Below are 57,021 nucleotides of genomic sequence, written 5' to 3'. Positions count from 1 at the left end.
CGGATCAGGCAAAGCGATGGGAGTCAGCGTTGCAGATGGATCGTAATGCGCCGTTCGATCCATTCGACTGCGTGGCGCAGCGTTTCGACAATGATCAGATAAATGATCGCCGCCCAGACATAGGACTGGAAGTCGAAAGTCCGCGAATAGGTGAGCTTCGTGATGCCCATCAGATCATAGACGGTGATGATGGCTACGATCGCCGAGCCCTTGATCATCAGGATGATCTCGTTGCCATAGGGACGCAGCGCCACGATCAGTGCCTGCGGCAGGATGATCTTCCACATCGTCTGCAATTTGTGCAGGCCGAGCGAGGCGGCGCCCTCCCACTGGCCCCTGGGCACGCTCTCGATCGCGCCGCGCAGGATTTCAGCCTGATAGGCGGCAGTATTGAGCGAGAAGGCGAAGATTGCACAGTTGAACGCCTCGCGGAAAAAGCCCCAGAGGCCAATCATATCGAGCTGAGGCCGGAAGGAGCCGACGCCGTAATAGACAAGGAAGGTCTGGGCCAGCAGCGGCGTGCCACGGAAGAAATAGACATAGGCATAGGCGAGACCCGAAAGAAACCGGTTCTTCGACATGCGGGCATAGGCGATCGGCACCGACAGGATCGCGCCAAGCACGATCGAGATGGCGACCAGCAACAGCGTCACACCCAGGCCCGTCACATAGGATGGCGCATATTTCGCGAAAAGCTCGCCGTTCCAGGCGACAATGAGGTACGCGGCAATCCCGGCGAGAAAAGCTATCCACATACAGACCAGCGCGTAGCCGAGAATACGCTGGCGCGGCCAGCCGTGCGGGATTGCTGGCGGTTTTTCGACTTTTGTCGCCACGTCGGCTGCTGCCGCACTCATCGCTGCACCTGCTGGCGGCCGACTGCACGTTCGATCGCATTGATGCCGAAGGACGATATGATGGCGAGGAGCAGATAAATAAGCGCGGCAACACCGAAAAACAGGAAGGCGTGCTTGGTGACGCGGGCGGCGACGCCCGCTTGCCGCAATATGTCGGTAAGACCGATAGCGGAAACCAGGGCGGTATCCTTGAGCAGGATGAGCCACAGATTGGCAAGGCCCGGCAGCGCGATACGGATAAGCTGCGGCAGCACCACCAGGCGCATCGTCTGCCAGCCAGACAGGCCAACCGAATAGCCGCCCTCATACTGTCCCTTCGGGATGGCGCGGAACGCGGAGAGGAAGACCTCGCTGGCGTAGGACGAGAAGACGACGCCGAGCGCGATCATGCCGGAAACAAAAGCATTCACTTCGACCGCGGCGGTCGGGTCATACAGGCGCATCAATTGCTGGATGCCGATTTGCGCGCCGTAAAAGATGATGAACAGGGTCAGCAGCTCAGGCAATCCACGAAAGATCGTGGTGTAGATATTGCCGGCCAGCCGCAGCGACGGCTCGTTGGATTGCTTGGCCAGCGCAACGAGAAAGCCGATCACCAGACCGAGAGGCAGGGTCGCGGCTGCAAGCGAAACGGTGATGAAAACACCATAGGCGATGTCGTCGAGCCAGCCTTCGGGTCCCCAACTGAGCAGCGTCCAAACGCTTTGCATCCGCCTGCCTGTTCTCCTCTATGGGCTTTTTTTAGAGCGCGGCGTCGGCCCTGGCGCGCCGCTGCTTGCGCAAACGGCGGGGATGTCCCGCCGTTCGCTGTCAATCCGGAAGGATCAGGACTCGCCGCCGTAGACGTCGTACTTGAAGTACTTGTCGTTGATTTCCTTGTACTTTCCGTTGGCGCGGATGGCGTCGATCGCCTTATTGAACTGATTGACCAACGCGGTATCGCCCTTGCGTACCGCGATGCCGGCACCCGGACCATGGATCTCGATGTCGGGCGTGATCGCACCGATCAGCTTGCAGCAGGCGCCATCCGGCGTGGCAAGCCAGCCTTCGAGAACGGTGATGTCGTCGTTGACCGCATCAACGCGGCCATTGGCGAGATCGAGCTGGTATTCCTGCGCGGTCGGGTACGGCTTGATCGTACTGTCGGCATAAGCCTTGGTTGAATAATTGAAGTGGGTGGTGGACGCCTGCACGCCGATCGTCTTGCCGGCCAGGTCCTCCTTGGTCACGCCTTTGATATCGCTGTCCTTGGGCGCGGCGATCGCTGGCGGCGTGTTGTAGTATTTGTTGGTGAAATCGACCTTCTCGGCACGCTCCGGCGTGATCGACATCGAGGCGACGATGGCGTCGAACTTGCCGGCCTGAAGCGCCGGGATGATGCCATCCCAATCCTGTGCGACGAAAGTGCACGTCACCTTCATCTCGTCGCAAAGCGCCTTGGCGATATCGATGTCGAAGCCAACGAGCTGGCCATCAGCGGTCAGGTTGTTGAACGGCGGATAGGCTCCCTCCGTGCCGATCCTCAAGGTTTTCTCCTGAGCCTGGGCAACGCCCAATGTCAGCAGCGCCGCCGATGCGGCGAGCGCTATACGCAGTGCAGTACGCATGATGGTCCTCTCTGTATGTTCCCGGCCGTCGTTCCAAACGGCTCTGTGGGCGGCTCTTTTGACCGCCCGCTGGCGCGATACTCCCATTCTTTCCCAAGAAAAAGCAACCGTAAAACCGTTGCTTGCGGGTTTCGCATTCCCGGACAATGCTGACGTTGCGGCAGGCAAACAACCGAGGAAAACAGGGGGGCAACGAGGAAACAGGGGGCGGCCGATGCTTCTTCGGCAGTCCCTCAGCGCGTCAAACCTGTCGCCCGCTCGATGAAGTCGGCTATCGATCTGGTGTCGTCGAGATCGAAGACAGGCAGGCTTTCGTCGGCTATGGCGAAGTCGGCGGCGATGGCGACGATATGCGGATCGTTTGCCGAAAGCGGCGCCCGGTCCTTGGCTTCCAGCCGCCGCGTCTCGATCTTGCTGTGCGCCTCGCGCTTGTAGCCTTCGACCAGCACGATGTCGGAGGCGCCGAGCCGCGACAGGATCGCATCCAGCGTCGGCTCGTCCTCGCCGCGCAATTCGTGCATCAGCGCCCAGCGCCTGTCCGACACGATGGCGACTTCCGTGGCCCCGGCCTGCCGGTGGCGAAAACTGTCCGCCCCCGGTTTGTCGATGTCGAAGGCATGATGAGCGTGTTTTACCGTCGAGACTTTCCAGCCACGCCGGACGAGCTCGGCGACCAGCTTTTCGGTCAGTGTCGTCTTGCCGGAATTCTTCCAGCCGGTGATACCGAAGACGCGTCTCATCATGGCTTCATGCTCTGCAACAGACCCTCGGCCCGGGCAAGGTCGTCTGGTGTATTGATGTTGAAGAAAGGTGTGTGATGGTCCGACGTTAGCATCGGGAATTCCACTGCCAGAATGCTGGCGATCTTTTCGGTTATTGCCTATCGTCCATGCGGTCACGCGTCGCGAACGGCAAGCCTATATGCCGTCCGGCGCCATATCAGGTCCAGCGCTTTCCGCGGCGGTCTTGCGCCGGCCGACGATCCGTTCGCGGTAAAGTGCGTAGAGGCCGGAGCCGACGATGACGCTGGCGCCGAGGATCATCGGCAGGTCGGGAACGTCACCGAAGATGAACAGGCCAAGCAGGATCGACCAGAGCAGGGCCGTGTAGCGGAACGGCGCAATGAACGAGATGTCGCCCACCCGCATCGCCATGATAATGAACTGGTAGCCGATGACCACGAGCACTGCCGCCATTGCCAGCGACCCCGTGCTTTCTCCCGTCATAGGGGTCCACCCACCCATCGGCAAAAGCAACGCGGCGCCGAGCATTGTCATGGCGACTGCCGTGGTGGTCGACACCAGCAATGTCGGAATGGCTTGCGGTATCCGCTTGGTGGCGAGGTCACGCACCGCACAACAGGCGACACAGGCCAGCGCCAGCAGCGAATAGATGCTGAACCCCTCGAAGCCGGGCCGCACGATGATCAGCACGCCGGCAAAGCCAATGGCGATGGCCAGCCAGCGCCGCCAGCCGACGCCTTCCTTGAACACAAGTGCTGCGCCCATCGTCACCGCCAGCGGCAGCGCCTGCAGCACGGCCGAGACGTTGGCAATCGGCAGATGGGCAAGGGCGATGAGAAACGACGCGGTAGCGCCGGCTTCGCCGATCACGCGTATCGCCACCATCGGCTGCAGCATCGAGCCGGGCAGGGCAAGCGCACCGCGCTGCCAGGCAAGCAGGCCTACGAAAAGCGAAGCGAAGGCGCCGCGGATCAGCATGACCTGCGCCATGTTCATGGATTCCGACGCGACTTTGGTGATCGCGTCGTTGAGGGTGAAACCACTCATGGCCACCACCATGAACAGTGCACCGCGAAGATTTGGGGAAAAAAGCAAAGGCGTTACCACTGTGGTCCTGCATCAAGCCTCTACCAGCCGGCCACAAAACAGCAACGTCAAAGGGCTGGTCCACGGCCTTCGGCGGCTCGTTACAACCTTCTCGCAAGAGCGGCAGGATCTATTTCGGCGGTGCGACCAGGAAGATCAGCCGCCGGTGACGCTCATGTGCCGCGATACCGATGGACGGTTGGTGCGGCGGTCGATGATGAAATCATGGCCCTTCGGCTTGCGGCCAATGGCTTCATCAATGGCGTCGGCGACCAGTTCGTTGCCTTCGGATGCACGCAACGGTGCGCGCAGGTCGGCGGCATCTTCCTGGCCGAGGCACATATAGAGCGTGCCGGTGCAGGTCAGCCGGACGCGGTTGCAGCTTTCGCAAAAATTATGTGTCATCGGCGTGATGAAGCCGAGCCTGCCGCCGGTCTCGGCGACGTGGACGTAGCGGGCCGGACCACCGGTCTTGTAGGGGATGTCGGTCAGCGTGAACTGCCGCTCAAGTGCTGCGCGCAGCAGCGACAGCGGCAGATACTGGTCGGTTCGGTCGGCGTCGATCTCGCCCATCGGCATGGTTTCGATGACCGTCAACTCCATGCCGCGGCCGTGCGCCCAGCGCAGCATCTCAGGCAGCTCGGCGTCATTGAAATCCTTCAGCGCCACCGCATTGAGCTTCACCTTCAGCCCCGCTGCCTGCGCGGCGTCGATGCCATCCATGACCTTGTCGAGATTGCCCCAGCGGGTAATCTGACGGAATTTTTCCGGGTCCAGCGTGTCCAGCGAGACGTTGATCCGCTTGACCCCGCAATCGGCGAGCTCAGCGGCAAAGCGCGAAAGCTGCGAGCCGTTGGTGGTCAGCGTCAATTCTTCCAGTGCGCCGCTTTCGAGATGACGCGAAATCTGGCGCACCAGATGCATGATGTTCTTGCGCACCAGCGGCTCGCCGCCGGTAAGACGCAGTTTCCTGACGCCCTTTTCGACGAAAACCGTGCATAGCCGGTCGAGCTCTTCCAGCGACAGCAAATCCTTCTTGGGAAGGAACGCCATGTCCTCGGCCATGCAATAGGTGCAGCGGAAGTCGCAGCGGTCGGTGACCGAAACGCGCAGATAGCTGATCGTGCGACCAAAAGGATCGATCATGTACATGCTGGTGCGTTTCCCGTGGCTGCGAACGGCTTCGTTATATATGGCTATGTGATACGATATATATGGCTATGTGATACGATCCAACCTGCCATTCAAGATAAGAAGTTTCGATCCTGGGCAACATCGCGCCGCCGACAGATCGTGTCGGAAGTTCGAAGCGGCCTTTTCCCGCTACGCGAAGCGGCGTAAGGACAGATGATGCGGAACCTATCACCATGACGGCGCCGAAGGAACTCAGGGTCTCGAAGGACCGCAGGCTGCTTACCGTGACGTTCTCTGGCCATCAGCCGTTCGAGCTGCCGGCGGAGCTGCTGCGGGTGGCCTCGCCCTCGGCCGAAGTGCAGGGCCATTCGCCCGAACAGCGCGTAACCGTTCCCGGCAAGCGCAACGTTCAAGTCCTGAAGATCGAACCGGTCGGCAACTATGCCGTCCGCATCACCTTCGACGATTTTCACGATACCGGCATCTTCACCTGGAATTACCTGTATACGCTGGGCCATGAGAAGGACGCACGCTGGGCCGCCTATCTCGCCGAGCTGGAAGAGAAGGGGCTAAGCCGCGATCGGTAGCTCTGGCCCTGGCCCGGAGCGCGCAAAGAAGTCGATGTGGTGAGCGGATCGCTTTTCCACCCCAGGGTCGGGCCCGAGGGCGGGCTTTTGGGTCCGATGCTCCAGTCACGCTTCCCTAAGCACGTCGGCAATCTTGCGCATCTGCTCGCCGATCATGTCGCATTGCTCCGGCGTCGACTGGCTCATCGCTTTCTCGATCAGCGCCATATGGACCTTCAGCGCTTGCATCAGCAGTTCCGTGCCGGCTTCGGTCAGGGTCAGGCGCAGCACGCGCTTGTCCTTCTGATCGCCTTCGCGGCGCAGCAGGCCGCGTGTCTCGAGTTGCGGCAGCAGCATGGTGATGTTGGAGCGGCCGACCAGCAGCCGGCGGGCGAGATCGTGCTGCGACATGCCGGGATGGCGATAAAGGTTCATCAGCACGTCGAGCTGCGCCGGCTTCAGGTCCAGCGGCGCTAGCTTCACTGCCAGCGTGCGCTCCAGCACATGACAGGCGCGCGCCACCGCGACCCAGTTGCGAAAACGCGGGTTGTCCCAGGGCAGCTCTTGTTTAATGTTCATGTTTGAACTATTATGTTCATGCTTGAACGAATGGATGGATCGCCACTATGGCATCATTTGGATTGAAGGTCATCCGGGGCGTGTTTGCCGCCGCCGAACACGTGGCTCCCCGCCTGACCGGGCGCGCTGCATTCGAACTGTTCTGCCGCACGCCGAACGCCAAAATTCTCAGCGACGGCGAGCGACGCGCCGTCGAGCGCGCCGCCGGCTTCATGGCCGAGGCACGCCATCATCGGCTGAAGACCAAAAACGGCTGCGTCATGGTGCATGAATTCAGGCCAGAGCCGGGCAGGTGGGCCGCCGGCACGGTGCTCGTCATCCATGGCTGGCGTTCGCGCACCGAATATATGCGCACGCTGATCGAAGCCTATCGTGACGCCGGCTACAAGGTTGTCTCGCTCGACCTGCCGGGCCACGGCCAATCGCAGGGCCGCCGGCTCACATTGGTCAGCGCTGTCGAAGCCGCCCGACGCACTGGCGAATGGTTCGGCCCGTTCGTGGCGGTCGTCGGCCATTCCTTCGGCGGTGCCGTCGCCGCCAATGCCGTCGTCGGTTCGGTCAAGGACATTCCGCCGCTCGCGGCCGAGCGGCTGGTGCTGATCGCGGCACCGAGTTCGCTGCCGGAGATCTTCAACGATTTCAGCCGCATGCTCAGTGTCGGCCCACGCTCGCAGGCCGCCATGGCCGACCGGGTCGAACGCATCGCCGGCCGGCCGCTGCACGAATTCACCGGCGACCGCCAGCTTGCCAGCACGCCGGTGCCAACGCTGGTCATCCATGCTCCGGACGACCGCGAAGTGTCCGCCGACCATGCAAGGCTCTATGCCGGCGCCGGCGACCATGTGCGGCTGTACTGGGCCGACGGGCTCGGCCACCGCCGCATCCTCGCCGACAGGGGCGTGGTCGAGCGTGCGGTCGGCTTCGTTGCCGAACACCGGCAGCCGGTATCGCTGCATTGACCTGAACATCTTGGTTTTTGTCCCGGCCCAACCGGGAATCCAGCCGTCATAACGGTCGGGGTTGTCAGGCCGCGTCCGTGCCGGCCAAGACCTTCCATGCGGCCATCCCCGACCGTCCAACTGGCAAAAACGGCCGCTGACCGAAGTTTTCCAGCACGCTGAAAAACCTCATCGAAACGATTGCGCAAACGTTTCGATGCGATTATGGTTTCGTGAAATCCGCCAAATCAGAACAGAGCGGACGGGAAACGCAGATAGGGAGGAACGCTTGCGAGCACTCCGTTTGAGCAGCAATGCCGACAATGGCTGAAGTGGCGCGCCGCGCGGGGGTGTCGGTTTCGACCGTGTCGCATGTCGTCAATCGCACCCGTTTCGTATCGCCCGAGAAGGCGAAGCTCATCAATGATGCGATTTCGGCGATGGGCTATCTGCCCAATGAACTGGCGCGGTCGCTTAAGGTCTCGATTACCAACAGCGTCGGCCTGGCAATCTCGGCAATTTCCAATCCCTATTTCACCGACATCATCTGCGCGGTCGAGGCCGAATGCGCGCGTCTTGGCCTCATGGTTTTCCTGTCCGACACCCAGGACGACCCCGATCGCGAGCTTTCGGTGGTTCAAGCCTTCCATCAGCGGCGGGTTGACGGCGTCATCCTGGCGCCATCGGGCGCGCCGCAGCGGGCGATCGACTATCTGGCCGAGAAGAAGCTGCCTTGCGTCTTGATCGACCGCTTCGCCGACGAGCGCTTCGACCAGATCGGCGTCGAGAACCATTCGGCGATGCGGGCGCTTATCGATCACGTCGCCTCCTTCGGCCACAAGCGCATCGGCTTCGTCGCCGGCCAGCCGGGGCTGGCGACGACCCGCGAGCGCATCGAGGCATTCCGGTCGGCCATGGCCGCTAACGGACTTGACTGCCTGCCGCGCTATTTGTCTGCCGGGAACGTCGATACTGCGGCCGCGACGGCATCGACCCGCGCCATACTCTCGTTGCCTTCGCCGCCCACGGCCTTGGTTACCGGCAACAACATGACGACGATCGGAGCAGTCCGCGCGATCCGCGAAATTGGCCTGGCGATACCGGGCGATCTCTCACTCGCCGGCTTCGACGACTTCGAATGGGCTGACTGTTTCGAGCCTCGGCTGACGCTGGTGGCCCAGCCTTGCGCCGAGATCGGCCGGCAGGCGGCCGCCTTGCTCATCGCCCGTATTGCATCTACCGCCGCCGAGCCACGCGCCGTGCGGCTCCACGCCACGCTCCATGCCCGCGCATCTTGCGGGAGCCCACGATGAGCGCGCCGCTTCTGTCGGTCACCGGCGCAGTCAAGCGTTTCGGCGGCGTCCAGGCGCTGCGTGGCGTCGATTTCGACCTCAAGGCAGGCGAAATCCACGCCCTTCTCGGTGAGAACGGCGCCGGCAAGTCGACATTGATGAACCTGTTGTCGGGCGTCTACGCGGCGGACGAAGGCACGATAGAGATAGACGGCAAGCCGGTGCGCTTCAGCAATCCGCGCGAAGCGCAGGCGGCCGGCATTGCGACCATCTTCCAGGAGCTCGATCTCGTACCGACGCTCGATGTGGCGTCGAACCTCTTCCTTGGCCGCGAACTGATGCGCCCAGGCGGTTTCCTCGACGCGCCGGCGATGCGCCGCGAGGCCCGCAGGCGGCTGGAAGCGATCGAACTGGCCATCGACCCGGCACGACTGGTCGCCGATCTCTCGATCGGCCAGCGCCAGGTCGTGGCCATCGTCAAGGCGCTGTCCTACGCCTCGCGGATGCTGATCATGGATGAGCCGACGGCGGCCCTGACGGTGGGCGAGGTCGAAAGGCTGTTCGAGGTCATGCGCAAGCTCGCCACCAGCGGCGTCGGCATCGTCTATATCTCACATCGCCTGGAGGAAGTGCCTGAGATCGCCGACCGGGTGACGGTGATGCGCGACGGGCGCGTCGCCGGCATCACCGAGCCGCACGCGCCGCAAGCCGAGCTGGTACGGCTGCTGGTCGGCAGGCCGCTGGACGAACTCTACCCCAAGCGCGCCAGGTGCGCCGGCAAGGCGCTGCTCAGCCTGCGCGACGCCAGCTTCAGGCTGGCGCGCGACAGTGCCGGCTGGCAGGCCCCGACAGGGCTTTCGCTCGACGTGCATGAAGGCGAGATCGTCGGGCTGGCCGGCATCATGGGGGCCGGGCGGTCCGAGCTTCTCAGCGCGCTTTACGGCACCGGCCTCTCCGGCCACTGGGAGGGCGACGTCGCCATCGGCGGCCGTCCGGTGAAGCTCAATTCGATCAGGGCGGCGCGCGCGGCCGGCATCGCCTTCGTCACGGACGACCGTCGCGGCAGCGGCCTGATGCTGAGGATGGCGGTCGGCCTCAATCTGGTCATGTCGGTGATCCGCCGCATCTCGCCGGCCGGCCTGATGTCGCCGCGCCGGCAGGCCGACGCGGTGAGACAATCCTTCGGCCAGTTCGACATCAGGCCGAAGAATCCCGACATCGCCGTCGGCGCGCTTTCGGGTGGCAACCAGCAGAAGGTGGTGCTGGCTAAGGAAATCCTTGGCAATCCGCGTCTGCTGCTGCTCGACGAACCGACGCGCGGTGTCGATGTCGGCGCCAAGGGCGAGATCTATACGCGGCTGAGGCAACTGGCCGCCCAAGGCCTCGGCGTTCTGGTCGCCTCTAGCGAAATGCCGGAGCTGATCGGCCTTTGCGACCGGATCGTGGTGCTGCGCCAGGGGCGCAATGTGGCGGAATTCATCGGCAGCGTCGACGAGCACACGGTGCTGGCCGCGGCAAACGGCAGGGAGGCCTGATGTCTGAAGAATCGACTTCGGTTGCAGGCGGACCGGTAGTGGCGGCGGCACCCGTGCATCGGGATCCGCTCGCTTTGATCGTGCGCTTCCAGAGCCTGATCGGCCTGGTGCTGGTGGCGATCGGCGGCATCATCTTCTCGCCGAGGCGCCATGGCGAGATCCTGTTCCTTGCGCCCGACAACATCGCCAACATCGTTCGCGCCGTGTCGGAGACCGGCATCATTGCCATCGGCATGACCTTCGTCATCATAACCGCGGGCATCGATCTTTCGGTCGGCGCCGTGCTTGGCCTTTCCAGCGTCGTCACCGCGACGATGATGATCTCCGGCGGCTTCGGGCTTGTTCCCACCATCCTTGCCGTGCTGATGATAGGCACCGCCTTCGGCATGATCCAGGGCACCATCTCCAGCCGCTTCCGGCTGGAGCCGTTCATCGTCACGCTGGCCGGCCTGCAGGCGGCGCGCGGCCTGGCGCTGGTTGTTTCGGGCAATCAGTACATCAACATCTCCTATGGAGATGGGCCAGGTCTGGCGCCGCCGGTCTTCTCTGTGCTGGGCGAGCGTCTGTTCAACAACACCGTGCCGGTGGCCACCATCGTGTTCATCGCCTTCGCCGCGATCGCCACCGTGGTGCTGAACACGACGCGCTTCGGCCGCTACGTCTTTGCCGTCGGCGGCAACGAGCGTGCCGCGCGCATTTCCGGCGTGCCGGTCTCGATGGTCAAGATATCAGTCTATGCCATCACCGGCTTTGCCTCCGCACTTGCTGGCATCGTTCATGCCGGTCAGTTCAATTTCGGCAGCGCCAATGACGGCATGGGCTATGAACTGACGGCAATCGCAGCCGTGGTCATCGGCGGCACCAGCCTGTTCGGCGGCGCAGGCTCGATGGTCGGCACCGTGGCCGGCACCATCATGCTCGGCGCGCTGGCCAACATCCTTCAGCTCAACAACATCACGCCAGCCATGCAGTTGCTCGCGACCGCCGCGATCATCGTGCTGGCGGCAGTGCTTCAATCCCTCGTTCGCCGCCGCGAGGGCTTGGGCAGGTAGCAGCCAGGCGGCAGGCAAGTGGAAGGCGTTAGAAACCAAGGTCCGGCCGCTGCGGCCCGACGAGGAGGAGAGCGAGCATGAGAACCATAGAACGAGGATCAAGGCGTGCCTGGCAGCTTGGACTACTCACCAGTACGTGCCTGTGCATGGCAGGCACCGCAGATGCCGCCGACCCGATGGTCAAGGCCTGCGCCAAGGACGGCCAGTTCATCATCGGCTTTTCGCAGGCGAACAATGCCGAGCCCTATCGCCAGCATGTCAATGACGAGCTGACCGCGGCGGTGAAGGCCGTGCCGCAGTTCACGCTGCAGATCGCCGATGGCGCCGGCAACGTCAACACGCAGACTTCGCAGGTCGACAACTTCATCACCCAGAAAGTGGATATTCTGCTGATCTCGCCCTTCGAGGCGGCACCGCTGACGCCCGCGGTGAAGCGCGCCATGGATGCCGGCATCCCGGTGATCGAACTCGACCGCAAGACGATCGGCGATCCCGGCAAGGACTACACGGCCTTTATCGGCGGCGACAATTACAAGATCGCCATGGAGGCCGGCAAATACACCGCCAAGACCCTGCTGCCGGATGGCGGCGAGGCGGCGGTTCTGCAAGGCCTGCCGAGCTCGACGCCCGCCGTCGAGCGGCTGAACGGCTTCAAGGACGGGGTGAAGGAGAATTCGAAGATCCAGGTAGTGGCCGAGCAGGCCGCCGACTGGCTGCCGGACAAGGCGCAGACCGCCTTCTCCGCCATGCTGCAGGCGCATCCCGACATCAAGGTGCTCTATGCCAGCAACGACATGATGGCGGCCGGCGCACTGCTCGCCGCCAAGGGCGCTGGTAAAGAAGTCAAGATCATCGGCACCGACGGCCTGCCGGGCCCGGCCGGGGGTATCGAGGCCGTGGCCAAGGGCGACTGGGCGGCGACCTTCACCTATCCGACCGGCGGCAAGGAGGCGATCGAAATGGCGAAGTCGATCCTGCTCGACTGCGCCTCGTCGGTGGAGCCGACGGTGACGGTCGACACGATTGCGATTACGGCCGAAAATGCCAAGCAGATGATGGGTAACTGACGGACGATCGCGCCCAAACACAAGGGTTGACATGGCAAGGCCCCGCGCGGGCCTTGTTGTGCTTTGGGGCAGGGCGGCAGGGTCGCGCCGTGCCGAAGAGCCGCCCGATATCGCCAAGGAAGTTAGCTGGACTTAGCGGAAGGGCGGGATGCGCCGAATGAATGGGTTGTCCATGACTGGCCGCTTTTCACCAACCCGGACGACGGTTACGATGCGATTCAAGAAGTCGTCCACGGGTCGCGATAGGCAGGGGAATCGACCTGGCGAACTGCCGTCGGCAAGTCGGTCGACCAAGGCGGCCGGATCTGGCGGCTCTGGCTGCCGGTTGCAATCACGACCGTGCAGGCCAGAAGCGTCTCGCGATCAGTCGTGACTCGGTAGGCTCCGTCTTCTCGATTCAGCTGCTCAACCGCCACTCCGGTGCGCACCGGCAATCGGTGCCGGTCAACATGGCCTTCCAGGTAAGCGACGAATTCGTGGTGCGTTATCACCCCACGGATCGGCGCCATCGTAGGAATCAACGGGCAGTATGGTGCGGATGCTCGTCGAGTTCAGCCGGAAGGCGTCCCAGCGCTGCGTTCGGCATGTCTCTCCGATACGGCCTCGCTCCAGAACATGGTGCGCGCAGCCGCGTTGTTGCAGGTAGTAGCTGACGGCAACGCCCGACCTGGGCGCTGTTTCCCGGAACCGGAGCGGGCCCAATTCGCTTTAGTTGTCACGGCGTTGTGAAACTGTTCTGCAACAGACCTTCTGAAATTTATGAAAGCTTAACGAAATCAGTATGAATCGGTGTAGTCGCGCCCTACATCCATGATGCGGTGGCGAGACCGTCAAGCGATGCGGAACGGGAGCCGGTTGCAGCCGGAGCGGGTGAATCCATGAAATTCCTCGGAAACAAAGCCACCGTGATGCCGCTTGCGGCAGTCGCGGCAATGCTGGCCTTCGGCGTGCCGCAGGCAGACGCGCAAGGGTTTTTCGAGAGGCTCTTCGGCGGCGGTGGTGTCAGGCATTCACCGCGAGGTGATTTCCCCCTGCCGCCATCAAGGCAGAAGCCGAAATACAAGCCATATGCAGCAGCGCCCGCTGCCTCTCGGATCCGCAGCCCGTCCTATTACACCTACAAGAGCGATCCGCTCGTGCGCGTCGACTTCTCGACGCTAACGGCAGCGCCGGAGCCGGCAATGCCACAGGACGCCGCATTCCAGCCATCTTCCGCCACCGGCGCTGCCTTCCGCCAAGCCATTGCCGGACTGGATGACTACGAACTCTACGCCGAGAAGGACATCGCCAAGGCGCTCGTCGTCTATTACTCGGCCAATCCAGATTTCATCTGGGTGACGGGAGCCAGTGCCAACAGCCGCGCGCAAGATGCGGTGCGGGTGCTTGGCGAGGCGACGAGCTATGGCCTCACGCCAGCCGACTATACGGTTGAAGTGCCTGCCGCCGGCGCGTCGACCGGCAGCGCCGATGCGCGGCTGAAGGAGCTCGTCCGCTTCGAGATGGCGCTGTCAGCGCGCGTCTTGCGCTATGTCCACGACGCGCAAAGCGGCCGCGTCGATCCCAATCGCATCACCGGCTACTATGATTTCCCGGTCAAGCCGCTCGACATGGAAGGCGTGCTGAAAACGCTGACGCGCACCCAGCAAGTGCGCACCTATCTCGAATCACGGCATCCGCAGAACGCCGAATATCAGGCGCTGCGCGTCGAACTGGAATCACTTCAGGCCAGCGCCGACGACGAGATCGTCGTCGATCCCAAGCTGTTGCTGAAGCCGGGGGAGACCAGCCCCGAACTGCCGAAGCTTCTGACGAAGATAGCGCGCAATCTCGACGACGAGATGGGCGGCGCCTATGGCGAGATATTGGCCAGGCTCGCCACCAGCGAGGTCTATGCCCCGGAACTGGTGCCGGTCATCAAGGCGGTGCAGAAAAAGGCTGGCATGAAGGGCGACGGCGTCATCGGTCCGCGGACCGTCGCGGCGCTGGTCGGGACGTCCAAGGCCGACAAGATTCAAAAGGTGCAGGTCGCGCTGGAAGAGTTGCGCTGGCTGCCATCCGATCTCGGCAGCCCGCGTGTCTTCATCAACCAGCCTGCCTTTACCGCGAGCTACATCGAGAACGGCGAGGAGAAGCTGAAGACCCGCGTCGTCATCGGCAAGACCACCAACCAGACTTCCTTCTTCTACGATCAGCTCGAGCAGGTCGACTTCCACCCCTATTGGGGCGTGCCGCAGTCGATCCTCGTCAACGAGATGCTGCCCCGGCTGCGCAGGGATCCCGGCTATCTCGACCGCGCCGGCTATGAAGTGGTCAACGCGCGCGGCAAACGCATTCCCTCCTCCTCGGTCAATTGGGGCGCCTATGGCGCGAAGCTACCTTATGGCGTGCGCCAGCTGCCGAGCGAGGCCAATGCGCTGGGCGAACTGAAGATCCTGTTCCCCAACAAGCACGCAATCTACATGCACGACACGCCGCAAAAGACGTTTTTCCAGCGTGACATGCGCGCGCTCAGCCATGGCTGCGTTCGCCTGCAGGATCCGCGCGGCATGGCGGCCGCCGTGCTCGGCACCTCGGTCGACTATATCGCGGAGAAGCTGAAGCACGGACATGCGACCGAAAAGGTCGCGCGCACGATCCCGGTCTATGTCGCCTATTTCACCGCCTGGCCTGATATGTCCGGCAAAGTCGAATATTTCAGCGACGTCTACGACCGCGACACGCGGCTGCAGCAGGCGCTCGACAGCACGGAAACAGTGCGCTCGCCGGCGAGCTGAGGACGCTAACGCAGGGAGAGCGGGTGTCGGAACCCGGCCGCGCCGCCATGAGCGTCGCCGAGCTGGGCACGGATTGCCTGGAGGGGCGATCTATTTTGGCTCGGCTGTCACCGGATCGTAGGTGATTTCGACCTTCGCCTTGTCGGTCGTGTAATAAGTAACGGTGTAGGCGCCGCTGTCCCAGGCGACCTCGTCGACATAGCGAAAGTCGTCGCGTTGCTCGACCTTGGCGATTATTTCCGACAGTTTCCTGGCATTCTGCGGCGGCAACGGACTTCCGTCTGCGGCAAGGGCCGGTTCACCGAAAAAGAGAACTACGACGCCTGTCGCCAAAACAAGTCTGAACATGGCTTTCCCTCACTTCTCGCAAAAGTAGAAACTCGCGGCGATGCAGGTTTGTTCCGGGCAGGTTTGTTCCGGGTTCCGGAATGGACAGCCGCGAATTGCGCCGACGCATCTTGTTGTCGTTGCTCATGCTAATGCGTCTGCAACTCACCCTCGTCGGGGAAGAGGTGGGCCAAGGCCGTGTCGAACGTGAGCTCCAGAGCGTCACCCGGTTCAAAGACCTTGTCTTCATCGAAGGCTGCAATGAGCTCGCTGTTATCGCGAAGTGACAGGTCCACGACCGTCTCGCTGCCCAATCGCTCGGCATGTGCCACGATGCCATGCAGCAAGCCCTTTCCAGATTGCACCGCCCGCAGGTACTGCGGACGGACACCCAGGATGGCCTTGCCGCCTTTCCGGAAGGGGCGCCCTCTGGTCGCTACCCTGATCGGCTCCAAGGATTGGTTGCCGACCATTGCCGCTTCGCCATCGAGGTCGAGGACGTCGACGTTCAGGAAATTCATCGACGGGGCTCCCAGAAAGCCGGCTACGAACCTGTTGGCCGGCTCGTGATAGAGCTCCATCGGCGCTCCGATCTGCATGACTTGACCGTCCTTCAGGACGACGATCCTGTCAGCCAGCGTCATCGCCTCGACCTGGTCGTGGGTGACATAGATCATCGTTGTGCCCAGTTGCCTGCGCAGCCGGCCGATTTCCATGCGCATGTCCATGCGCAGCGCCGCATCGAGGTTGGAGAGCGGCTCGTCAAACAGGAATACGGCCGGTTTCCGCGTGATTGCGCGCCCGATAGCGACGCGCTGGCGCTGGCCGCCCGAAAGCTGACTTGGGCGGCGGTCGAGCAAATGTTCCATTTGCAGGATACGTGCGGCCTCGGCCACCTTCTGCTGCTTTTCCTGCTTGGAAGCGCGCGCGATCGTAAGACCGAATGCGATATTCTCGCGCACGGTCATGTGCGGAAAGATGGCGTAGCTCTGGAACACCATCGCAACACCGCGTTGCTTGGGCTGGAGCTGGTTAACCACCCGGCCCCCGATCTCGAGGGTGCCTTCGGTTATGTCTTCGAGTCCGGCGATCATGCGGAGCAAGGTGGACTTCCCGCAGCCCGACGGTCCAACAAAGACGACGAACTCGCCATCGTTGATGTGGATGTCGACGCCTTTGATGATTTCGACGCGACCGAAAGATTTCTTGACGCCCTTGAGTGAGACCTCAGCCATGAGCGATGGCTCCCGTTTCCTGATTCATGTGCGGCAATTCGGGGTCTCCGATCGGTCTCTCGGCCTTGAGGAACAGCCGTGCCAGCGCTTGCCGTAATGGGCAGACCGGCCGTCCCAGATCCACGGGTGTTCGAGCGCGAACCATGTATTCAGCCCTTCACGCCGGTCGAGGCGATCGACGCGATGAAGGCGCGCTGCAGCAGCAAGTAGAAGACCAGCACCGGGACGGTGATAAGGGTGAGATAAGCCATGACTTCGCCCCAGGCGACATTGAGTTGAAAGAAGTAGCCGAGGCCGACCATGACCGGGCGATAGCTTTCCTGCTGCACCACGATGAGCGGCCAGAGATATTGGTTGTACATGACGAGGAATTTCAGGATGGCGGCAGTCGCCAGAACCGGTCCTGAAAGCGGCATGACGAGGCGATAGTAGACTTGCCACCAGCTCGCGCCCTCCACCCGGCTCGCCTCGATCAGCTCGCCCGGCAGCCCTTTGAAATACTGCACGAACAGGAAGATCGTCAGCCCGTCGGCGACCCACGGGATGATCTGCACCCGGTAGCTATTGAGCCAGCCCCAATGCAGCCCATCAAGGCCGATCCAGGGCAGTTTCGAGACCAGGAGCAGGAGCGGGATAGCGATCGTCTCGAAAGGGATGATCAGCGTCGCGATGACGATCGAGAGCAGGACATCGCGCCCCTTCCACCGCAGGAAAGCAAAGGAGAATGCGGCCAGCGAACAGATCAGTAAGGAGAGAAGGACGGTCACCCCGGTGACCAGAACCGAGTTTAGGACGAACAGGCCGACCGGCGCCCGCCGGAACGCTCCGAAATAGTTGTTGAGGCTGATGTCGCCGACGGGCAGAAAGGCACGCAGGCTGGAAGTGTCTGCGAGAAGCTGACTGTCCGGCTTGAAACTCGAGTTGATCATGAACACGAGCGGAAAGATGAAGATCAACGCGATCAGGCACAGCACCAGATAGCGGACGAACAGCCTGAGGCCGTAATTGTCGGGATTGACGGCCATCTTAACGCTCCCGTGTCAGCCAGCGCTGGATGAGTGAGATCGCCAGCACGATCGCGAACAGGATGACCGAGATGGTCGAGCCGCCGGAGATGTCCTGCTTGCCGTAGCCGCGCTCGACCGCCTGGAAGACGAGAGTCTGGGTGCTGTCGAGCGGACCGCCATTGGTCATCACGTCGATCTGGGCGAAAAGCGCGAAGCCCTGCATGGTGATCACGACAAGGACAAGCACGGCGGTGTTGCGCAGGCCCGGCCAGGTGACATAGCGGAAGGTCTGCCATCGCGAAGCCCCCTCGATGGCGGCGGCCTCGTAGAGCGTCGGGCTGATCGTCTGCAACCCCGCCAGCCAGATGACCATGTGGAAGCCGACGGCCTGCCAGATCGACATGGCCATGACTGCGGGCAGCGCGGTCGAGGGATTGCCGAGCCAGTCGACGGGCTGGAAGAGGCCGAAGGTGAGGGCCTGGAGGATGCTGTTCAACAGCCCGTTCTGGCCATCATAGATGAACCGCCAGAGCAGCGAGACCACGACGATGGAGACCACCACCGGCATGAAGTAGATGGTCCGGAACAGGTTGATGCCCCTGACCTTGTGATTGATCAGCAAAGCAAGCATCAGCGCGAGGCTGCCCTGTACCGGCGCCACGACCAGGACGAACAGGAAGGTGTTTACCAGCGCCTTCATGAACACAACGTCGCTGGCGATGACGATCATGACGTTTTCGCCCGACTGCCAGCGAAACCACTCTCGCATGCCGCGATACTGAGGATAGGCCTCGCTACGGGTGATCTCGCGCAGGCGGGGATACTGGATTTCGCCGGCCTCGTTTCGGAGCATTTCGCCAGCATCGTCGCGCTCTGGCTCGAGGGTCACCACCGCAAGGCCCAGGAGCTGCTGATAGTTTTCCAACCCGACGAACTGGGTGGGGTTCGGTGACAGCAGCCGCTGATTTGTCGATGACAGACCGATCGCGAAGAAAAACGGCAGGACGATGAATGCAGAGATGAGTGCGAAGCCCGGCAGGACGAATGTCCAGCCCGCCCGGTTCGACAGGGTCAGTTTCGACGCCATTTGCGGTATCCGCCCAGCAAGCCAGAGAGGGTGGAGTCCGCGGCTGGCGAGGACCCCGGCGCGACAGGACTAGCGGTGACCGTAGCCACCATTGCTTTCGATGTCGGCGTCGATCTCGTCGACCGCCGCGTCAAGCGTGTCGGCCACGTCGGCGCCATTGGCGATATCGGCCAGTGCCTTGGTGAAGACCTTGGCCTGGACCACGTAGCCCGGGGTGACCGGGCGCACCAGGGCTTGTGCCTTGGAAAGGTCGAAGAACGCCGCGAGCGGGCCGCCATCCTTGTAGTTCTTCGTCATCTGCGCCGCCGAGGGCGTCGGCGGGATCAGGCCGATGCCGTCGGAGAAGGCGGCAAGGTACTTGTCCTGCGCGGCGAACTTGATGAACTCGGCAGCGCCTTCCGGATGTTTTGACTTGGCCGAGACGCCGAATTGCCAGGATCCCGCGCCGATCTTGTTGCCGGCGCCGAAATCGGGGGCTGGAAGGAAGACAACGTCATCCACGGCTTCCATCGTCGCCACCGCACGCCAATTGCCGTTCCACTGGAAGGCGAACTTGCCGCCGATGAAGCCGGTCTGCTGATCGGCGGGATCCTCGCTGGTGCCAGGCGCATAGCCTCCGGTGAACAATGATTGCCACCACTTGCCAAACGCCTGCGCAGCCTCGCCGTTCAGCGCGCCTTCCGCGGTCTTGTAGGTCGAACGGTCGACAATGTCGCCGCCGAAGCTCTGCAGGAACGGCGAGAAGGCGTAGGAATACCACTCGGCCTGGTCGTTCATGCCGAGATCAAGGGCGAATTCATATTTGCCGGAGGCCTTGGCGGCATCGAGCGCGGCCATGAATTCCTCGCGCGACCAGGGCTTGTCGAGGGTCGGGGTGCGCAAGCCCAGCCCGTCCAGCGTCGATTGGCGTGCAAAAAGCGCCACCGCCGCGTCCCACAGACCGACCGAATAGAGCTTGCCATCCCACACGCCTTTGGTGCCGGGCAGGAAGTCGGCGAACTCGCTCTCGTCGATCGGCAGCGGCTGCAGATAGCCGGCCCAGGCCCAATTGGGCATGACCGGCCCGTCCACATCCAGGATGTCGGGCAGGTTGCCCGCCAGGGCCGCCGCCGCGACGGAATCGTTGTAGCTCTTCTCGGGGAAGCTCTCGATGGTCACCGTCCAGTCGGACTGGCTGGTGTTGAAGTCGGAAATGATCTGGTTGAGGATTCGCGACTCCACCTCATTGCCGGCGCCGTGATACCACATGGTCAACTTCGTCTGCGCCAGCGCGGGCGCGCACAGACAGGTCGACGCGATCACCACACCGGTGAGGTGTCTTGTCAGTTTCATCGGTTTGTTCCTCCGTTTTGACTTAAGGACGCTGGCTGGATCCAAGGTCGAAGCCGCCAGGACAGCGGGCCGGGAAGCCAGCGCCCTGGTTCGGGTCGGCCGCTACGGCGCTCGATGGGGTCCAGCAATGTTCGCGGAAGCCGGACGCATTTGCAATTGCGCAGTTTTACTAATCGGAGCAGGAGGTCGACGGCGATTTCCCCTCGTCAGTTCGCGGGCCACTGAGATAGCAGTTCACCTAGGACGATTTTGTCCTGCGTCAACTTTCTCCCGGCCGCGTTCAGGCGAGCGGAGTTAAGTTCTTGCGGCAAATCGCGGCGGCACTCAATCGCCGTGGCATTGCCAGCGCGCGGGACGAGACTGGACAGCGGTTCAAGTGACGCCCGCTGCGGGAGCGGATACTTTTTGTCAGCAGACAATGTGGTCGCGTCCCAGAGCACCTCTCCGAACCGCCGCGCCAGTGCTATGCTGTGCGGGCATGATCAGACAGCACGGATATGAGGCATGCCCGAAATCACCCGCCGTACACTTCTTGCGTTCACCGCCGTAGCCTCGGTCGTTGAGCCGACGTTTGCTGAAGGGGAAGGTGCCTCACCCGAATTGCAGGCGCTGATCGGAGCCCATGAGGCCGCCTATGTCGCGCTCCACAGGGTTGTTCATCGAGCGGGCAGCAACAGTCACGACCGCAAGAGGGCAGACCGGATTGAAGAGGAAGCATTACTGGCCATCTGCTCTTATCCTGCGATCAGCCGAGGCGACCGCCGAGCCAAGGCCGAGTACCTGTTAACCACTGAGGCACGGGGCGAACTCGATCTGGAAGAGCACATGCAGGCCATCCTGCACTCGATGATGCGGGACTGACGCCGTGTACGATGACTATGGCGGAAACCGGCAGCGCTCAGCGTGCGGCTCATTGTGAGGCCGTGGCGTGCTCTAGGCGGTCGACGACCCTCGCGATGCGTTCCACGTGGTTGTGGATGTCGATCACGTAGAAGCGACATGCAGGCGGCTGGTTTCAGCGGCAGCCCCAGTCGACAACCGGGGAGGTAATGATCGCAAATACCCACCGCTCGCTTCAACAGAAGTGCATGGTCCGCGGCCTCCCACTGCACTGATCGGCCCCGATGATGTGGTCTGCGACCTGACGCGGAGCGCACCGCGCCAAGCCCCGGCCGGTTCGTGGGTCCGCCGCCCAATTACGCAGCGCGTCGTTGACCGAGATGGAAACCGGAACGAGCTCGGCGAGGCTCGACGGCGGTCACGATGCTGTGGTGGTGATCGCAGTAGACGCGGTCCGGCGAAGTTGGCCCAGCACAAAAACGGTAACCGCCGGGTACCGACGGGTCTTCGCGAACCGGAAAGCGGCACTGATCGCGGCCCAGCCTAATGAGAGGGAGGTCGCCCGCGGGAAGTCTGGAATTGTCAGGCATGATGGTCTTTCAAGTTCATAAGTGATGGCCATTGCCGTGGCGCACTGACTTCCATCTTTGAAGGGCAGCGCGACCGCCTCAGGGTGGGCGAGTTTCTCGCACACGGCTGGTCGTGAACCACTATGTGGTGTTGGACGCAGCTTCAATAAAGCCCGCGGCTTTGCTTTCGGAAGCCAGTTGTTGCGACTTAAGGCCACACTCGTAACCGCCACTGCCAGCGTCCGTCCCCTGCAGCCCCTTCTCGCCGACGACAAGTGCGCGCATATCCCCTCGGTTCATGGGCAGGCGGAGGTACAGCGAAGAAGCAGAAGCCGTGCTGTCTGGCAAGGTGCGCTGAAGCGGGGCTAACTCGGTAGTTGCTGGCCTATGGCCGCGTTCTGCCCCTGCGGCAGGCTGTCGCGAAATTGAAAGTCGCGCTCCTTGACGGTGACGACCCGGTGACGACCCGTCCGGCAAACCGGCACATTTGCGGCCCTATCAGATCGCCGGTAACTGCTTGATTTTCTTGATAGTTTATGGTGGGCGATGCAGGGATTGAACCTGCGACCCCACCCGTGTGAAGGGTGTGCTCTCCCGCTGAGCTAATCGCCCGCTCGTTGCCCGAAGGCCAAGCGCGCCGCGATATAAGGGAGGCCGGCCGGGGAAGTCAAGGCGATGTGCCGGCGTTCGGCGAAGTCCGAATGCAACCCCGCCGGGAGCGGCCCGGTCGCCGTCGCGCTCAGTGCCCCGCCGCGGCAATCAGGCGTTCGGCCAGACCAAGCGTCAGCGCATCGAAATGCGAGATCACCGCCGACGGTTCGAATTCGCGCACATGGCGGTCGGTGTAGCCGAAATCCACCGCCACCACGGGAATTCCGGCCGCCTTCGCCGTATCGATGTCGGTCTGCGAATCACCGACCATCAGCGCGCGGTGCGGATCGCCGCCGGCGAGCACGATGGTTTCGGTCAGATGGCGCGGGTCGGGCTTGCGGAAGGCAAACGTGTCCTGACCGCAAATCGCCGCGAAATGCTTCGCCAGGCCGAGCGCCTCGATCAGCGCCACCGAGTTGGCTTCGTATTTGTTCGTGCAGACGGCCAGGAGATAGCCGGCTGCCTCGAATCGCGCGATTGTCTCGACGACGCCGGGGTAGGGGCGCGATTTACCCGGGATGTTGTCGGTGTAGTGATCGAGGAACAGCTTTAGCAATCGGTCGTGTTCCTCCACCACCAGCGATCTCTGCTGCGCGGCGTGCGCGCGCTCGATCATCACCCGGCCGCCATGGCCAACGAAGCGCTTGAAGCCGGCCTCATCGACGGCAGCGAGTTCGCTGGCGGCAAGGCTGTGGTTAAGGCTGTCGAGCAGGTCCGGCGCTGTATCGATCAGCGTCCCGTCGAGGTCGAACACGATGATCGGTCGGGTCATGGCCTGTCCTGTGACGATTGCGCTGCCGGCAGGCGATAGCCGCTGCAGCCCATCCAGGCAAGCCGTGCCTGGTCAATCCACAGGGCAAAGTCTTTGACCGGACGGGCAAAGATGCTAGGAGCGCCGAAACAAGCGAAATCCGGGGCAAGCATGGATGCGAGGCAACTGAAGGTCGAGGCCGCGCGGGCGGCACTTGCCCATGTCAGCGATGGCATGCGGCTTGGCATCGGCACCGGCTCGACGGCCGACGAGTTCGTGCGGCTGCTCGCCGAAAAGGTCGCCACTGGCCTTACCATTATCGGCGTACCGACCTCGGAGCGCACCGCCATCCTCTGCGGCGAGCTTGGCGTGCCGCTTTCGACGCTGCAAGAAACGCCCGAGCTCGACCTTACCATCGACGGCGCCGACGAGATCGATCCGGAGCTGACATTGATCAAGGGCGGCGGCGGTGCGCTGTTGCGCGAAAAGATCGTGGCGGCGGCTTCCGCCCGCATGATCGTCATTGCCGACCGTTCGAAGATGGTCGAGACGCTCGGCCGTTTTCCACTGCCGATCGAGGTCAACCCGTTCGGCCTGCGTGCCACGGAAATCGCGGTCGCCGCGGCAGCCGGAAGGCTCGGCCTTTCCGGCCTCGTCACATTGAGGATGACGGGAAGCCAGCCTTTTGTTACAGACGGCGGCCATTTTATCCTCGATGCATCTTTTGGCCGCATTCCGGATACAAGAGCGCTTTCGAATGCTCTCCATGCCATTCCGGGCGTGGTCGAGCATGGTCTTTTCATCGGGCTGGCATCAGCGGCCATCATAGCCGGCGACGGCGTCCAAACCGTCCATGCCGCCCGAAAACCAGGGAGTTCTACCGATCATGATGTTGCATAACCGGGTTCGCCGTTTTTCTGCAATTCTGGCAGCTTCGGCCGTCTTTGCGTTTTCATCGCCGGCGTTCTCGCAGGACGTCAGCGAAGGGCATCTGAAGGCAGCCCGCGCCGCCGTCGCGGCGATCCACGCGACGGACCCGTTCGACAACATCCTGCCGCAGGCCGCCGCCGCGCTTCAGCAGCAGCTTATCCAAAAGAACCCGGACATGCAGGAACTGATCGGCAGAACGGTTAGCGAAAAGGCTCTGGCGCTGGCCTCGCGCCGCGCCGATCTCGAGAAGGAAGCGGCCCTGGCCTATGCCAAGGTATTTTCCGAAAAAGAGCTTACCGAAATCGCCGCTTTCTATAATTCCGATTCCGGCAAGAAGCTGCTCGACAGCGGCCCGGCGGTGACGCGCGACCTGATCAAGGCCGCCGACATCTGGCAGAACGGCGTCGCTCGCGATCTCGCCCAGCAGGTCGGCGAAACGCTGGCCGCGGCAGCAAAGGCCACAGCACCGGCAAATGCCGCGGCTCCGGCTGATGGGACGCAGCCGGAAGCACCGAAGAACTGAGCATATTTTCCGGCGGCGTTATCGCTGCTGGACCGGAAAGCCCGCCTCCGTTGCGCGTCCGACAGGATGCGCGGCGTCCGGGCTTTTCTTTTGGTGGTTTGCAGCCTACCTGTCTCGGACATTTTGAAGGGCAAGGAGCCGCGCCATGGCCGTCTATGACTACGATCTTTTCGTCATCGGCGGCGGCTCCGGCGGGGTGAGGGCGGCGCGCGTGGCGGCGGCACTCGGCAAGCGCGTCGGCATTGCCGAGGAATACCGCTATGGCGGCACCTGCGTCATTCGCGGCTGCGTGCCGAAGAAGCTCTATGTCTATGCCTCGCAATTTCCCGAACATTTTGCCGACGCCGCAGGTTATGGCTGGACCGTGCCGCAGGCGAGCTTCGACTGGCAGACACTGGTTGCCAACAAGGATCGCGAGATCAGCCGGCTGGAAGCCATCTACAGGAAAAATGTCCAAGGCGCCGGCGGCGAGACGTTTCAGTCGCGCGCCATGCTGGTCGATCCGCATGGGGTGCATCTTCTCGGCGAGGACCGCACCGTCACCGCCGACCAGATTCTCATCGCCACCGGCGGCCGCCCGACACCGCACCCGGCTCTGCCCGGCCATGAGCATTGTATCTTTTCCAACGAGGCCTTCGATCTCAAGGAATTGCCTGACGCGATCATGATCGAGGGCGGCGGCTATATTGCCGTCGAATTCGCCAACATCTTTCACGGCCTCGGCGTCGACACAACGCTGGTCTATCGCGGCAAGGAGATCCTCTCCCGCTTCGACATGGATCTCAGGCGCATGCTGCACGAGACGATGGAAAAGAAGGGGATAAGAATCCTCTGCCATGCCGTATCCGAATGGGTCAGGAAGCGTCCCGACGGGCGCCTCGACGCTGTCGTCACCGGTGGAAAGGTGCTGACGGTCGATCAGGTCATGCTCGCGATCGGGCGTCTGCCCAACACCGAAAACATGGGGCTTGAGGGCGTCGGCATCGAGATGACCAGGACCGGCGCTATCCATGTGGACCAATATTCGCGCACCAGCATCGACAACATCTGGGCGATCGGCGACGTCACCAACCGCGTGCAATTGACGCCGGTGGCGATCCATGAGGCGATGTGTTTCGTCGAGACCGCCTTCAAGGGCAACCCGACCGCGCCCGACCATGAAACGATCGCCACCGCGGTGTTCTCGCAGCCCGAGATCGGCACGGTCGGCCTGTCGGAAGACGAGGCCATAAAGCGTTTTTCCGAGGTTGAGATCTACCGCGCCACCTTCCGGCCGATGCGCAACACGCTGTCGGGCCGCGACGAAAAGATGCTGATGAAGCTGGTGGTGGACGGCGCCTCGAAAAAGGTGCTCGGCGCCCATATCCTCGGGCCTGATGCCGGCGAGATGGCGCAGCTTCTCGGCATTCCGCTGAAGGCCGGGCTGACCAAGGATGACTTCGACCGCACGATGGCCGTGCACCCGACCGCGGCGGAAGAACTCGTCACCATGTACAAGCCGACCTACCGGGTGAGCGACGGCGAGCGCGCCTGACGTTTTGCCCGTATCGTCACCAACGGAGCATCCATGCACGCAGGCAATGGTGCAGCGCCACTCGACCGCAATTTTAGATTACCAATCCGATGCGACACTGGGCAACGATATCCTGTTCGCCGCTAAAGCGCGTCGTGTTGACCGGCCTCATGCGACGAGCTTTAGGTTGTTGTTTCATGCATGCCGTCATCGCAAAACCGCTGCACACCCTCGGGTCAGGCCCAGGGTCAGGCCCGAGGGCATGCTTTTGCGCGACATGCATTATTTCTGCCTGATGCGGCGAGGGAAGCGCAGCCATCTTTCCTCGACCGGCCTTGTTTCCTCGACTGGCCTGGGGTGCGCGAGGATGGTGGTGAGCGCGACCGGCAGGCTCGGCGCCAGCGGCTTTTTGGTCGCGACGCCATCCGCGATGGCAACGATGCTGTGGTAGAATTCGGCGCCTGAAAGCGACCTTGGCGGCACGGCCTCGTGCATGATCGAGATCACCGTGACATCTGGACAATTGTCCTTGATCGCTTGATGGAAGGCAATCTTCCCTTCCGGATCGAGCGCCCCGGTCGCCTCATCGAGGAACAGCAGCCCCGGCTGCTGCAGCACGATACGAGCGACAACCAGCTTCTGTTTCTGGCCGCCCGAAAGCACCTGGTCCCAGCTCATTCCGTCACGGCTTTCATCGGCCATGTGTTCGATGAAATCGCCAAGGCCGGCTTTGTGCAGAGCCGATGCAACCTGGGCGTCGGTGTGATCGCGCTCTGAACCGGGCAGGCAGACCAGTTGCTTCAGCGAGACCTGCTGCAGCTTGACCTCCTGGGCGGCATAGAAACTCTCGACCCCTTCCGGGAAGACGATGGAGCCGCGGCCATAGGGCCACAGACCGTTGATCGCCTTGATCAGCGATGTCTTGCCGCAGCCGGATTCGCCCTTCAGGAACGTCCACTCGCCACGCCGGAAGCGCAAATTCGCGGCGCTCAGGAAGGGCGTGGCGTCCTCGCCCTGATGGGTCAGTTCGAGCTTCTGGATGGTCAAGCCGAAAACCGGGTTCTGACGGTCGTAGCGGAAATCGGAACAACCGGTGAGACTGTAGAATTCCTGCGGGTGTTGGACGTTTTCGATCGCGTTGGCGAGTTCGGTCACGCGTTGGCTGTTGGCGCGCAGCGCCGCAATGGAAGGCATGACATGGATGAACCATGAACATTGACTGATGAGCGAGTTGACCATCTCGGAGCCGGTTATGTAGCCCTTGAGGTCGAAACGGTTGTGGATGTAGGGCACCAGGCCCGGCGCATAGGCGACAATGCGGGCGCCGATGAAATTGTAGACCAGCTCGAAAGAACGGTAGCTGGTGTTGACGATGTTCAGCCTTGCCCAGGTGCGGTCGATGTCGACATAAAGCCGGTCGTGCATCGTCTTTTGCACATTCTCGCCCTGTGAGGCGGCGACGTGGAAACTGCGGCGCAGGAACGTGGTCAGTTCGCCGCGATAACTGCCTTCGGATTGCTGCATCCGGATGTTGAGCCGTTCCAGCAACCTGCCGAGCTTCACCGCGATCCAGGTGTTCAGCGGCACGTAAATGGCGACCGCCAGGAAAGCCAGGACCGCGCTGCCATAGCTGCCGAGGAACTCCAGCCCTTTCACCTCTGCCGAGGTTTCAAGCAGTTTGCGGCCGACGAAATAAAGCGATGTGGCGACAGCCATCACCCCCATGGCGAGGCCGATGGCACCGCCGGTCATGTCCTTGATCGACTCCTGGACGCGCTGGTCGATGTTGTCGGGAGCAGCAGCGCCGGAGGAACCGTGCTGGGCATGGAAATGCGTGTGATTGGTGTCGAGAAGCGCTGCGTTGAAACGGCTGTCCAGCCAACCGCGCCATTTGCGATGCAGCGTCGCGGAAACAAAAGTGCGGATGCCGGTAAAGCCCGCGTCCTTGAGCACGACCAGAAGGATGAGAACGCCGGCGTTGGTGAGCAGCGATGCGAGCGGCGTGGTGTTCGCGGCGTCATGGTAGAAGGCGATCGAGTTGACCAGTTCCCCGGATGCTTCGGCGAACCAGACGCCAGCCTTGCTGGAGAGCGCGGTAAACAGCGCGATGACCAGCGTCAGCGTCCAGGCCTCCACCCAGCGATCCGAGAACCAGTAGGCCCGCATCAGTCCCCAGAAGCTGCGCATCGAGGAAACTGGTGTCAGGAGCGGCGGCCTTGCGGCACCGCGGAGCCATTTTTCCGATATTGAATGTTGCCCTGGTCTGCCGACCCGAATCACAATCCCGCCCAAACCTCTTTTAGTTTTGTTACAGACAGTAACACCAATTGATCATTTTCCATTATCTTTTCTCAGGCTGTGGAGGTTTGAACCCCTGGCCGTTGCCATTAAGCAACAGCGGCAGCGCCATGCGGTGTCGTTCTCTACTCATATTGTCTCTATAATTTCAATGAGTTGCTGGTTCACGTATGCAAGCGTCAGCATCTTCCCCAAGGGAAAGCTTTTTGCACAGTTTTGTGAGGCAAGAGCGTGGTCGATCAGCCGATTTCTAAGCTGCAGAAGACGAATCAACGCAAAGACGCGCCGTCATCCTTGTTGCCATATCGACCGGAAAGTGACCGGAGGGCGTTGGCTGCTGTGGCGATGTCGCCAAACGCGCCTATGGAATGGCGTCTATCAGTTCGCTTTCTCCAACTCGCCCCGCGCCTTCGCCGCCGCAACCTGGCGAATGGCGTCGGTGAGCGTGTCAACGTCTTGCGCGCCCATCACCGCATATTTGCCCTCAAGCAGAAAGCACGGCACGCCCGTGATGCCCATGCGCGAAGCGGTGGCGATTTCGGTGCGCACCGCCTCGACATCGGCGTCCGTCGGCAAAAGCGTCTCGACGATGGACGCATCCATGCCGGCCTCGCGGGCGGCGTTGATCAGAACGGCATGGTCGCCGAGATCGGCGCCTTCCTCGAAATTCAACTGGAACAGGCGTCGCACCAGCCGGTTCTGCATGACCTCGCCGGCGGCACCAGCCCAGCGGATGACGCGGTGCGCGTCCAGCGTGTTGGGCGCAACCTTGATGGCGGCGAAGGCGAAGTTGATGCCCTCGGCTTCGCCCAATGGCTCGATGCGGGCGTGGATCTCGCGAATGCGTTCGTCGCTGCCGAACTTGGCCATCATGTATTCGCGGCGATCCTTGCCTTCGGGCGGGATGGTTGGGTCGAGTTGGAACGGCCGCCAGCGAATATGCACCTCGACATCGTTTGCCGCCGCGATCGCCTTGTCGAGCCGCTTCTGGCCGATGAAGCACCAGGGGCAGACGACGTCGGAGACCACATCGACGGTGATCGACTTCTCGTCGCTCATCTTGATCTCCTGTCCCGAAGAGGTCACTTCGGCTTGCGCCACCATGTCGGCAGTCGATAACCGGATATGGGGGTCTTTCGCGGATGTTCCAGATAGCTCCAGTAGGCGAGCCATTGCTGCGTGTTGTGCTGCATCGGAACCATGTAGTGGCCGGAGATCAACAACCTGTCGAGGACCCGGACGGCGGCAACATAATCTTCGCGGCTGCGGGCGTCGACCATCGCCTCGAGTGCTGCATCTATTGCCGGATCGGCGACACCGGCAAGGTTGAACGACCCTTCGGCATTGGCGGCAGCTGATCCCCAGCGCCCGAACTGCTCGATGCCCGGCGACAGCGAGTTCTCGAAGCCGCTGGCGCCGATCAGCACCTCGAAATTGAAGCGTTGCTTGCGTGACTGGATCTGGTCGCCGTCAAGGCTGCGGATGGTGACATCGATGCCGATCTTCGCAAGCGTGCGCTGGTAGATGGCGGCAAGGCGCTCCTCGTTCTGGGAGGCGGTCAGGATCTCGAAGCCGAAGGGTTTCCCCTCGGGATCGAGCATCACTCCATCCTGCAAGGCATAGCCCGCGCCCTTGAATATGTCGAAGGCGGCTTTCAGCACCTTGCGGTCCTGGCCCGTGCCGTCGGTGACAGGTGGCCGCCAGGTGCCGTCCATGACATCGGCTGGCACACGACCCGGGTAGGGCGCCAGCAGCGCCTTTTCCCTGTCGCCGGCCGGATGGCCGAGTGCCGACAGCTCGGAATTCTGCCAATAGCTCATGGTGCGCATGTACTTGCCGCCAAACAAGTTCTTGTTGGCCCATTCGAAGTCGTAGAGCATGCCGAGCGCGCGTCGAACCACCGGATTGGAAAACTTCTGCAGCCGTGTGTTGAACAGGAACCCCGTCACCACTGGCGGGATGCCGGTGTCGAACGTTTCGGCGATCACGTCGCCCTTGTGGAAGGCCGGGAAGTCGAGATCGCGCTCGCGCTTGACCGGATCGCTGTCGTCAGCGATAGCGCAGATGCCTTTCTTGAAAGCTTCCAGCTTGGCGTTGGCGTTGAGGAAATATTCGATGGTGATCTGGTCGTAATTGTCGAAACCGCGCTTGGCGGGGATGTCCTTGCCCCAATAATTTGGGTTGCGCTTGAACACGATGCGTTGGCCAGGCGCCACGTGCACCACGGTGTAGGGGCCGCTGCCGATCACCGGTTTCAGCGTGGTCCTGTCGAAGGTCTCCTTGTCGAAAGCGTGCTTGGGCACGATTGGCGTCATCGCGATAACCAACGGAGTCTCGCGATTAGCCTTGTCGTTGAATGTAAAGCGCACGCTGCGGTCGCCGGTCTTTTCCAGTTTGGCGACCATGCTCATACGGGCGCTGTAGGGTGGCCGGCCTTTCTCGGTAAAGACGTCATAAGTGAACAGCACGTCTTCCGCAGTCACCGGTTGGCCATCAGACCACTTGGCCCTCGGATCGAGGTGGAATTCGATGCTCTTGCGCTCCGGATCCATGTCGGCAGTGTCGGCAAGCAGGCCGTAAAGACTGAAGGCCTCATCGTCATTGCGCTGCATCAACGGCTCGAAGACGAGATTGCCGAAAATCCTGTCAATGATGCCGCGTGCCGTCGTGCGCAGGCTTTTCAGGATGAACGGGTTGAGATTGTCGAAGCTGCCAACGACGCAATAGGTGATGCTGCCGGCCTTCGGCGCATCGGGATTGACGTAGTTGAAATGCGCATAGTCGGCCGGGAGCGCCGGCTCGCCCTGCATGGCGATCGCGTGTTTCGGCGCCGACAAAGCTGGCTGAGGCGAAAGGGTGATAATCGCGGCAATCAGCCAAACAAGAACGCGGCCCATGACCGTCTCCTTACTGGGTCGGCTTGATGATTCGGAGCGCACCCTAACATGAGCCGACCGCCTCCCGGCTAATCGCGGGCTCAAGAATTGCGGGTATCGGGCTGGATTCGGCACCGCTTGCAGTGTAACACGCCGTCCGAAGTCATTCTGTTGCCTCATTTCGGCAACAGGTAGCTGGACCACACGGCGCGAAGAAGCCGGTCCCGGGATCATTTGAGAGGAAGTGCACGATATGACGAGCCTGAACAGCAACGCGTACCGCCTGTCGGTCATGGCCGCTGGCGTGGTCGGCTTTCTGGGCGCACAGCTTCCCGCTGCTGTTGCGCAGCAGCAGCAGCAGATTCCGCAGGGCTGGTTCAAAGCCTGCACCAAGCAGGAAGACGTCGACATCTGCAATGTCCAGAACATCACCACAGCCGGCAACGGCCAGCTCGTCACCGGCGTCAGCCTGATCGAATTGAAGGGCAAGGTAAACCGCAAGGTGTTCCAGGTGACGGTTCCGAGCGGTCGCCTGGTTCCTCCCGGCATTGGCCTCCAGATCGATACCGGCAAGGCGCAGAAGCTCGACTATGTGGTCTGCTTCCCCGACCGCTGCGTGGCGGAAGTGCCACTGACCGACCAGCTCGTCGCCTCCTTCAAGAAGGGTTCGAACCTGACGCTGACCTCACACAATTTCCAGAACCAGCCGAACCCGATCAAGGTCGCGCTGGCTGGCTTCAGCGGCGCCTTCGACGGGCCGCCGCTGCAGCAGTCGGACATCGAGGATCGGCAGAAGAAGCTTCAGGATTTCGTTGCCAAGAACAACCAGGACTTCGCCAAGAAGCTCAAGGAAGAGCAGGACAAGGCGAAGACCGCCAACTGATCGCCCCCCGGGGCGAAGACGATGGGCGACTGAGACGATTTCTCAAGCCAACAAAAAAGCGGGGTCATGCCCCGCTTTTTCGTTCCGGCCGGCCATTTCTTGATCCCATCAGGCCCGCAATCCGTCAGGTCCCCGCGATTTTCGTCAGGTCCCCGCGTTTTCGTCAGGTCAATGTCTTGACTGGCGTCTCGGCTCGTAGCGCCCGTCCGGCCGCTTGTCGAACATCTCGCCGATCTCCGGATGCCGCACCGGTTCGCCAGAGCGGTCCTCGAGCAGGTTCTGCTCAGACACATAGGCGATGTATTCCGTTTCCGAATTCTCGGCGAGCAAGTGGTAGAAGGGCTGGTCCTTGCGCGGCCGCACATCCGCCGGGATCGCCTCGTACCATTCGTCGGTGTTGGCGAATTGCGGGTCGACATCGAAAATGATGCCGCGGAACGGAAACAGCCGGTGGCGGACCACCTGTCCGATCGAAAATTTGGCTGTTTTCATCATGGTACTCACCACTAAGTCCTAGAGTGCCGCGTCCCTGGAATGCGCAAAGACCCTCTAAGACCTTGAATTTACGCGTTACGCTTCAAAATATCGAGCCCGACTTATGGCTGATACCTGACCTATTTGGCGCAGACGCCGCATGAATTCAATGCCGAACTCTTGACGCCCTGCCAAACTACGGGCCAGTCCGCCCGGTGCTAGCGCCGGATCTGTTTCCTTAAGCCGCCGGCGAGCGCCGCAAAACCACTGCCCGGCCGCAGCCCCTCGCGCATGAAAAAGGCGCGGAGCGGCGCGAAGCCCCCGAGCACGCCAAGGCCAGCACTGCGCGCCATCTGTGCCGGCAGCATCTGCGAGAGCAGCGACTTGTTGAGCAGGTTGACCGCATTGCTGCGCGCCAGGATGTCGGGCCGGCGCTTGAGATCATAGGCTGCGAGTGCCTTGACGGCGCCCGGGTCGGCCATGTTTTTGCAAGCAATTCCAATTAGATCATCGATATCCCTGACACCAAGGTTGAGACCTTGCGCGCCGATAGGCGGAAACACATGGGCGGCTTCGCCGACAAGTGCCACCCGGTTGCGCGCGAAGCAGCGCGGCGTCACGCCGGAAAGCTGGTAGATCTGCTGGCCGGGTTCGACGGAAACTCGGCCCAGCATCGATTGCATCCGCTGTTCGACCCGCATCGAAAGCGCCGCGTCGCCCAGTGCGGCGAGTTCCTTCGCCGTTTCTGGCTCTACCACCCAGACAAGGCTGGACCGGTTGCCGGGCAGGGGAACCTGGGTGAACGGGCCGGTTTCGGTGTGGAACTCGGTTGAGGTGAAAGCGTGGTCGCTGCGGTGGCCGAAATTGAGAACCAAGGCCGCCTGCGGATAGGATCGCGCGGATGTCGAGATGCCGGCAGCCTCACGGGCCGGCGACATACGGCCATCGGCGGCGACGGCCAGCGATGCTGTGATCTCACTGCCGTCAGACAAGATCGCATGCGCATGGTCGCCCTCGAGGCGCCAGGTCTCCACCATCGCTTTTCGCCATTCGATGCCGGAATGCGCGGCAACAACCCTGGCAAGTGCGGGGTTGAGCGCACTGTTGGGTAAATTCAGCCCGAACTGCTCCTCGCCAATTTCGCTGGCGCGGAAAGTGACCACCGGGCTGCGGATCAGCCGGCTGGTTGCATCGACGATGCGCATCGCCTTCAGCGGTGCGGCCTGGGACCTCACCGCATCGAGGACGCCCAACCGCTCGAGGATCTTCAGGGCCGGGTTCATCAGGGCCGTCGTGCGGCCGTCCTGGCCATTTGCCTCGGGTCCGACGAGCGTCACGGGAAAGCCGGCGTCTGCGAAACCAAGCGCTGCAATCAGCCCTGCCGGGCCACTGCCGGCAACCAGTATCCGTGCTGTTTCCCGACGGTCCAATGCGGCTTCCCGGTTGCGATGCGAGGCGGTCGGTCCGACCTGATGAGCATATAGATCAGATCATGCGGCTTGATCAACGCGGCGATTCGGCCCATTCGACTGCCATGACCGCCGAAGACCATGATTTTAGTCATCTCGACCGTTTCGGCCGCGCAGCGGCGAGCGTCTCGCGCAATCCTCGACTGGCGGTGAACATCGTTTTGGGCGCAGGCGTCGTCCTGGCATGGCTGCTGCTTGGCGCCATGGCCATACGTAGCGCCGAAAGCCGGGTTCCGGGCATCGATGCACCCGGCGACACGATGCTCAGGTACCTGCCGCGGCTGCCGCTGCCGGATTTTCTCGAGCGCTTCTTCAGCCTTTGTCTTGCACCTGCGCCGCTCGACGGGGGCCTCGTCGCACAGGCCGGAGCGCTCATCGTCATGTGGTTCCTGATGGCGGTCTCCACCATGCTGCCTTCGGCGGCGCCGATGATCCGCACCTATTGCGAGATCGCCGATACCGCGCGGATCAAGGGCGAAGCGGTCGTCCATCCGCTGATCTTGGTCGCCGGTTACCTCAGCGTGTGGTTGGCTGCGTCGGCGGTGTTTGCGGCGCTGACGCTCATCGTTCACGCCTTCGCCGCATCTGTGCAGATGCTCGACCCGGTGGTCGGAGCGACAGGAGCGGCTGCGCTTTTGGTTGCCGGCCTTTACCAGTTCAGCGGCCTGAAAGAAGCCTGCCTGACAAAATGCAAAAGCCCGTTCTCGATCCTGTTTTCGAACTGGAGCGCAAGGCCCGGCCGCATTTTCCGGCTCGGCATGGAGCAGGGCGTCTGGTGCCTCGGCTGCTGCTGGGCGCTGATGCTGGTGATGTTCGCCGTCGGCGTGATGAACGTGTTCTGGTTGGCGTTGATCGGCCTGTTCACCTTGATCGAAAAACAGACGGCGGGCAGGCTGCCAACCCAGGTCGCCGGTGCGATACTGCTTGTCTGGGCAACCGCCCTGCTAGTAGTTTCGGCATAGGGAGAGAATTCGATGGCGGATCAAGGCTGGGCAATGAAAGGAGAGCTGGTGCTCTCCTGCAATTGCACGGTTTTTTGTCCTTGCGTGCTGTCTCTCGGCAGTCATCCGCCGACCGAGGGCTATTGTCAGACCTGGGCGGGGTTCCGCATCGATGCCGGCCATTTCGGCGAGGTTGACCTGTCCGGCCTCAATCTTGGGCTGGTCATGGAAATTCCCGGCTATATGAGCCGCGGCAACTGGACCGCCGGACTGTTCATCGACAAGCGCGCCTCGGTCTATGCGGTCAAGGCATTGACGAAAATTTTCACCGGCAAGGCTGGCGGGACCACCTCGCTGCTCTCCATCCTGGTCGGAAAGTTCCTCGGCGTCGAGCAGGCGCCGATCACCTATGAGACGCGCGACAGAACCCGAATCTTCCAGATCCCGAAGATCATCGATGGGGCCGTAACGCCGATTTCCGGCAAGGACCGCGACAAGGATACGGTGATCAGCAATTCGGAGTACTGGATCGCACCGGAAATCATCGTCGCCAGGTCCGACAAGAGCAAGATGCGGGCCTTCGGCCGCAACTGGAATTTTGCCGGCCGCTCGGCTGAAATCTGCAAGCTGGACTGGCGGGGCCCGTGAGCAAGAGAACAACGGCCAGAAAAATCACGGCCAGGAAAATCACGGCCGGAAAAATCACGGCCAGGAAAATCGCTGACAAGATTCCGAGGCCGAAGAAGAAAGTCACATGGCCGCAGGCGCGCGCGTTTTCGGTCCATCTGCTGACCGCGTCGGGCTCGTTCCTGGCGTTCCTGTCGCTGGTGGCGGCGAGCGAGCAGCGCTGGACGGCGATGTTCTGGTGGCTGGGGCTGGCGCTGTTCGTCGACGGCATCGACGGGCCGATCGCCAGGAAACTCGAGGTCAAGGAAATCCTGCCGACGTGGTCGGGCGAACTCCTCGACAACATCATCGATTACGTCACCTATGTGCTGATACCGGCCTTCGCGCTTTACCAGCGCGGCTTCATGGGTGAGGGCCTGTCGTTTCTGTCGGCGGCGATCATCGTCGTGTCGAGCGCGATCTACTATGCCGACACCGGGATGAAGACCAAGGAAAATTTCTTCAAGGGGTTTCCTGTGGTCTGGAACATGGTGGTGTTCACGCTGTTCGTCATCGAGCCGGGACAATGGGTTTCCTTCGCCGTGGTCGTGGTGGCCGGCATCCTGACCTTTGTGCCGATCAATTTCATCCACCCGGTGCGGGTGGCGCGGCTGCGGCCGATCAACCTTGGTATGACGCTGCTATGGTGCGCTTTTGGAGCGCTGGCGCTGGCGCAGGCAGCTCTTGCCGCGTTCTACGACCAGATCGGCGTCCTGGGCGAGCAGGTGAGTGTCTTCACCAAGATCGGCATCACGGTCACCGGGCTTTACCTCGCATGCATCGGCGGTATCATGCAGCTCTTTCCAACGCTCGGCGCCAAGAAAACCTGATCCCAAGAGAGTCTGCTCGCAAGAGAGTCTGGTCCCAAGAGAGCCTCGTCAATGTCCAAAGCAATACGCATCCACGCCAATGGCGGTCCGGAGGTCCTGACCTATGAGGACGCCGATCCGGGCCAACCCGGCTCGGGGCAAATCCTGGTCAAGCACACGGCGATCGGCCTCAATTTCATCGACGTCTATCATCGCTCCGGCCTTTACCAGCCGCCAGGCGGTTTCCCGCTGATACCCGGCGGCGAGGCGGCCGGGGTAGTTGTGGAAGCAGGCGCGGATATCGACTGGCTGAAACCGGGCGATCGCGTCGCCTACGCCGTGACCACTGGAGCCTATGCCGAACAGCGCGTGATCGCCGCCGACCGCGTCGTCAAGGTGCCGGACGGCATCAGCGACGAACAGGCGGCCGCCATGATGCTGAAAGGCATGACGGCGGAATATCTGCTGCGCCGGACCTTCAAGGTGAAGGCGGGCGACACGATCCTGTTTCACGCGGCGGCCGGCGGCGTCGGGCTGATCTTCGGCCAATGGGCCAAGCATCTTGGCGCAACCGTGATCGGCACCGCCAGTTCCGCCGACAAGATCGAGCTCGCCAAGGCGCATGGCTTCGACCACGTCATCAACTACCGCGAGCAGGACTTCGTCGCCGGCGTGCTGGCCATCACCGGCGGCAAGAAGTGCGACGTCGTCTATGATTCGGTCGGCAACGACACCTTTCCAGCCTCGCTCGACTGCCTGAAGCCGCTCGGCATGTTCGCCAGCTTCGGTCAATCGTCGGGACCGATCCCGCCGTTCAGCATGTCGTTGCTGGCGCAGAAAGGTTCGCTGTTTGCAACCCGTCCGACGCTGTTCGTCTACAACGCCAGGCGCGAAGACCTGGAGGCGTCCGCCGCCGCGCTGTTCGAAATCGTGCTCAGCGGCGCGGTCAAGATCAAGATCAATCAGCGTTACGCGCTCCAGGATGCCGGCAGGGCGCATTCCGACCTCGAAGGCCGCAGGACGACCGGGACAACCATTCTTGTCCCCTGAGCCTTGCTGTCGCTTGGAGCGACGTGCGTCCACCTGGGCGCTCAAAAGCACGCTCTGACATTTTGAATCCAGGCATCGTGCTTTCCGAAAATCGATTTCGATTTTCGGGCCAATGCGTTAGGTTTCCGCTGAAATTCTTGAAGCTCTTTCAAGACGGGTGCCGCTTTGCGACGACAGCAGGCCGCGCATACCATGCCTGCGGGAACACAGAACATATCTGGCAAACCAGATGGGAGGCACTGTGAGTGCAAATCAGGACGACGCCAACCTGCTTGAGGTTCGTGGCCTTACCAAGACATTCGGCACACTGACAGCGTGCGACCATGTCGATCTTACCGTCGCAAAAGGCGAAATCCATGCGTTGCTCGGCGAGAACGGCGCCGGCAAGTCGACGCTCGTCAAAATGCTGTTCGGAACGCTGGAGCCCAATTCGGGCGAAATTTTCTGGAACGGCCAGGCGGTCACGATCACCAATCCCGGCTTTGCGAAGAAGCTTGGCATCGGCATGGTGTTCCAGCATTTTTCGCTGTTCGAGGCACTGACGGCGGCCGAGAACATCGCGCTGTCGCTGGACGACGGTTCGCCGATCAGCACGATTGCCGCGAAGGCGAGGGCGCTTTCCTATAGCTACGGCCTGCCGCTCGATCCGCAATCGCTGGTCGGAGACCTCTCGGTCGGTGAGCGCCAGCGTATCGAGATCATCCGCTGTCTGCTGCAGACGCCGCAACTCATCATCCTGGACGAGCCGACCTCGGTGCTGACGCCGCAGGAAGCCGACAACCTGTTCGAGACGCTCGAACGGCTGCGCTCGGAAGGAAAGTCCATCCTCTACATTTCGCATCGGCTGGAAGAGGTCAAGCGTATCTGCGACCGCGCCACCGTGCTGCGCCACGGCAAGGTGGTTGGCCATTGCAATCCGCGCAAGGAAACCGCGGCATCGCTGGCCCGCATGATGGTCGGCAACGACGTGCAGGCCGTGGTGCGCGCGCCGGCCCAGGGTATCGAGACCGCGCAGCCGCTGCTTGAAATCCGCGGGCTCAGCCGCAAGCCGGCAACGCCGTTCTCGATCCCGCTCAAAAACATCAACCTGACCGTACGCGCCGGCGAAGTGATCGGCATTGCAGGCGTCGCCGGCAACGGCCAGGGCGAGTTCTTTGAATCCGTTTCCGGCGAGGTGCCGCAGCAGGATGCCGCTTCGGTGCGCATCCGCGGCAAGGACGCCGGCGGCCTCAGCATCACCGGCAGGCGGCTGATGGGCGCCGCCTTCGTGCCGGAAGAGCGGCTCGGCCACGGCGCAGCACCGCGCATGAAGCTTTCGGAAAACCTGCTGCTGTCGCGCCATGCCACCGATGGCAAGGTGTTTGTCGGCGCCGGCGGAATGGTCAAAAGCGATGCGATCTATGCCGCTGCCCAACGCATCATCAAGGCGATGGATGTGCGCAAGAGCGCTGCGGACCCGGAGGCGGCAGCGCTTTCAGGCGGCAATCTACAGAAATTCATTGTTGGCCGCGAACTCGACCGCAGGCCAAGCGTCATGGTCGTCAATCAGCCGACGTGGGGCGTCGACGCCGGTGCGGCCGCCCACATTCGGCAGACGCTGATCGAATTGGCGCGCAGCGGCTCGGCCGTGCTGGTCATCAGCCAGGATCTCGACGAATTGTTCGAGATATCCGACGCGATCGCGGTGATGCACAATGGCGAATTGTCGAAGCCATTGCCGATCGCCGAGGCGACGTTCGAGAAGATCGGACTGCTGATGGGTGGGGCCGAGCCGGGCCACGCCGAACACGCTCTGGAGACGTCATGATGCGCCTCGAACTCGTCAAACGGCCGCAGCGCTCGATGCTGTTCTCGGCGCTGTCGCCTTTCATTGCATTCGTGCTGACGATCATTGCCGGCGCCATCCTGTTCGCGCTGCTTGGCGTCAATCCCTTGAAGGCGTTCCAAATCTACTTCCTCGAGCCGGTCAGTCAGGTCTGGCAGCTGCATGAGCTGGCGATCAAGGCGGCACCGCTCATCCTGATCGGGGTCGGCCTGTCGGTTTGCTACAGAGCCAACATCTGGAACATCGGCGCGGAAGGCCAATTCATCCTGGGCGGCATCGTCGGCTCGAGCATTCCGGTGCTGTTTCCGCAGTTTGAAGGGCCGCTGGTGCTGCCGCTGATGCTGCTGTTCGGCATGGTCGGCGGTGCCGCCTACGCCGCCATTCCCGCCCTGCTCAAGGCGCGCTTCAACACCAACGAGATCCTGACCAGCCTGATGCTGGTCTATGTCGCGCAGCTGTTCCTCGACTGGCTGGTGCGCGGGCCGTGGCGCGATCCGAAGGGTTTCAATTTCCCGCAGACGATACAGTTCAACGACTCGGCCATATTGCCGGAACTGATGCCGGCCTCCGGCCGTGCCAATTGGGGTTTCGTGTTCGCGCTGGTCGCGGCGGTGCTGGTCTGGATCCTGATGAGCCGCATGCTGAAAGGCTTTGAGGTCCGCGTGCTCGGCTCAAGCCCCAGGGCAGGGCGCTTCGCCGGCTTCGGCATCAAACGGATGGTGTTCTTCGCTTTCATGCTGTCGGGGGCACTGGCCGGACTTGCCGGCATCTCGGAAGTCTCCGGCGCCATCGGCCAGCTGCAGCCGGTGATTTCGCCCGGCTACGGCTTTGCCGCCATCATCGTGGCGTTCCTCGGCCGGCTCAATCCATTAGGCATTGTCGCGGCGGGCCTGGTGCTGGCGCTGACCTATCTCGGCGGCGAGGCAGTGCAAAGCGCGCTCGGCATCTCCGACAAGGTGGCGCGCGTGTTCCAGGGCATGCTCCTGTTCTTCGTGCTCGGCTGCGACACGCTGATTCACTACCGCATTCGCCTGATCGGCTTGGCTGCGCCGACGCTTGAAGCCGCGCCGAAGCTGGAGGAGGCCCGCTGATGGACATCACCGTCAACATTCTTTTGACCATCGCAACCGCGGCGACGCCTTTGCTGATCGCGGCGATCGGCGAGCTGGTGGTCGAACGTTCCGGCGTGCTCAATCTCGGCGTCGAAGGCATGATGATCATGGGGGCGGTCGGCGGTTTCGGTGCCGGCTATCTCACCGGATCGCCATGGATCGGGTTGTTGGCGGCGATCGCCCTGGGTGCGGTGTTTTCGCTGCTGTTCGCCGTCATGACGTTGTCGCTGGCCACCAACCAGGTGGCGACCGGCCTGTCGCTGACATTGCTCGGCCTCGGCCTTTCCGGCATGATGGGCACCAGCTTTGTCGGCCAGCCCGGCGCGAGGCTGCCAAACCTCGACATTCCCGGCCTGACAGCGATGCCCGTCATCGGCAGGTTGTTGTTCGGCCAGGACCCGATCTTCTACATCTCGATTGCATTGACCGCCGCCGTCATGTGGTTCCTGTTCAAGACCCGCACCGGGCTGACGCTGCGCTCGATCGGCGACAGCCACACGTCGGCCCATGCGCTTGGCATCAAGGTCATCCGCTACCGCTACCTGGCGGTGATCTTCGGCGGCGCCTGTGCGGGCCTTGCCGGGGGCCACCTGTCGCTGGTCTATACGCCGCAATGGGTGGAGAACATGACCGCCGGACGCGGCTGGATCGCGCTGGCGCTGGTCGTGTTCGCATCATGGCGGCCATGGCGGGTGCTTGCGGGCGCCTATATCTTCGGCGCGGTCTGGATCGGCCAGCTTCATGCACAGGCTTTTGGCATTCCGGTTCCCTCGCAACTGCTTTCTTCGTTGCCCTATCTGGCAACCATCGTGGTTCTCGTTCTAATCTCGCGCAACAAGCGTTTGACGATGATGAACACACCGGCTTCCTTGGGGCAGCCATTCGTTCCGGATCGTTGACGATAAAAGACAAACGGGAAGCTCCAAGGCTTAACTCAGAGAGGTAACACGATGAAAAAACTGCTTATTGCGCTGATGACCGCGGCGGCGGCATTGTCGCTGGCGGCGACCGCCGAAGCGCAGGAAAAGCTGAAAGCCTGTTGGGTCTATACCGGCCCGATCGGCGATTTCGGCTATTCGTACCAGCATGACCAGGGCCGCCTGGACGTAGAGAAGGAACTCGGCGACAAGGTCGAGACCGCTTATCTGGAGAACGTCTCCGAGGGTCCCGATGCCGATCGCGCCTTCGAGCGCCTGGCGCGCGAAGGATGCAAGATCATTTTCGGCACGTCCTTTGGCTTCATGGACCCCGAAGTGAAGGTCGCCAAGAAATTCCCCGATGTGATGTTCGAACACGCGACCGGCTACAAGACATCAGACAATCTCGGCATCTACAACGCACGCTTCTACGAAGGCCGCTACATCCTCGGCCAGATCGCCGCCAAGCAATCGAAGTCGGGCGTCGCCGGCTACATCGTTTCGTTCCCGATTCCCGAAGTGGTGATGGGTATCAATTCCTTCATGCTCGGCGCCCAGTCGATCAAGCCGGATTTCAAGGCGAAGATCGTCTGGATCAATTCATGGTTCGATCCGGGCAAGGAAGCCGATGCCGCCAAGGCCCTGTTCGACCAGGGTGCCGACATCATCGTCCAGCACACCGACTCGACCGCTGCCCTGCAAGTCGCCGAAGAGCGCGGACTGCAGGGCTTCGGCCAGTCTTCGGACATGATCAAGTTCGCCCCGAAGGCGCAGTTGACCTCGATCGTCGACGATTGGGGGCCGTATTATATCGGCCGGGTGAAGGCCGCGCTCGACGGCACCTGGAAGCCCGGCAATGTCTGGCTGGGCATCAAGGACGGCGCCGTTAAAATGGCCCCTTACACCAACATGCCCGACGACGTGAAGGCGATGGCAGAAGCCACCGAGAAGAAGATCGTCGAAGGATGGAACCCGTTCACCGGGCTGATTGCCAAGCAGGACGGCACGCCGTGGCTGAAGGAAGGCGAAGTCGCCGACGATCCTACGCTGCTCGGCATGAACTTCTACGTCAAGGGCGTCGACGACAAGCTGCCGCAGTAACCGCGAGCGGGGCCAAAATCTTGACAGGCCAAATCTTGACAGGAAGGGCGCCGCGCGGCGCCCTTTCGTTTAGCAGGAGCCCGAAATCGGGATCGATTGGGGAAGGGTCATGCGCAAAATCAGGTGCTACGCGGCGTCCTTTGCCGTCCAAAAGGACGCGGCGCCGTAGGGCGAGATGCGATCAGACCGCCGAGCCGTAGAGATCGTAGGCGTCGGCACGGTCGATCTTGACGGTAACGACATCGCCGGCGCGCAACGGGCGCCGCGACTGGATATGCACCGAGCCGTCGATTTCGGGTGCGTCGTATCTGGTTCGGCCCTTCGCCGAGGTGCCATGCGCCTCGTCGATCAGCACTGGCAGGCGCTTGCCGACCTTCCTGGCGAGCTGCGTCGCCGAGATCTTCTGCTGGCGCTGCATGAAACGGTGCCAGCGCGCCTCCTTGATTTCCTGCGGAACCTGTTCGAGGCCGAGGTCGTTGGAGCGGGCGCCCCTGACCGGCTCGTATTTGAAGCAGCCGGCGCGGTCGATCCTGGCTTCGTCCAGCCAGTCGAGCAGCATCTCGAAATCGTCGTCCGTCTCGCCGGGAAAGCCGACGATGAAGGTGGAGCGGATCGCCAGATCCGGACAGATTTCGCGCCAGCCGCGAATGCGGTCGAGCGTCTTTTCGCCATGGGCGGGCCGGCGCATGTTCTTCAGCACCTGCGGCGAGGCGTGCTGGAACGGGATATCCAGATAGGGAAGGATCTTTCCTTCGGCCATCAGCGGGATGACATCGGCGACATGCGGGTAGGGATAGACGTAGTGCATGCGTACCCAGACGCCGAGCTTGCCGAGTTCCTCCGACAGATCGAGGAATTTCGCCCGCACTTCGCGATCGCCGAACATGCTGCTCTGGTACTTGATGTCGATGCCGTAGGCGCTGGTGTCCTGCGAAATGACCAGGATTTCCTTGACCCCGGCCTTGGCCAGTTTCTCGGCCTCGCGCAGCACGTCGGCCGCCGGCCGCGAGACGAGATCGCCGCGTAGCGCCGGGATGATGCAGAAGGTGCAGCGGTTGTTGCAGCCCTCCGAAATCTTGAGATAGGCATAGTGGCGCGGCGTGAGCTTGACGCCTTGCGGCGGCAACAGGTCGACATAGGGATCGTGGCTCGGGGGCGCGGCCTCATGCACTGCAGCCATCACGCTCTCGTAAGCCTGCGGACCGGTGATGGCGAGAACGTTGGGATGTTTCTCGCGGATGACGTCCGGTTCGGCGCCGAGACAGCCGGTGACGATGACCCTGCCGTTCTCCGAAAGGGCGGAGCCGATGGCATTGAGCGATTCATCGCGAGCCGAATCGAGAAAGCCGCAGGTGTTGACGACGACCAGATCGGCGCCGTCATGCTTGCGCGCGATCTCATAGCCCTCGGCGCGCAGGCGCGTGATGATGCGCTCCGAATCCACGAGGGCTTTGGGGCATCCAAGGCTGACGAAGCTGACGCGAGGAGCGGACATTTTGCGGTTTCCAATGGACGCGGGCCGGAAACCCTGAGGCCCGGCCCGGAAGTCTCGATGCATGTTGAATTTTGAGCTTTCAGAGAAGCTCAATTTTGCACGGCGCAATAGCATAGTTCCGCAATCAAGCAAACCGAGGAATGGCTTGGCGCCTCGGGCGGACCTGCACTGCCAAGGTTCAATGACCGCCCGGCCCGAACCAGGGCGCCAGGAACGCAAACTGTTCGGGAAACTGCTGCACAGCACCATCCAGAAACATCTTCACGGCGACATAGAGAATGATCACCAGGCCGATATAGGCGATCCAGCGGTACTTATGCAGGAGGCGTGCGACAAACGAAGCGGCGAAGCCCATCAGCGCAATCGACAGCGCCAAACCGATGATCAGGACCGTCGGATGGTCCATCGCCGCGCCGGCGACGGCAAGGACGTTGTCGAGAGACATCGAAACGTCGGCAATGACGATCTGCCAGGCTGCCTGAGCGAAGGTCTTGCGCGGTCCCTTGCCGCCAATCGTCCCGCTTTTGTCGTAATCGACATTCGACAACGATTCCGTCGCGTCATGTTCCTGCTCGTAGCTGACACGCAGTTCGCGCCACATCTTCCAGCACACCCAAAGCAGCAGCAGGCCGCCGGCTATGAGGAGAATGGGGCCGATGGTGAGGAGCCACTGGGTGATCAGGGCGAAGAAAATGCGAAGCACGGTGGCCGCCGCAATGCCGACGAGAATCGCCTTCTTGCGCTGATCCGACGGCAGGCCTGCCGCAGCAAGGCCGATGACGATGGCATTGTCGCCAGCAAGCACGAGGTCGATGGCAATGACCTGGAGCAGGGCCGCGAGGCCGGCGGCGGTAAAAATTTCCATCAGCTGGAATTTCCTTGCTTGGTCGCCAATCGTTCGTGCCCGGACGCCCTAACGTGTATGGTTCCCGCGCGTCAAGGCTCCATGGCGATAAAGACGGCAAACTGCCTGTCGCGGTCGAAATCGCCAGCAGCCGGTAAAGCTGCCAACCGAAGGACGCCCCGGTCGTCAGGACGCATGGAACCGCAGACGCCCGCTCACCGTGCAGGCCTCAAACGAGGGGTTGAAGCGCGCCGCCACCGCAATAGATTTCGGGGACCGAAGAGTACGATGCCTTAGAATAGTACGGGGCCTTAGAAGTGTTCCTCACAGGAGAGGCTCGTGACCTCTGACGACAACACACCCGTCCTTTCCGGGGCACCAATCCTTTCCGGGGCAATCGGGGAATACCGCGAGTTCGATCCTCCGGCCGCACTCGAAGGGCATTTCCAGTGTGCCTGGTCCAATACACTGCGCCCGGACGCGGCATTGCGACCGAACGCGGGAAGCCTATCGGCTGTGGTCCCCGACGGCTGCGTCGACATCACCTGGATCGACGGCGATCTGGTCGTGGCGGGCCCCGACGTAGCCGTTGCCCTCTCTGCGCTGACACCCGGCTCTACGGTGATCGGCACCCGCTTCCGACCGGGTGCGGCAAGCCGGTGGCTCGGTCTGCCGATGTCGGACATCGTCGGCGGCCGGGTGGCGCTCAGCCACTTCTGGGGAGCGCTGGCGAGCGAAATCGCCCAAAAAATTGGCGATGCGTCCTCCACGGTGGAGCGGATGCGGGCGATGCAAGCGGCACTCTGCAGGCTTGCGCCAGATGTCGAGCCGCCGCCTGCGGACATGGGATTTGCCTTCAACGCGCTGAAAACCGAATCCGCCGGTCCGGGCATGGCGGTGATCCTCGACCGGCTCGACATCAGCCCGCGAACGCTTCGCCGCCGCTGCCGGGAAGCTTTCGGCTATGGTCCGAAGACGCTCGACCGCATTCTCCGCTTCCAGCGGTTCCTGAACCTGGCGCGGCACTCCACCGAGCCGCGCCTGGCCGATCTTGCGTTCGAGGCGGGTTATTCCGACCAGGCGCATCTGACGCGCGAGGTGCGGCGCCTGTCGGGATTCTCGCCGGCGACGGTTCTGCGGCAGCTCGGCGCCTGAGCTGGCCGTTTCGTTCAATACGCCACCGCCAACTCCGCCTAGTCTGCCTGCGTTGAAAGGAGGCAGATATGACGATCTACAAATCCCGCATCATCACCGTGTCCATCGGCCGGGACTGGCGCGAAGTCTATGACTTCGCCTCCATCCCTGAGAATTTCCAGCGCTGGGCGGCAGGCCTCGGCAGGCGCTTCGAAAGATCGGGCGAGGAATGGACTGCGGAGGACCCCGACGGCCGGCTCATCCGCATCCGCTTCTCCCGGCCGAACGAACACGGCGTCCTCGATCACATCGTCTTTGCCGAGGACAAGGAAACCCGCAATGCGGTGCGCGTGGTTGCCAACGGGACCGGTGCGGAGGTTATGTTCGTGCTGTTGAGGACGCCGGACATGATGCCTGCAATTAGCGGAAAGCTGCCATTTCAGGCCTATCCTTCTTCCACAAGCTCTGCCGCCTGCTTGCGTGCGAGTGCGTTGGCGGTAGCCGCTGCGGCTGCGGCCGGTTTCTCTTCGCTCCCGACATGAACCGTGGGATGCGCGAACTCGATGCCGTTCGCTGCGAACGCGTCGCGGATCATGGTGTAGGCCCGCCGCCTGATAAGGGACTGCTGGCCGGGTTTCGTCATTATGGCGAAGCTCAGTTCCATCCCGAAATCGCCGAACTGCTCCACGCCTTGCATCTTTGCCGTCTGGATAATGTGCGGCGCCAGCTCGGGATCTTCGAGCAACTCCGCGCCAATCCCCTTTACCAGCTTCTTGACCTTCTTGATGTCAGTATCGAAGGGAACGCGGATCCTGAACTTGTCGATCACCCAGTCACGGCTCATGTTCTGAACCGCACCCAGTTCACCAAATGGAACCGTAAACACCGGCCCGCGGTGATGGCGCAACCTGACCGAGCGAAGGCTGAAGGATTCGACAGTACCCATGTAGCTGCCGCTCTGGATGTATTCGCCAACCCGGAACGCATCGTCCAGCATATAGAAGATTCCGCTGATCACATCCTTGACCAAGGTCTGCGAGCCGAATCCGATCGCGACTCCGAAGATGCCTGCGCCAGCGATCAGCGGAGCGATGTGCACGCCGAGTCCCGACAACACCATGAGGATAGCCACGGCACCAAGCACGACGGCCAGCATGTTGCGGAAAATCGGCAGCAATGTCCTCAGCCGGCTCCTGCGCACCGCCTCCGCCGGGCTGACCATGTCGTCGACCGCGCCCAGTTCCAGCGTCCGGCCGATATAGGCTTTCGCCAGTTGCCAAAGCAGATCGGCAACCAGCAGGATTATGACGCCGTGGAGCAAGCCGCGCACGATCCGGCCTTCGGCCAATACGCCTGGATCCAAGCGCCAGACCAGACCAAGCCACAGCACCGCGAGCAGGATCACCAGCGCGCGAACGCCGCGAACGATCATCACGGTCCGGACCGAATCCGCCGAGGTGGAATTCTCTCGCCGCACCGCGAGTGAACCTGCCGCCTGACCGGCGATGGTCAACGCTCCGGGCAGCAACAGGGCATAGATTCCGAGCCACAGGATCCCGTTTAGGCCGGCGACCCAGAGCCCCCACAGAATGATCAGGTAGATGGTGAGGAGCCAATCCCTCGTCCTGGTCCCCTCCGTCGCCGGCCGGTCCGGACGACGCCAGACGATTTCGACGGCGAGCACAAGAAGTCCGATTCCGAGCAGGTAGGAGACCAGGAGTGTCCCGTCCGGCGAAACGCCCAGCGCCGGGAGAAGACTGATGGTCGCCCACCCAGCCATCAGATATCCGGTGAAAACGGCTAGCCGCCTATACCAGAAATGGGCTTCGGCGTCGCTTGCCGGAATAAGCCTGAGCGGCTTCTCCTGCCCCGCCGGAATGCCGCCGTCTTCCGGTGCAAGCGATATCCTGCCGATGGCCACCACCGCCCGCGCGACAATGAAGGCAACCAGATAGGTGAGGATGACAAGGCGCAGCAGGCCGGGCCATTCGAATGCCAGAAAAAACCCGGCACTGACGAGAGAGAACACGGCGAGCGACGCCAGCTCCGAAAGGAACTTGACGGAACGGCTGCTTTCAGGTGCCGCGCTTGTGTCGTCAGCCCGAAAGGGAGGCTGCTTCTCTCCGCCTACTGCCCGCTTGAACAGCCATTCCGCTCCGAAGCCGAGCGCCAGCAGGGCCGTAAAGAGAACAAGAATGGTAGTGAATCCATAGTCGTTGATCTCCGATTTTATGGTCCGGACAGCGTTTGCGGCCTCGCCCGGAATATGCGGAAATGCGTTACGCATTGCGGCGATATGATCGCGTATCGCTTTCTCCGAGACCGTGATCTGCGCCGCCATCGACGCACTGGCGCGATCGGCGGGCGTTGAAGATTTTGCCGCCAACCATGCCCGGATCTCTGGGTCATCGAGCTGCTTTATGAGCGCCTGAATCTTCTCGAGGGGCACCGTGTCCGCGGGCGGCTGAGCCGTCTGTGCCATCGAAGCGGCAAGCGGGGTCGCTAGCAAGGCGCACGCCACGAGCAGCATATGAAACAAGCGAGCCAGCATAGTGTTTCTCATCGAATGCCTCGCACCGTAGCCGGACCGTCGAAATTGCCGCCCACGATCAAAATGTCACACGCTATTCCGACCTTTGCCTGAAACATCAAGAGATGCAATCGCGATAGACTGCCGCCATTGTCGCTGTTCAATCCGAAAAGTCCGCACCTAATTCCCGGTTTGAGCTGTGTCCCGCAACTGCCTGACCAGTTCTGCAATCTGCGGATCGTCCGGCCGCAAGAGGGCAAGAGCTTCGGCATGTTTGAGTGTTTCTTGATAGCGGCGAAGTTTAAGGCCGATCTGAATGGCCGCGCTGAGGAGGTCTGCGTCGGCAACCCCGCCTGCGACGGCTTCATCCAACGACGCGAATGCATCATCCGGGCGGCCAGCCGAGTCGAGCGCTATCGCAAGCGTTGTCCTGTATTGGGCATTGGCAGGGGCGAGCCGCACGGATCTCTCAAGCTCTTCGATGGCGCCTGTGAGGTCTTTCTCGCGAACCAGCGACAGGGCGTGACCGTATCGGAGCAGGGGATCTTCGGGCGAGATCTTGATGGCCTCGGCATAAGTGCTTTCCGACTTCTCGTTCTGGCCGGTCGCCCTGTAAAGTTCGGCCAGATTGGCGTGTGCTCCGGCGAGGCTGCCGTCGAGCGAGATGGCGCGACGAAGAGCGGCTTCGGCTTCATCCGCTTGACGCTGACCCATCAGGAAGAGGCCGTAGGCGTTCTGTGCTTCAGCCATGTCCGCATTGGCTTGCACATAGGCGCGCAAATCCTCCAGCGCGACGTGGAAACTGCGGCGCTGATCACCGAGCAGATCGGCCGTCGGCGCATTGCCGAGAGCCGTCACGGTGGCTACCCGGACAGCGCGCGTCTCGTCGGCAAGCAGCTTTCCAATGGCATTCAGCCGCAGTTCAGGCGGCAGGCTGCCAGCAGCCTGAGCCGCACCAAGCCGGACAAGTGGATCGGGGCTTGCTGCTGCGGCAGCCACATCTGCAAAAACGGCATCGCCGCCGAGGCGTCCCATCTCGACGATGGCGCTGCCTTTGACGATGCCCGCCTGTTCCCGGTCGGCGACGAGCGCACGCAAAGCTTCGATCGCTGCCGGATCGTTTTGGGCGGCACCTGCGAAGGCATGGGCTATCGTCGGGCGCTCGCGCCAGGCCGTGCCGTACCATTCGTCCATCGTTTCCGCCGCCCACGCGTTCGTCTGGGTTGCATGGCAGGTCGTGCAGGCGTTCGGAGTGCCGTAGGCGATCGACAAATCGGGCCGTGGAATGACGAATGAATGGTCGCGCCGCGGGTCGACCTTCATGTAGGCGCGCTGGGGCATGTGGCAGTTGGCGCAAAGGGCGCCGGCCGCGCCTGCCGGATGGTGGGTGTGCGCGGGCGTATCGAAACTGCCGCTCGGGTCGAAGTTGGTAAATCGCTCCGGCTTTGTCTCGGCATGGCATTGCGTGCAGACAGCGTTGCCATCGGCCTTGAGCGTCGCTTCATGCTGCTTGTGACAGTCGAGGCACACGACGCCGGCTCTCGCCATCTTGCTCTGCTGGAACGACCCGTACTCGAAAACCTCGTCCAGGATTTGACCGTCTGGAAAGTATAGGTCCGGGCGCAGCAGGCTCGGCGAGAAATGATCGAGAAAGGCCCTTCCTGGCCCGTGGCCGTTGAGAAGTTTCGTACGCCGCGAATGGCAACCCAGGCAGACATTCTGATCGGCCGGCGCCAGCCCGAAGTTGGAGAGCGACTGGGAAGCGCCTGCTTCGGCCCAATCCACATGTTTCGCCCCGCTACCGTGACATGACTGGCAGCCGATGCTCGTCGCGACATAGGTCGATTTGTATTCGCCGATCTCGGGTTGAAAATTCGCCTGCGGATCGGTCGAATGACAGTCGATGCAGGTCCGGTTCCAGCGATAGAAGGGGCCGGTCCAGTGATAGGTTGTGCCGGGTTTTGCGGGCTTGCCCGCGCCGAGCCAGAACCATTCGCGTTTGTTCGTATCCCAGGCGATGTCGAGCGCCTGCAGCCTGCCGCCGCCGATGTCGATGAGATATTGCTGCAGCGGCTCGTAGGCGAAGGTGTATTTGACCTGGAACTCGCCTTCCTTGCCATCGGGCCCTTCGGTGCGCACAAAGTACTGGCCGCCGCGCTTGAAGAACGCCGTCAGTATGCCGTCATGCTCGAAGCTGGCATCGTCGAAATTTGCGCGCACGGTGCTGTCGTCTGCGACGGCCATCGCCCTGGCATGGTTCGATTTGACGAAAGCGGCCACTTGGTCCGCGTGACAGGAGGCGCATTTCTTCTCATCGACGAACCCATCGTGAATGGCGATCTGCGGGTCGGGCGCGGGAAGGCTTGTTTCCGCCGCCGAAGCGTGCCCGGAGATGGAAAACGCGATGAAAAACCCCAACACCAAATGCAACAGGGCTTTGCGAGACTCAGCCATGATGATCGTGCTCGCTCAGGGCGATTCTGATGTCCTGAAGGAAGCGCAGCAGGGAGCCTACTAGCAGGACCAAGGCCACAACAAACAATATGCCCGCGCCAGGTTCGTGACGATAGCCCACTAGGCTTGCCACGAATCCGAATAGCAGCAGAACGGCGACGGCGATGCCGCTGGTGACGACGAGATGCAGCGATTGATTGAGAAGGATCTCCCGGCGCTTCAACCTTGAGACGTCCGCCTTGAGCCAGCCGCGTGCCACGTCATCGTCGGCGATCTGGTTCAGATTGCGTAACCGGTCGGTAACGCGCGTCATCCGGGCAATCAGGATGGACACCAACGCGGCAATCGCGGTTAGCAGGAATGACGGCGCCACCGCGTGCGAGATCATGGTCGAAAGCTGGTCCGCGTTAATCTGAGACATCTGCCACTTCTTTTCTTGATACCGGAACCTGCCGTAGCCCCCACATCCGCGCGGGTCGCAGCGAGCCAAACCGCCAGTTCACGCTGTTAGGGAACGGCATTCACGGCTCGCGCGGCGACGATGGCCAGGGTCAGCAAGGAAATGGCGCTTTCGAGCATAGTTAGCATTTTGGCCCGCCGGCTTAGCGGCAGAACATCTGTAGGGCTGAAGGCGGTCGCCGTGTTGTAGGCCAGAGAGAGGTAGTCGAAGAAGAATGGCCGCCAACCCGGTGAAGCAACGTCCGGCATCGCCGCTTGCGGAAAGAGCCAGTCAGGCAGGTTGTCCCCACTCTTCCGGGCAGCGGGGCCGCCGCTATCAATCTGCCAATAAAGCATCGCGAAGGCCAGGACATTGGTAACCCAGATGGCGAGCGAGGACGACAACAGCGTGACCGCGCGCGTTTCTGGAGGGCCCAAGCTTAAGACGCCGATCATGTCCGCAAGCTCAAGGGCGGTGTTGACGACATAGGCGCCGGCAAACACGAGGATCACTGCTCTCTCGGCGCGCAACCAAAAGTGGATATCCCCGACCGGAAAGGTGACGGCGGCCATCGGCACCAGGACCGCCAATGCGACCACATACGATACCCAGACCGGCATGATTTGGACATGACGCGGCAACACCGCAAGCAGCACCAGCACCGCGACAATGGCTAGGGCCGGGCCCCAGCGCGGTTCAGGTCGTGTTAGTGCTGCAGCATTCGCCATGCGCATTTTCTCGGCTCGAGGCATTGCGGATCTCGTTGTTGCCGAGATCGAGTCCTCTGCAATGCTTTATGATGTCTGCGCCGCAGTCTTGGCAAGTACCGTGATGGCGTCGCCATAGCTGATCGTTTGCGCTCGCCCAGAGCCGGCGAGCGCAAAGGAGGCCATCAGGATCAGACCGCTGAAATCATCTTGTAAACCATGCTCAGCGTCTTGTTGCAGATTGTCTCAATAGCACGGGGGGTAAGGATAATATCCGCAGTACGGCGGATATGCGTATGGGGCGGCAGCGGCCCCGACAGCGGCCCCAACAGCAGCTCCGGCAACTGCGGCCCCCGCCACAGCGCCAGCACCATACCAAGCTCCACGATAGACAGGAGCATGCCAGTATGCGCCACCGTGATAACCGTATCCGCCACCATGCCAGACCGCGCCGCCGTAGCCGCCCACATGGGCGAATCCGCCACCGCCCGGTCCGCGAAACGCGAAGGCGTCAATGAAAAGTGCCGCAGGCCCGTTCGCATTGTTGAGACTGCCTTCCAGCACGGCAACGTCGAACGTCAGCGTGTTCCCCTCAAGTTTCGGAGCCTTGAGCGTAACCACGGCATCATTCACCTCCGAGCCGTCTCCGCCAAGAACTGAGACCGTTGCGTTCGGCGGGTCGACGGCGAAGTTGTCCTTGCCCTCATCCCACTGCATAATGAACTGCTCGGTCGCAACATGACCGGCGGCCCGCACCGGCCGATCGGCAAAGACGATTGAGTTTTTCGAAACGCCGGTCAGGACGAGCTTGCCGCCGTAGAGCGCGGCGCCCTGCGAATTGATGACGGCGAGCGACGGAATCGGTCCTGTCGCCGTAGCCTGGCCGATCGTCTTTTGCAGTGGCACGTGCGGCTTGCTGGCGGAATCCTGTGCCATTGCGCCGGCAGTCGCCAAAGCCAGACCGCCTGCGAAGGCTATCGTACTGGTGATGTGACTGATTTTCATAGAATTATCCTCCCGTTTCGGTGATGCGTTGAGGTTCACACTAGCTCTAGTTTCCCGGAAAGATCTGCTTCCAGTCGGCCTTCATGTCGACAACCGTCCATTTGTTGATGGCTGCCGCGTCGAGAGCCAGGTCGAGATGGCCGAACTCGCTTTTCCGGTCGTAGGCATATTCGCGCTCTGCGTCGGTGTGATGGACGATCAAGCCGAACCGCGGACCCTCGGCGAGCGTCGTCCACTGCAGCATTTCAAGATCGCCGTCCGAATTGCCGAATGCGGCGATAGGCCTGCGACCGATATGCTCCTGAATGCCGACCGGCTTGCCGGCCTTGTCGTCGATAAAGTTGACTTCAGGCAGCCGAAACAGCGTCGGCGCGCCGTCCTTCATCGCGAACTTCGTCTTGATCGATGACCCCACCACCTGTTCCGGCGGAACGCCGTAGACCTTTTCCGTCCAGGGGCGCATGAACTCGATGCCGCCGCCGGAAACGATGAAGGTTTTGAAGCCGTTGGCGCGCAGATAGGCGAGAAGTTCGAGCATCGGCTGATAGACCAACTCGGTATAAGGCTTTTTGAAGCGCGGGTCGCGCGCGGTGGCTATCCATTCCGATGCGATCTTCTCAAATTGCGCGGTGGTCATGCCGGCGTGTGTCGCCATGATGAGTTCGAGCAGGCCCTTTTCGCCGGCGGCCGTAAGCGCCTTCATGTCGCCTTCAAGCACCGCCTGAAACGGTTGTGTAGTCGCCCATTCGGGATGACTTGGCGCCTCGGCCTTGACCCGGTCGAGCGCGAAGGCGAGCTGGACGTACATCGGCTGCTCGATCCATAGCGTGCCGTCATTGTCGAACACCGCAATGCGTTCGGGTTCCGGCACGAAGTCGGGCGAGCCTTCCTTGCTCACCTTGTCGACGAACTCGACGATCGCAGCCTTCGGCGCGGTGTCGTTCCAGGAGGGCAACGGATCGGACTGGGCAATTGCCAAGGACGGCACTAGGAACGCCAACGCTCCGACCGTCGTCCCTATGACCCAGAGTGATTTCAATCGCTCAAACATATTTGTCCTCTGCGTATTTTTACCTGCACCTAATTGCTCGACGGGGGGTTCCTGAGCTTTTCCATTGCCTGCTCGACCGAGAAGGAGCCGGGCGCCTGGCGCGGCGGAAACTCCTTGAAGCTCATCAGATGCTGCCCTACCAGGGCTTGTGCCGGGACCAGCACGAAGGCGTGCTCGACGAACCACCGCACATAGTCACCCGCTTCGTGCTGGGCTCTTTCGAACGGGTCGGAGCGCAGGTTGAAAAGTGATGGCAAACGCAGTTGCACCATCGGCTGCGCCCAGACATCGAAGCCATGCGCTTGCTGTTCCATAAAAACAGCCTTCCACTGCTGATACCGAAGACCTGCGAGATTGCCGTCGTCGGTCCAGTAGAAGAATTCCTTGCGCTTGTCGGACCCTTTTCCAGAAAGAAGATCGCGCTGATCGTAGCCATCGAGATGAACGCGGAAATTCTTGCCCGCTGCGTCATAGCCTTGCAACAGCTTGTTCTTGATGTCTGGTTCGCCGGCGGCTGCCACCAGGGTCGTCGCCCAGTCCTCGGCCGAGAAGATGTCGTTGATTTCCACGCGAGGCTGCACGAGGCCTGGCCAGCGCACCATCGCCGGCACGCGATAGCCACCTTCCCAGTTGGTATTCTTCTCGCCGCGGAATGGCGTGGTGCCGCCATCGGGCCAGGAAAATGTCTCCGCGCCGTTGTCGGTGGTGTAGATTACGATTGTATTGTCGGCGATGCCGAGTTCATCGAGCTTGTTGAGTATCTCGCCGACCTGCCCGTCGTGCTCGACCATGCCGTCCGGATAGATGCCAAGTCCGGTCTTTCCCTGGGATTCCGGCTTGAGGCGGGTCCAGATATGCATGCGGCTCGGATTGAACCAGACGAAGAATGGCTTCTGGTCCCGATGCGCGCGGTCAATGAAGTCCTTCGAAGCGGTGAGGAATTCCTCGTCGATCGTCTCCATGCGCTTCTTGGTCAGCGGGCCGGTATCTTCGCATTTCTGTTTGCCCCACGGCCCGAAGCGGGGATCGTCGCCGGGGGTGTCGGTGACGGTCGCCACGCATTTCATGACGCCTCGCGGGCCGAATTGGGCCTTGAACGCCGGGTCCTTTGGATAGTCGGGATTTTCAGGCTCGTCCTCGGCATTCAGGTGGTAGAGGTTGCCGAAGAACTCGTCGAAGCCGTGAACCGTGGGCAGAAACTCGTTGCGGTCGCCGAGATGATTCTTGCCGAATTGGCCGGTGACGTAACCTTGCGGCTTCAAAAGATCGGCAATCGTCGGGTCTTTCCCGGACAAACCTTCTTTCGCCGCCGGCAATCCTACCTTCAAGAGTCCTGTGCGCATCGGGCTCTGTCCGGTGATGAAAGCGGCGCGGCCTGCCGTACAGGATTGCTGGCCATAGTAGTCGGTGAAAATCGCGCCTTCATTCGCCAGGCGATCGATGTTGGGCGTGCGGTAGCCCATCATGCCGCGGTTGTAAGCACTGACGTTCCAGTAACCGACATCATCGCCCATAATCACCAGAATATTGGGCTTGGACTGTTCCTGCGCCGGCGCCATCGTCGTCACGGATAGAAGGCCAACGGCTACGGTCATTGCTGCTGCAAAACCGATTGCTGCCGTTTTTTTCATTGTCACGTCCTCCCTTGACGATGGCTTTGCCAGAGTGCGTATCTGGACCGGGATTGAGCGGAGTGGACGCCCCAGCGAAGGGGCGTCCGACACTATGCGACTATTCGCCGGAGCGACTGGTCGTCTTCATTTGCTTAACCTGCTGCATCACCTGCTCTAGGTTGTAGCTGGCAGGATCCTGCATCGGCGGGAAGTCGATGTAGGACGAGAGTTCCTTCAGCCAGAGCGCCTGCCCGATCGGCAGCATGTTCCAGTCATAGACATAGGCGGTGGAGGGTGAGGTAATGGCGCCGCCCATCCCAGTCAGGGTCTTGACCTGCTCGCCGATCGAGGCCTCAAACGGATCGCGCTTGATGTTGACGACCTGCGTCCAGTGATAGGGAAGCACGCCGGCCAAAAAGCCCGTCGGCGCATCGGACACCATCGCAAAGTACATCTTCCAGTTCTTGTAACGAACCGCCGATGGGTCCTTACCGGAATAATAGAAGAAGGTGTCGCGCGACGACTTTTCCGATTTTCCTTCGAGATAGTCGCGCTGATTCACACCGTCGAGCGTGGTCTTCGCTATGCCGGGATATTCACCCTTCTCGATCTGCGCCTTCAGTTCGTTGGCCTTGGGCCCGCCGGCGATGTCGACAAGCGTCGGCAGCCAGTCGAGCGAGGCGAAAATGTCGTTCTTCACCGTTCCGGGCTGGATGTGCCCGGGCCAGCGCACGACGAGCGGAGCGCGCATGCCGCCTTCCCAGGTGCTGAGCTTGCCGCCCTTGAAGGGGGTGGTGCCGCCATCCGGGAAGGTAATCGTCTCGGCGCCATTGTCGGTGGTGAAGGCGATGATTGTGTTGTCGAGCTGGCCCATGTCTTCCAGCTTCTTCAGGACGACGCCAATGTTGTCGTCCATCTGCTTCATGCCGGCTTCATTGGCGCCCCAGTCCTTGCCGCCAGGCTCGCCGATCATGCCCTGGTACTTGTCAGGCAACACCGTCGTGATGTGCATGCGCGCCGGGTTGTACCAGACAAAGAACGGCTTATCGGTCTTTGCTGGGTCGTTGCGGTCGAGGAAGTCGACGACCTTGGCGGAGATTTCCTCGTCCACCGTCTTTGACCGTTCCAATGTGAGCGGCCCCTCATCCTTGCATGACTGGTTTGCCGCCGTGCCGTCCGAGGATGCACAGGCGATAACAGGACGTGGCGGCATCAGGCAGAGCGTAGTCTTAGGATCGACGGCGCCGGGCGGATCGGAAAGACCCGGAACGGGTGTGTTCATGCAGGGCGGAGCGACCGTCTGCTCGGTAGGCGTCTTGTTGATGTCGGGAAA

At 61.8% G+C, this 57,021-nt stretch carries 51 protein-coding genes and 1 tRNA gene (1 of these 52 only partly in view); 22 read left to right on the top strand and 30 right to left on the bottom strand.

What is annotated here, in order from left to right; translation table 11 throughout:
* Positions 1 to 23: 23 nt before the first annotated feature.
* The 6 genes from BQ8794_RS13450 to moaA form a co-directional block, all read right to left on the bottom strand.
* The gene (locus BQ8794_RS13450; protein ID WP_077378084.1) at positions 24 to 857 is read right to left on the bottom strand and encodes an ABC transporter permease; all 834 of its coding nucleotides are present in this window, start codon (positions 855 to 857) and stop codon (positions 24 to 26) included.
* Positions 854 to 1,567, bottom strand: coding sequence for an ABC transporter permease (locus tag BQ8794_RS13445; protein WP_077378081.1), 714 nt, complete (start codon positions 1,565 to 1,567; stop codon positions 854 to 856). The genes BQ8794_RS13450 and BQ8794_RS13445 overlap by 4 nt, the downstream gene beginning before the upstream one ends.
* A 114-nt stretch (positions 1,568 to 1,681) precedes the next feature.
* The gene (locus tag BQ8794_RS13440) at positions 1,682 to 2,464 is read right to left on the bottom strand and encodes an ABC transporter substrate-binding protein (protein ID WP_077378078.1); all 783 of its coding nucleotides are present in this window, start codon (positions 2,462 to 2,464) and stop codon (positions 1,682 to 1,684) included.
* A 233-nt stretch (positions 2,465 to 2,697) separates the two neighbouring features.
* Complete coding sequence (gene mobB / locus BQ8794_RS13435; RefSeq protein WP_077378075.1) at positions 2,698 to 3,207, bottom strand: molybdopterin-guanine dinucleotide biosynthesis protein B; 510 nt, start codon at positions 3,205 to 3,207, stop codon at positions 2,698 to 2,700.
* Between the two features lie 174 nt (positions 3,208 to 3,381).
* Positions 3,382 to 4,302 carry a DMT family transporter gene (locus tag BQ8794_RS13425; protein ID WP_143744544.1) on the bottom strand — a complete coding sequence of 307 codons (921 nt, stop codon included), beginning with the start codon at positions 4,300 to 4,302 and terminating at the stop codon, positions 3,382 to 3,384.
* A gap of 147 nt (positions 4,303 to 4,449) precedes the next feature.
* Positions 4,450 to 5,445: a GTP 3',8-cyclase MoaA gene (gene moaA / locus BQ8794_RS13420; RefSeq protein ID WP_077378069.1), complete on the bottom strand. Its 996-nt coding sequence runs from the start codon at positions 5,443 to 5,445 to the stop codon at positions 4,450 to 4,452.
* Between the two features lie 215 nt (positions 5,446 to 5,660).
* On the opposite strand from moaA, the gene BQ8794_RS13415 reads away from it, so the two are divergent.
* Complete coding sequence (locus BQ8794_RS13415; protein ID WP_077378066.1) at positions 5,661 to 6,014, top strand: gamma-butyrobetaine hydroxylase family protein; 354 nt, start codon at positions 5,661 to 5,663, stop codon at positions 6,012 to 6,014.
* Positions 6,015 to 6,119: 105 nt separating this feature from the next.
* Here the strand turns inward: BQ8794_RS13415 and BQ8794_RS13410 are convergent, their stop codons facing one another.
* Complete coding sequence (locus BQ8794_RS13410; RefSeq protein WP_077378063.1) at positions 6,120 to 6,572, bottom strand: MarR family winged helix-turn-helix transcriptional regulator; 453 nt, start codon at positions 6,570 to 6,572, stop codon at positions 6,120 to 6,122.
* A gap of 47 nt (positions 6,573 to 6,619) precedes the next feature.
* On the opposite strand from BQ8794_RS13410, the gene BQ8794_RS13405 reads away from it, so the two are divergent.
* The 5 genes from BQ8794_RS13405 (at position 6,620) to BQ8794_RS13385 (ending at position 12,456) form a co-directional block, all read left to right on the top strand.
* On the top strand, positions 6,620 to 7,531 hold the full coding sequence (locus BQ8794_RS13405) for an alpha/beta hydrolase (RefSeq protein WP_077378060.1): 912 nt from the start codon (positions 6,620 to 6,622) through the stop codon (positions 7,529 to 7,531).
* A gap of 293 nt (positions 7,532 to 7,824) precedes the next feature.
* A complete protein-coding gene (locus BQ8794_RS13400; protein WP_077378058.1) occupies positions 7,825 to 8,823 on the top strand; it encodes a LacI family DNA-binding transcriptional regulator in 999 nt (332 codons plus the stop codon).
* The gene (locus BQ8794_RS13395) at positions 8,820 to 10,337 is read left to right on the top strand and encodes a sugar ABC transporter ATP-binding protein (RefSeq protein ID WP_077378055.1); all 1,518 of its coding nucleotides are present in this window, start codon (positions 8,820 to 8,822) and stop codon (positions 10,335 to 10,337) included. The genes BQ8794_RS13400 and BQ8794_RS13395 overlap by 4 nt, the downstream gene beginning before the upstream one ends.
* Entirely contained in the window at positions 10,337 to 11,389 is a 1,053-nt protein-coding gene (locus BQ8794_RS13390) for an ABC transporter permease (protein ID WP_077378052.1), read from the top strand. Before BQ8794_RS13395 ends, BQ8794_RS13390 begins: the two co-directional genes overlap by 1 nt.
* Before the next feature lie 140 nt (positions 11,390 to 11,529).
* A complete protein-coding gene (locus tag BQ8794_RS13385; RefSeq protein ID WP_425293536.1) occupies positions 11,530 to 12,456 on the top strand; it encodes a substrate-binding domain-containing protein in 927 nt (308 codons plus the stop codon).
* 218 nt (positions 12,457 to 12,674) lie between these two features.
* On the opposite strand, the gene BQ8794_RS13380 is transcribed toward BQ8794_RS13385, so the two are convergent.
* Positions 12,675 to 12,965: an NAD(P)-binding domain-containing protein gene (locus tag BQ8794_RS13380; RefSeq protein ID WP_077378045.1), complete on the bottom strand. Its 291-nt coding sequence runs from the start codon at positions 12,963 to 12,965 to the stop codon at positions 12,675 to 12,677.
* Positions 12,966 to 13,334: 369 nt separating this feature from the next.
* On the opposite strand from BQ8794_RS13380, the gene BQ8794_RS13375 reads away from it, so the two are divergent.
* Positions 13,335 to 15,230, top strand: a complete 1,896-nt coding sequence (locus BQ8794_RS13375) for a L,D-transpeptidase family protein (protein ID WP_077378042.1) — start codon at positions 13,335 to 13,337, stop codon at positions 15,228 to 15,230.
* Positions 15,231 to 15,320: 90 nt separating this feature from the next.
* On the opposite strand, the gene BQ8794_RS13370 is transcribed toward BQ8794_RS13375, so the two are convergent.
* From BQ8794_RS13370 to BQ8794_RS13350, 5 genes are all read right to left on the bottom strand, one after another.
* Positions 15,321 to 15,578 carry a PepSY domain-containing protein gene (locus BQ8794_RS13370; protein ID WP_027151749.1) on the bottom strand — a complete coding sequence of 86 codons (258 nt, stop codon included), beginning with the start codon at positions 15,576 to 15,578 and terminating at the stop codon, positions 15,321 to 15,323.
* 128 nt (positions 15,579 to 15,706) lie between these two features.
* Positions 15,707 to 16,792, bottom strand: coding sequence for an ABC transporter ATP-binding protein (locus BQ8794_RS13365; protein WP_077378040.1), 1,086 nt, complete (start codon positions 16,790 to 16,792; stop codon positions 15,707 to 15,709).
* A gap of 149 nt (positions 16,793 to 16,941) precedes the next feature.
* Positions 16,942 to 17,817, bottom strand: coding sequence for a carbohydrate ABC transporter permease (locus BQ8794_RS13360; RefSeq protein ID WP_077378037.1), 876 nt, complete (start codon positions 17,815 to 17,817; stop codon positions 16,942 to 16,944).
* A gap of 1 nt (position 17,818) precedes the next feature.
* A complete protein-coding gene (locus BQ8794_RS13355; RefSeq protein ID WP_077378035.1) occupies positions 17,819 to 18,886 on the bottom strand; it encodes a carbohydrate ABC transporter permease in 1,068 nt (355 codons plus the stop codon).
* A 69-nt stretch (positions 18,887 to 18,955) separates the two neighbouring features.
* Complete coding sequence (locus tag BQ8794_RS13350; protein WP_077378032.1) at positions 18,956 to 20,218, bottom strand: ABC transporter substrate-binding protein; 1,263 nt, start codon at positions 20,216 to 20,218, stop codon at positions 18,956 to 18,958.
* A gap of 504 nt (positions 20,219 to 20,722) precedes the next feature.
* On the opposite strand from BQ8794_RS13350, the gene BQ8794_RS13345 reads away from it, so the two are divergent.
* Positions 20,723 to 21,079, top strand: coding sequence for a hypothetical protein (locus BQ8794_RS13345; protein WP_077378029.1), 357 nt, complete (start codon positions 20,723 to 20,725; stop codon positions 21,077 to 21,079).
* Positions 21,080 to 22,164: 1,085 nt separating this feature from the next.
* On the opposite strand, the gene BQ8794_RS13340 is transcribed toward BQ8794_RS13345, so the two are convergent.
* Together BQ8794_RS13340 and BQ8794_RS13335 are read right to left on the bottom strand one after the other, a co-directional pair.
* Positions 22,165 to 22,239: transfer RNA gene (locus tag BQ8794_RS13340), tRNA-Val, on the bottom strand.
* Positions 22,240 to 22,366: 127 nt separating this feature from the next.
* The gene (locus BQ8794_RS13335) at positions 22,367 to 23,050 is read right to left on the bottom strand and encodes a phosphoglycolate phosphatase (protein ID WP_077378024.1); all 684 of its coding nucleotides are present in this window, start codon (positions 23,048 to 23,050) and stop codon (positions 22,367 to 22,369) included.
* 150 nt (positions 23,051 to 23,200) lie between these two features.
* Here BQ8794_RS13335 and rpiA point away from each other — a divergent pair, with 150 nt between their 5' ends.
* From rpiA to gor, 3 genes are all read left to right on the top strand, one after another.
* A complete protein-coding gene (gene rpiA / locus BQ8794_RS13330; protein ID WP_077378021.1) occupies positions 23,201 to 23,929 on the top strand; it encodes a ribose-5-phosphate isomerase RpiA in 729 nt (242 codons plus the stop codon).
* Entirely contained in the window at positions 23,916 to 24,482 is a 567-nt protein-coding gene (locus BQ8794_RS13325; RefSeq protein WP_077378018.1) for a DUF2059 domain-containing protein, read from the top strand. The genes rpiA and BQ8794_RS13325 overlap by 14 nt, the downstream gene beginning before the upstream one ends.
* 145 nt (positions 24,483 to 24,627) lie before the next feature.
* The gene (gene gor, locus BQ8794_RS13320; RefSeq protein ID WP_077378015.1) at positions 24,628 to 26,016 is read left to right on the top strand and encodes a glutathione-disulfide reductase; all 1,389 of its coding nucleotides are present in this window, start codon (positions 24,628 to 24,630) and stop codon (positions 26,014 to 26,016) included.
* A 261-nt stretch (positions 26,017 to 26,277) separates the two neighbouring features.
* Here gor and BQ8794_RS13315 read toward each other — a convergent pair whose 3' ends face one another.
* From BQ8794_RS13315 to BQ8794_RS13305, 3 genes are all read right to left on the bottom strand, one after another.
* On the bottom strand, positions 26,278 to 28,182 hold the full coding sequence (locus BQ8794_RS13315; protein ID WP_167378731.1) for an ABC transporter ATP-binding protein/permease: 1,905 nt from the start codon (positions 28,180 to 28,182) through the stop codon (positions 26,278 to 26,280).
* 489 nt (positions 28,183 to 28,671) lie between these two features.
* Complete coding sequence (locus BQ8794_RS13310) at positions 28,672 to 29,352, bottom strand: DsbA family oxidoreductase (RefSeq protein ID WP_077378376.1); 681 nt, start codon at positions 29,350 to 29,352, stop codon at positions 28,672 to 28,674.
* Between the two features lie 23 nt (positions 29,353 to 29,375).
* Positions 29,376 to 31,190, bottom strand: a complete 1,815-nt coding sequence (locus BQ8794_RS13305) for an extracellular solute-binding protein (protein ID WP_077378012.1) — start codon at positions 31,188 to 31,190, stop codon at positions 29,376 to 29,378.
* A gap of 232 nt (positions 31,191 to 31,422) precedes the next feature.
* Here BQ8794_RS13305 and BQ8794_RS13300 point away from each other — a divergent pair, with 232 nt between their 5' ends.
* Positions 31,423 to 32,052, top strand: a complete 630-nt coding sequence (locus tag BQ8794_RS13300) for an invasion associated locus B family protein (RefSeq protein WP_077378009.1) — start codon at positions 31,423 to 31,425, stop codon at positions 32,050 to 32,052.
* Positions 32,053 to 32,220: 168 nt separating this feature from the next.
* Here BQ8794_RS13300 and hspQ read toward each other — a convergent pair whose 3' ends face one another.
* The gene (gene hspQ, locus BQ8794_RS13295; protein ID WP_023801843.1) at positions 32,221 to 32,544 is read right to left on the bottom strand and encodes a heat shock protein HspQ; all 324 of its coding nucleotides are present in this window, start codon (positions 32,542 to 32,544) and stop codon (positions 32,221 to 32,223) included.
* 200 nt (positions 32,545 to 32,744) lie between these two features.
* Complete coding sequence (locus tag BQ8794_RS13290) at positions 32,745 to 33,956, bottom strand: UbiH/UbiF family hydroxylase (protein ID WP_077378003.1); 1,212 nt, start codon at positions 33,954 to 33,956, stop codon at positions 32,745 to 32,747.
* Between the two features lie 62 nt (positions 33,957 to 34,018).
* Between BQ8794_RS13290 and BQ8794_RS13285 the strand changes: the two genes are divergently transcribed.
* The 8 genes from BQ8794_RS13285 (at position 34,019) to BQ8794_RS13250 (ending at position 42,416) form a co-directional block, all read left to right on the top strand.
* On the top strand, positions 34,019 to 34,957 hold the full coding sequence (locus tag BQ8794_RS13285) for a DUF2182 domain-containing protein (protein ID WP_077378374.1): 939 nt from the start codon (positions 34,019 to 34,021) through the stop codon (positions 34,955 to 34,957).
* A gap of 12 nt (positions 34,958 to 34,969) precedes the next feature.
* Positions 34,970 to 35,584: a DUF1326 domain-containing protein gene (locus tag BQ8794_RS13280; protein WP_077378000.1), complete on the top strand. Its 615-nt coding sequence runs from the start codon at positions 34,970 to 34,972 to the stop codon at positions 35,582 to 35,584.
* A 38-nt stretch (positions 35,585 to 35,622) separates the two neighbouring features.
* Positions 35,623 to 36,432, top strand: a complete 810-nt coding sequence (pcsA, locus tag BQ8794_RS13275) for a phosphatidylcholine synthase (protein WP_167378733.1) — start codon at positions 35,623 to 35,625, stop codon at positions 36,430 to 36,432.
* A 51-nt stretch (positions 36,433 to 36,483) separates the two neighbouring features.
* Positions 36,484 to 37,461, top strand: coding sequence for a quinone oxidoreductase family protein (locus BQ8794_RS13270; RefSeq protein WP_077377994.1), 978 nt, complete (start codon positions 36,484 to 36,486; stop codon positions 37,459 to 37,461).
* Positions 37,462 to 37,690: 229 nt separating this feature from the next.
* Entirely contained in the window at positions 37,691 to 39,268 is a 1,578-nt protein-coding gene (locus BQ8794_RS13265) for an ABC transporter ATP-binding protein (protein WP_167378730.1), read from the top strand.
* The gene (locus tag BQ8794_RS13260; RefSeq protein ID WP_077377991.1) at positions 39,265 to 40,377 is read left to right on the top strand and encodes an ABC transporter permease; all 1,113 of its coding nucleotides are present in this window, start codon (positions 39,265 to 39,267) and stop codon (positions 40,375 to 40,377) included. The genes BQ8794_RS13265 and BQ8794_RS13260 overlap by 4 nt, the downstream gene beginning before the upstream one ends.
* Positions 40,377 to 41,297, top strand: a complete 921-nt coding sequence (locus BQ8794_RS13255) for an ABC transporter permease (protein ID WP_077377988.1) — start codon at positions 40,377 to 40,379, stop codon at positions 41,295 to 41,297. The genes BQ8794_RS13260 and BQ8794_RS13255 overlap by 1 nt, the downstream gene beginning before the upstream one ends.
* Positions 41,298 to 41,348: 51 nt before the next feature.
* On the top strand, positions 41,349 to 42,416 hold the full coding sequence (locus BQ8794_RS13250; protein ID WP_077377986.1) for a BMP family ABC transporter substrate-binding protein: 1,068 nt from the start codon (positions 41,349 to 41,351) through the stop codon (positions 42,414 to 42,416).
* A gap of 181 nt (positions 42,417 to 42,597) precedes the next feature.
* On the opposite strand, the gene rimO is transcribed toward BQ8794_RS13250, so the two are convergent.
* Together rimO and BQ8794_RS13240 are read right to left on the bottom strand one after the other, a co-directional pair.
* Positions 42,598 to 43,911 (bottom strand): 30S ribosomal protein S12 methylthiotransferase RimO, encoded by a 1,314-nt coding sequence (gene rimO, locus BQ8794_RS13245; protein ID WP_077377983.1) that lies wholly within the window; start codon positions 43,909 to 43,911, stop codon positions 42,598 to 42,600.
* A gap of 178 nt (positions 43,912 to 44,089) precedes the next feature.
* Complete coding sequence (locus tag BQ8794_RS13240; protein ID WP_077377979.1) at positions 44,090 to 44,776, bottom strand: TerC family protein; 687 nt, start codon at positions 44,774 to 44,776, stop codon at positions 44,090 to 44,092.
* A gap of 318 nt (positions 44,777 to 45,094) precedes the next feature.
* Between BQ8794_RS13240 and BQ8794_RS13235 the strand changes: the two genes are divergently transcribed.
* The gene (locus BQ8794_RS13235) at positions 45,095 to 45,910 is read left to right on the top strand and encodes a helix-turn-helix domain-containing protein (protein ID WP_077377976.1); all 816 of its coding nucleotides are present in this window, start codon (positions 45,095 to 45,097) and stop codon (positions 45,908 to 45,910) included.
* A gap of 68 nt (positions 45,911 to 45,978) precedes the next feature.
* A complete protein-coding gene (locus BQ8794_RS13230) occupies positions 45,979 to 46,431 on the top strand; it encodes an SRPBCC family protein (protein ID WP_244554936.1) in 453 nt (150 codons plus the stop codon).
* On the opposite strand, the gene BQ8794_RS13225 is transcribed toward BQ8794_RS13230, so the two are convergent.
* The 8 genes from BQ8794_RS13225 to BQ8794_RS13190 form a co-directional block, all read right to left on the bottom strand.
* The gene (locus BQ8794_RS13225; RefSeq protein WP_244554935.1) at positions 46,335 to 48,440 is read right to left on the bottom strand and encodes a mechanosensitive ion channel family protein; all 2,106 of its coding nucleotides are present in this window, start codon (positions 48,438 to 48,440) and stop codon (positions 46,335 to 46,337) included. The genes BQ8794_RS13230 and BQ8794_RS13225 overlap by 97 nt on opposite strands.
* Positions 48,441 to 48,599: 159 nt before the next feature.
* Entirely contained in the window at positions 48,600 to 50,873 is a 2,274-nt protein-coding gene (locus BQ8794_RS13220; RefSeq protein WP_077377970.1) for a cytochrome c3 family protein, read from the bottom strand.
* Complete coding sequence (locus tag BQ8794_RS13215; RefSeq protein ID WP_077377967.1) at positions 50,866 to 51,294, bottom strand: DUF2721 domain-containing protein; 429 nt, start codon at positions 51,292 to 51,294, stop codon at positions 50,866 to 50,868. Before BQ8794_RS13215 ends, BQ8794_RS13220 begins: the two co-directional genes overlap by 8 nt.
* Positions 51,295 to 51,380: 86 nt before the next feature.
* Positions 51,381 to 52,040, bottom strand: coding sequence for a hypothetical protein (locus tag BQ8794_RS13210; protein ID WP_077378368.1), 660 nt, complete (start codon positions 52,038 to 52,040; stop codon positions 51,381 to 51,383).
* A gap of 225 nt (positions 52,041 to 52,265) precedes the next feature.
* A complete protein-coding gene (locus BQ8794_RS13205) occupies positions 52,266 to 53,024 on the bottom strand; it encodes a hypothetical protein (RefSeq protein WP_077377964.1) in 759 nt (252 codons plus the stop codon).
* A 46-nt stretch (positions 53,025 to 53,070) separates the two neighbouring features.
* Complete coding sequence (locus BQ8794_RS13200; RefSeq protein WP_077377961.1) at positions 53,071 to 54,075, bottom strand: HAD family hydrolase; 1,005 nt, start codon at positions 54,073 to 54,075, stop codon at positions 53,071 to 53,073.
* A 29-nt stretch (positions 54,076 to 54,104) separates the two neighbouring features.
* The gene (locus tag BQ8794_RS13195; RefSeq protein WP_077377957.1) at positions 54,105 to 55,706 is read right to left on the bottom strand and encodes an arylsulfatase; all 1,602 of its coding nucleotides are present in this window, start codon (positions 55,704 to 55,706) and stop codon (positions 54,105 to 54,107) included.
* 100 nt (positions 55,707 to 55,806) lie between these two features.
* A protein-coding gene (locus BQ8794_RS13190; RefSeq protein WP_077377954.1) for an arylsulfatase crosses the window boundary here: on the bottom strand, positions 55,807 to 57,021 show its 3' portion. The gene runs 507 nt beyond the window's last position; only the last 1,215 of its 1,722 coding nucleotides appear in the window; its start codon lies off the right edge, out of view; its stop codon occupies positions 55,807 to 55,809.

This window comes from Mesorhizobium prunaredense (assembly GCF_900156895.1).
Lineage (GTDB): Bacteria > Pseudomonadota > Alphaproteobacteria > Rhizobiales > Rhizobiaceae > Mesorhizobium > Mesorhizobium prunaredense.
Note: the sequence above shows the minus strand (reverse complement) of the source record. Positions and strands in the feature narration are given on the sequence as shown.

Coding starts and splice junctions, on each gene's coding strand:
- BQ8794_RS13450 (WP_077378084.1), bottom strand. CDS start 857: ATGAGTGCGGCAGCAGCCGACGTGGCGACAAAAGTCGAAAAACCGCCA.
- BQ8794_RS13445 (WP_077378081.1), bottom strand. CDS start 1,567: ATGCAAAGCGTTTGGACGCTGCTCAGTTGGGGACCCGAAGGCTGGCTC.
- BQ8794_RS13440 (WP_077378078.1), bottom strand. CDS start 2,464: ATGCGTACTGCACTGCGTATAGCGCTCGCCGCATCGGCGGCGCTGCTG.
- mobB (WP_077378075.1), bottom strand. CDS start 3,207: ATGATGAGACGCGTCTTCGGTATCACCGGCTGGAAGAATTCCGGCAAG.
- moaA (WP_077378069.1), bottom strand. CDS start 5,445: ATGTACATGATCGATCCTTTTGGTCGCACGATCAGCTATCTGCGCGTT.
- BQ8794_RS13415 (WP_077378066.1), top strand. CDS start 5,661: ATGACGGCGCCGAAGGAACTCAGGGTCTCGAAGGACCGCAGGCTGCTT.
- BQ8794_RS13410 (WP_077378063.1), bottom strand. CDS start 6,572: ATGAACATTAAACAAGAGCTGCCCTGGGACAACCCGCGTTTTCGCAAC.
- BQ8794_RS13405 (WP_077378060.1), top strand. CDS start 6,620: ATGGCATCATTTGGATTGAAGGTCATCCGGGGCGTGTTTGCCGCCGCC.
- BQ8794_RS13400 (WP_077378058.1), top strand. CDS start 7,825: ATGCCGACAATGGCTGAAGTGGCGCGCCGCGCGGGGGTGTCGGTTTCG.
- BQ8794_RS13395 (WP_077378055.1), top strand. CDS start 8,820: ATGAGCGCGCCGCTTCTGTCGGTCACCGGCGCAGTCAAGCGTTTCGGC.
- BQ8794_RS13390 (WP_077378052.1), top strand. CDS start 10,337: ATGTCTGAAGAATCGACTTCGGTTGCAGGCGGACCGGTAGTGGCGGCG.
- BQ8794_RS13380 (WP_077378045.1), bottom strand. CDS start 12,965: ATGGCGCCGATCCGTGGGGTGATAACGCACCACGAATTCGTCGCTTAC.
- BQ8794_RS13375 (WP_077378042.1), top strand. CDS start 13,335: ATGAAATTCCTCGGAAACAAAGCCACCGTGATGCCGCTTGCGGCAGTC.
- BQ8794_RS13370 (WP_027151749.1), bottom strand. CDS start 15,578: ATGTTCAGACTTGTTTTGGCGACAGGCGTCGTAGTTCTCTTTTTCGGT.
- BQ8794_RS13365 (WP_077378040.1), bottom strand. CDS start 16,792: ATGGCTGAGGTCTCACTCAAGGGCGTCAAGAAATCTTTCGGTCGCGTC.
- BQ8794_RS13360 (WP_077378037.1), bottom strand. CDS start 17,817: ATGGCCGTCAATCCCGACAATTACGGCCTCAGGCTGTTCGTCCGCTAT.
- BQ8794_RS13355 (WP_077378035.1), bottom strand. CDS start 18,886: ATGGCGTCGAAACTGACCCTGTCGAACCGGGCGGGCTGGACATTCGTC.
- BQ8794_RS13350 (WP_077378032.1), bottom strand. CDS start 20,218: ATGAAACTGACAAGACACCTCACCGGTGTGGTGATCGCGTCGACCTGT.
- BQ8794_RS13345 (WP_077378029.1), top strand. CDS start 20,723: ATGCCCGAAATCACCCGCCGTACACTTCTTGCGTTCACCGCCGTAGCC.
- BQ8794_RS13335 (WP_077378024.1), bottom strand. CDS start 23,050: ATGACCCGACCGATCATCGTGTTCGACCTCGACGGGACGCTGATCGAT.
- rpiA (WP_077378021.1), top strand. CDS start 23,201: ATGGATGCGAGGCAACTGAAGGTCGAGGCCGCGCGGGCGGCACTTGCC.
- BQ8794_RS13325 (WP_077378018.1), top strand. CDS start 23,916: ATGATGTTGCATAACCGGGTTCGCCGTTTTTCTGCAATTCTGGCAGCT.
- gor (WP_077378015.1), top strand. CDS start 24,628: ATGGCCGTCTATGACTACGATCTTTTCGTCATCGGCGGCGGCTCCGGC.
- BQ8794_RS13315 (WP_167378731.1), bottom strand. CDS start 28,182: ATGCGCAGCTTCTGGGGACTGATGCGGGCCTACTGGTTCTCGGATCGC.
- BQ8794_RS13310 (WP_077378376.1), bottom strand. CDS start 29,352: ATGAGCGACGAGAAGTCGATCACCGTCGATGTGGTCTCCGACGTCGTC.
- BQ8794_RS13305 (WP_077378012.1), bottom strand. CDS start 31,190: ATGGGCCGCGTTCTTGTTTGGCTGATTGCCGCGATTATCACCCTTTCG.
- BQ8794_RS13300 (WP_077378009.1), top strand. CDS start 31,423: ATGACGAGCCTGAACAGCAACGCGTACCGCCTGTCGGTCATGGCCGCT.
- hspQ (WP_023801843.1), bottom strand. CDS start 32,544: ATGAAAACAGCCAAATTTTCGATCGGACAGGTGGTCCGCCACCGGCTG.
- BQ8794_RS13285 (WP_077378374.1), top strand. CDS start 34,019: ATGCGGCTTGATCAACGCGGCGATTCGGCCCATTCGACTGCCATGACC.
- BQ8794_RS13280 (WP_077378000.1), top strand. CDS start 34,970: ATGGCGGATCAAGGCTGGGCAATGAAAGGAGAGCTGGTGCTCTCCTGC.
- BQ8794_RS13270 (WP_077377994.1), top strand. CDS start 36,484: ATGTCCAAAGCAATACGCATCCACGCCAATGGCGGTCCGGAGGTCCTG.
- BQ8794_RS13265 (WP_167378730.1), top strand. CDS start 37,691: ATGGGAGGCACTGTGAGTGCAAATCAGGACGACGCCAACCTGCTTGAG.
- BQ8794_RS13260 (WP_077377991.1), top strand. CDS start 39,265: ATGATGCGCCTCGAACTCGTCAAACGGCCGCAGCGCTCGATGCTGTTC.
- BQ8794_RS13255 (WP_077377988.1), top strand. CDS start 40,377: ATGGACATCACCGTCAACATTCTTTTGACCATCGCAACCGCGGCGACG.
- BQ8794_RS13250 (WP_077377986.1), top strand. CDS start 41,349: ATGAAAAAACTGCTTATTGCGCTGATGACCGCGGCGGCGGCATTGTCG.
- rimO (WP_077377983.1), bottom strand. CDS start 43,911: ATGTCCGCTCCTCGCGTCAGCTTCGTCAGCCTTGGATGCCCCAAAGCC.
- BQ8794_RS13240 (WP_077377979.1), bottom strand. CDS start 44,776: ATGGAAATTTTTACCGCCGCCGGCCTCGCGGCCCTGCTCCAGGTCATT.
- BQ8794_RS13230 (WP_244554936.1), top strand. CDS start 45,979: ATGACGATCTACAAATCCCGCATCATCACCGTGTCCATCGGCCGGGAC.
- BQ8794_RS13225 (WP_244554935.1), bottom strand. CDS start 48,440: ATGCTGGCTCGCTTGTTTCATATGCTGCTCGTGGCGTGCGCCTTGCTA.
- BQ8794_RS13220 (WP_077377970.1), bottom strand. CDS start 50,873: ATGGCTGAGTCTCGCAAAGCCCTGTTGCATTTGGTGTTGGGGTTTTTC.
- BQ8794_RS13215 (WP_077377967.1), bottom strand. CDS start 51,294: ATGTCTCAGATTAACGCGGACCAGCTTTCGACCATGATCTCGCACGCG.
- BQ8794_RS13210 (WP_077378368.1), bottom strand. CDS start 52,040: ATGGCGAATGCTGCAGCACTAACACGACCTGAACCGCGCTGGGGCCCG.
- BQ8794_RS13205 (WP_077377964.1), bottom strand. CDS start 53,024: ATGAAAATCAGTCACATCACCAGTACGATAGCCTTCGCAGGCGGTCTG.
- BQ8794_RS13200 (WP_077377961.1), bottom strand. CDS start 54,075: ATGTTTGAGCGATTGAAATCACTCTGGGTCATAGGGACGACGGTCGGA.
- BQ8794_RS13195 (WP_077377957.1), bottom strand. CDS start 55,706: ATGAAAAAAACGGCAGCAATCGGTTTTGCAGCAGCAATGACCGTAGCC.